The 57,074-nt window shown below is 69.9% G+C and carries 45 protein-coding genes (2 of these 45 only partly in view); 18 read left to right on the top strand and 27 right to left on the bottom strand.

Annotation, left to right across the window (positions count from 1 at the left end):
• Positions 1–1,439, top strand: partial view of a UDP-N-acetylglucosamine--peptide N-acetylglucosaminyltransferase SPINDLY family protein gene (locus tag GTZ93_RS26060; protein ID WP_139917192.1) — the 3' portion only. Its footprint begins 271 nt before the window's first position; only the last 1,439 of its 1,710 coding nucleotides appear in the window; its start codon lies off the left edge, out of view; the stop codon is at positions 1,437–1,439.
• 2 nt (positions 1,440–1,441) lie between these two features.
• Here the strand turns inward: GTZ93_RS26060 and GTZ93_RS26055 are convergent, their stop codons facing one another.
• The 5 genes from GTZ93_RS26055 to GTZ93_RS26035 form a co-directional block, all read right to left on the bottom strand.
• Positions 1,442–1,936, bottom strand: a complete 495-nt coding sequence (locus GTZ93_RS26055) for a hypothetical protein (protein WP_257979093.1) — start codon at positions 1,934–1,936, stop codon at positions 1,442–1,444.
• 69 nt (positions 1,937–2,005) lie between these two features.
• On the bottom strand, positions 2,006–3,403 hold the full coding sequence (locus tag GTZ93_RS26050; protein ID WP_139917190.1) for a hypothetical protein: 1,398 nt from the start codon (positions 3,401–3,403) through the stop codon (positions 2,006–2,008).
• A 53-nt stretch (positions 3,404–3,456) separates the two neighbouring features.
• Positions 3,457–4,737 carry an MFS transporter gene (locus tag GTZ93_RS26045; RefSeq protein WP_139917188.1) on the bottom strand — a complete coding sequence of 427 codons (1,281 nt, stop codon included), beginning with the start codon at positions 4,735–4,737 and terminating at the stop codon, positions 3,457–3,459.
• Between the two features lie 12 nt (positions 4,738–4,749).
• Positions 4,750–5,487: a dienelactone hydrolase family protein gene (locus tag GTZ93_RS26040; protein WP_139917186.1), complete on the bottom strand. Its 738-nt coding sequence runs from the start codon at positions 5,485–5,487 to the stop codon at positions 4,750–4,752.
• A 129-nt stretch (positions 5,488–5,616) separates the two neighbouring features.
• Positions 5,617–6,483 carry a hypothetical protein gene (locus GTZ93_RS26035; protein ID WP_139917184.1) on the bottom strand — a complete coding sequence of 289 codons (867 nt, stop codon included), beginning with the start codon at positions 6,481–6,483 and terminating at the stop codon, positions 5,617–5,619.
• A gap of 309 nt (positions 6,484–6,792) precedes the next feature.
• Here GTZ93_RS26035 and GTZ93_RS26030 point away from each other — a divergent pair, with 309 nt between their 5' ends.
• Together GTZ93_RS26030 and GTZ93_RS26025 are read left to right on the top strand one after the other, a co-directional pair.
• On the top strand, positions 6,793–7,908 hold the full coding sequence (locus GTZ93_RS26030) for an alpha/beta fold hydrolase (RefSeq protein ID WP_139917183.1): 1,116 nt from the start codon (positions 6,793–6,795) through the stop codon (positions 7,906–7,908).
• A gap of 18 nt (positions 7,909–7,926) precedes the next feature.
• Positions 7,927–8,442, top strand: a complete 516-nt coding sequence (locus GTZ93_RS26025) for a GNAT family N-acetyltransferase (RefSeq protein ID WP_120581633.1) — start codon at positions 7,927–7,929, stop codon at positions 8,440–8,442.
• 99 nt (positions 8,443–8,541) lie between these two features.
• Here the strand turns inward: GTZ93_RS26025 and GTZ93_RS42935 are convergent, their stop codons facing one another.
• From GTZ93_RS42935 to GTZ93_RS25985, 8 genes are all read right to left on the bottom strand, one after another.
• Complete coding sequence (locus GTZ93_RS42935; RefSeq protein WP_233597546.1) at positions 8,542–9,021, bottom strand: hypothetical protein; 480 nt, start codon at positions 9,019–9,021, stop codon at positions 8,542–8,544.
• 22 nt (positions 9,022–9,043) lie between these two features.
• Positions 9,044–9,829: a hypothetical protein gene (locus GTZ93_RS26015; protein ID WP_139917181.1), complete on the bottom strand. Its 786-nt coding sequence runs from the start codon at positions 9,827–9,829 to the stop codon at positions 9,044–9,046.
• A 121-nt stretch (positions 9,830–9,950) separates the two neighbouring features.
• Complete coding sequence (locus tag GTZ93_RS26010; RefSeq protein WP_161663058.1) at positions 9,951–12,383, bottom strand: ABC transporter permease; 2,433 nt, start codon at positions 12,381–12,383, stop codon at positions 9,951–9,953.
• Between the two features lie 211 nt (positions 12,384–12,594).
• Complete coding sequence (locus tag GTZ93_RS26005; protein WP_161663057.1) at positions 12,595–15,213, bottom strand: PQQ-dependent sugar dehydrogenase; 2,619 nt, start codon at positions 15,211–15,213, stop codon at positions 12,595–12,597.
• Between the two features lie 55 nt (positions 15,214–15,268).
• Positions 15,269–15,808: a hypothetical protein gene (locus GTZ93_RS26000; RefSeq protein WP_139922373.1), complete on the bottom strand. Its 540-nt coding sequence runs from the start codon at positions 15,806–15,808 to the stop codon at positions 15,269–15,271.
• Positions 15,809–15,906: 98 nt separating this feature from the next.
• Positions 15,907–16,443, bottom strand: coding sequence for a hypothetical protein (locus GTZ93_RS25995; protein WP_139922375.1), 537 nt, complete (start codon positions 16,441–16,443; stop codon positions 15,907–15,909).
• 176 nt (positions 16,444–16,619) lie between these two features.
• On the bottom strand, positions 16,620–17,177 hold the full coding sequence (locus GTZ93_RS25990; protein ID WP_233597333.1) for a hypothetical protein: 558 nt from the start codon (positions 17,175–17,177) through the stop codon (positions 16,620–16,622).
• Positions 17,178–17,255: 78 nt separating this feature from the next.
• Positions 17,256–18,494: a citrate/2-methylcitrate synthase gene (locus GTZ93_RS25985; protein WP_257979467.1), complete on the bottom strand. Its 1,239-nt coding sequence runs from the start codon at positions 18,492–18,494 to the stop codon at positions 17,256–17,258.
• 173 nt (positions 18,495–18,667) lie between these two features.
• Here GTZ93_RS25985 and GTZ93_RS25980 point away from each other — a divergent pair, with 173 nt between their 5' ends.
• Together GTZ93_RS25980 and GTZ93_RS25975 are read left to right on the top strand one after the other, a co-directional pair.
• Positions 18,668–19,444: a class I SAM-dependent methyltransferase gene (locus GTZ93_RS25980; protein ID WP_139922379.1), complete on the top strand. Its 777-nt coding sequence runs from the start codon at positions 18,668–18,670 to the stop codon at positions 19,442–19,444.
• Between the two features lie 61 nt (positions 19,445–19,505).
• A complete protein-coding gene (locus tag GTZ93_RS25975; RefSeq protein WP_161663056.1) occupies positions 19,506–20,852 on the top strand; it encodes an alpha/beta hydrolase family protein in 1,347 nt (448 codons plus the stop codon).
• A gap of 3 nt (positions 20,853–20,855) precedes the next feature.
• Here the strand turns inward: GTZ93_RS25975 and GTZ93_RS25970 are convergent, their stop codons facing one another.
• The 3 genes from GTZ93_RS25970 to GTZ93_RS25960 all read right to left on the bottom strand — a co-directional run bounded on the left by GTZ93_RS25970 (position 20,856) and on the right by GTZ93_RS25960 (position 23,781).
• Positions 20,856–21,152, bottom strand: a complete 297-nt coding sequence (locus tag GTZ93_RS25970) for a hypothetical protein (RefSeq protein ID WP_139921246.1) — start codon at positions 21,150–21,152, stop codon at positions 20,856–20,858.
• Positions 21,149–22,177: a prephenate dehydrogenase/arogenate dehydrogenase family protein gene (locus GTZ93_RS25965; RefSeq protein WP_139921244.1), complete on the bottom strand. Its 1,029-nt coding sequence runs from the start codon at positions 22,175–22,177 to the stop codon at positions 21,149–21,151. Before GTZ93_RS25965 ends, GTZ93_RS25970 begins: the two co-directional genes overlap by 4 nt.
• A gap of 101 nt (positions 22,178–22,278) precedes the next feature.
• Positions 22,279–23,781 carry a hypothetical protein gene (locus tag GTZ93_RS25960; RefSeq protein ID WP_139921242.1) on the bottom strand — a complete coding sequence of 501 codons (1,503 nt, stop codon included), beginning with the start codon at positions 23,779–23,781 and terminating at the stop codon, positions 22,279–22,281.
• A gap of 518 nt (positions 23,782–24,299) precedes the next feature.
• Between GTZ93_RS25960 and fusA the strand changes: the two genes are divergently transcribed.
• Both fusA and GTZ93_RS25950 read left to right on the top strand, forming a co-directional pair.
• The gene (fusA, locus tag GTZ93_RS25955) at positions 24,300–26,405 is read left to right on the top strand and encodes an elongation factor G (RefSeq protein WP_139921239.1); all 2,106 of its coding nucleotides are present in this window, start codon (positions 24,300–24,302) and stop codon (positions 26,403–26,405) included.
• Between the two features lie 128 nt (positions 26,406–26,533).
• Positions 26,534–27,790: an RNA polymerase sigma factor gene (locus GTZ93_RS25950; RefSeq protein ID WP_120579722.1), complete on the top strand. Its 1,257-nt coding sequence runs from the start codon at positions 26,534–26,536 to the stop codon at positions 27,788–27,790.
• Positions 27,791–27,799: 9 nt separating this feature from the next.
• On the opposite strand, the gene GTZ93_RS25945 is transcribed toward GTZ93_RS25950, so the two are convergent.
• The 4 genes from GTZ93_RS25945 to GTZ93_RS25930 all read right to left on the bottom strand — a co-directional run bounded on the left by GTZ93_RS25945 (position 27,800) and on the right by GTZ93_RS25930 (position 32,873).
• Positions 27,800–29,248: a PDZ domain-containing protein gene (locus tag GTZ93_RS25945; protein ID WP_139921237.1), complete on the bottom strand. Its 1,449-nt coding sequence runs from the start codon at positions 29,246–29,248 to the stop codon at positions 27,800–27,802.
• 36 nt (positions 29,249–29,284) lie between these two features.
• Positions 29,285–31,447, bottom strand: a complete 2,163-nt coding sequence (locus tag GTZ93_RS25940) for a DUF4082 domain-containing protein (RefSeq protein ID WP_257979401.1) — start codon at positions 31,445–31,447, stop codon at positions 29,285–29,287.
• Between the two features lie 81 nt (positions 31,448–31,528).
• The gene (locus tag GTZ93_RS25935; RefSeq protein WP_139921233.1) at positions 31,529–32,329 is read right to left on the bottom strand and encodes a hypothetical protein; all 801 of its coding nucleotides are present in this window, start codon (positions 32,327–32,329) and stop codon (positions 31,529–31,531) included.
• A 19-nt stretch (positions 32,330–32,348) separates the two neighbouring features.
• Complete coding sequence (locus tag GTZ93_RS25930) at positions 32,349–32,873, bottom strand: putative signal transducing protein (RefSeq protein ID WP_161663055.1); 525 nt, start codon at positions 32,871–32,873, stop codon at positions 32,349–32,351.
• A gap of 217 nt (positions 32,874–33,090) precedes the next feature.
• Here GTZ93_RS25930 and GTZ93_RS25925 point away from each other — a divergent pair, with 217 nt between their 5' ends.
• Complete coding sequence (locus tag GTZ93_RS25925; RefSeq protein WP_139923281.1) at positions 33,091–34,230, top strand: glycosyltransferase family 4 protein; 1,140 nt, start codon at positions 33,091–33,093, stop codon at positions 34,228–34,230.
• Positions 34,231–34,250: 20 nt separating this feature from the next.
• Complete coding sequence (locus GTZ93_RS25920) at positions 34,251–35,387, top strand: glycosyltransferase family 4 protein (protein WP_161663054.1); 1,137 nt, start codon at positions 34,251–34,253, stop codon at positions 35,385–35,387.
• A 332-nt stretch (positions 35,388–35,719) separates the two neighbouring features.
• Here the strand turns inward: GTZ93_RS25920 and GTZ93_RS25915 are convergent, their stop codons facing one another.
• The gene (locus tag GTZ93_RS25915) at positions 35,720–36,964 is read right to left on the bottom strand and encodes a glycosyltransferase family 4 protein (RefSeq protein WP_161663053.1); all 1,245 of its coding nucleotides are present in this window, start codon (positions 36,962–36,964) and stop codon (positions 35,720–35,722) included.
• 296 nt (positions 36,965–37,260) lie between these two features.
• Between GTZ93_RS25915 and GTZ93_RS25910 the strand changes: the two genes are divergently transcribed.
• The 6 genes from GTZ93_RS25910 (at position 37,261) to GTZ93_RS25880 (ending at position 46,761) form a co-directional block, all read left to right on the top strand.
• Positions 37,261–39,081, top strand: coding sequence for an aminopeptidase P family protein (locus tag GTZ93_RS25910; RefSeq protein ID WP_139923286.1), 1,821 nt, complete (start codon positions 37,261–37,263; stop codon positions 39,079–39,081).
• Between the two features lie 117 nt (positions 39,082–39,198).
• The gene (locus tag GTZ93_RS25905; protein WP_139923288.1) at positions 39,199–39,531 is read left to right on the top strand and encodes a hypothetical protein; all 333 of its coding nucleotides are present in this window, start codon (positions 39,199–39,201) and stop codon (positions 39,529–39,531) included.
• Positions 39,532–39,598: 67 nt separating this feature from the next.
• Complete coding sequence (locus GTZ93_RS25900) at positions 39,599–40,756, top strand: sialidase family protein (RefSeq protein WP_261778854.1); 1,158 nt, start codon at positions 39,599–39,601, stop codon at positions 40,754–40,756.
• Positions 40,757–40,827: 71 nt separating this feature from the next.
• Positions 40,828–41,190 (top strand): hypothetical protein, encoded by a 363-nt coding sequence (locus tag GTZ93_RS25895; protein WP_139920777.1) that lies wholly within the window; start codon positions 40,828–40,830, stop codon positions 41,188–41,190.
• A gap of 248 nt (positions 41,191–41,438) precedes the next feature.
• Positions 41,439–44,843 (top strand): Dauer Up-regulated, encoded by a 3,405-nt coding sequence (locus tag GTZ93_RS25885; protein ID WP_167548383.1) that lies wholly within the window; start codon positions 41,439–41,441, stop codon positions 44,841–44,843.
• 307 nt (positions 44,844–45,150) lie between these two features.
• Positions 45,151–46,761 (top strand): peptidoglycan-binding protein, encoded by a 1,611-nt coding sequence (locus GTZ93_RS25880; RefSeq protein ID WP_139920781.1) that lies wholly within the window; start codon positions 45,151–45,153, stop codon positions 46,759–46,761.
• A 48-nt stretch (positions 46,762–46,809) separates the two neighbouring features.
• On the opposite strand, the gene GTZ93_RS25875 is transcribed toward GTZ93_RS25880, so the two are convergent.
• The 3 genes from GTZ93_RS25875 to GTZ93_RS25865 form a co-directional block, all read right to left on the bottom strand.
• Positions 46,810–47,394 (bottom strand): TetR/AcrR family transcriptional regulator, encoded by a 585-nt coding sequence (locus GTZ93_RS25875; RefSeq protein ID WP_120575960.1) that lies wholly within the window; start codon positions 47,392–47,394, stop codon positions 46,810–46,812.
• A 63-nt stretch (positions 47,395–47,457) separates the two neighbouring features.
• Positions 47,458–48,648 carry a toxin-antitoxin system YwqK family antitoxin gene (locus tag GTZ93_RS25870; RefSeq protein WP_139920783.1) on the bottom strand — a complete coding sequence of 397 codons (1,191 nt, stop codon included), beginning with the start codon at positions 48,646–48,648 and terminating at the stop codon, positions 47,458–47,460.
• 133 nt (positions 48,649–48,781) lie between these two features.
• On the bottom strand, positions 48,782–50,011 hold the full coding sequence (locus GTZ93_RS25865) for a S8 family serine peptidase (RefSeq protein WP_120575958.1): 1,230 nt from the start codon (positions 50,009–50,011) through the stop codon (positions 48,782–48,784).
• Between the two features lie 135 nt (positions 50,012–50,146).
• On the opposite strand from GTZ93_RS25865, the gene GTZ93_RS25860 reads away from it, so the two are divergent.
• A complete protein-coding gene (locus GTZ93_RS25860) occupies positions 50,147–50,815 on the top strand; it encodes an O-methyltransferase (protein WP_139920785.1) in 669 nt (222 codons plus the stop codon).
• Here the strand turns inward: GTZ93_RS25860 and GTZ93_RS25855 are convergent.
• The 3 genes from GTZ93_RS25855 to GTZ93_RS25845 all read right to left on the bottom strand — a co-directional run bounded on the left by GTZ93_RS25855 (position 50,805) and on the right by GTZ93_RS25845 (position 54,670).
• Positions 50,805–51,719, bottom strand: a complete 915-nt coding sequence (locus GTZ93_RS25855; RefSeq protein ID WP_120595660.1) for a LysR family transcriptional regulator — start codon at positions 51,717–51,719, stop codon at positions 50,805–50,807. The genes GTZ93_RS25860 and GTZ93_RS25855 overlap by 11 nt on opposite strands.
• A 41-nt stretch (positions 51,720–51,760) precedes the next feature.
• Positions 51,761–52,432 (bottom strand): O-methyltransferase, encoded by a 672-nt coding sequence (locus GTZ93_RS25850; protein WP_139920787.1) that lies wholly within the window; start codon positions 52,430–52,432, stop codon positions 51,761–51,763.
• 84 nt (positions 52,433–52,516) lie between these two features.
• A complete protein-coding gene (locus GTZ93_RS25845; protein ID WP_186820063.1) occupies positions 52,517–54,670 on the bottom strand; it encodes a M13 family metallopeptidase in 2,154 nt (717 codons plus the stop codon).
• A gap of 187 nt (positions 54,671–54,857) precedes the next feature.
• On the opposite strand from GTZ93_RS25845, the gene GTZ93_RS25840 reads away from it, so the two are divergent.
• Together GTZ93_RS25840 and GTZ93_RS25835 are read left to right on the top strand one after the other, a co-directional pair.
• A complete protein-coding gene (locus GTZ93_RS25840) occupies positions 54,858–55,487 on the top strand; it encodes a GNAT family N-acetyltransferase (protein ID WP_139918531.1) in 630 nt (209 codons plus the stop codon).
• Between the two features lie 165 nt (positions 55,488–55,652).
• Positions 55,653–57,074, top strand: the 5' portion of a protein-coding gene (locus GTZ93_RS25835) for a CocE/NonD family hydrolase (RefSeq protein WP_257979173.1). Its footprint extends 99 nt past the window's final position; only the first 1,422 of its 1,521 coding nucleotides appear in the window; it begins with the start codon at positions 55,653–55,655; the stop codon falls past the right edge of the window.

Raw genomic sequence — 57,074 nt, 5'->3', positions numbered from 1 at the left:
ACGAGGCCGCGCGCTCGTTCGCCCGCGCCGCGCAGTTGGATCCCTCCTGCGCCAGCTGCTTCTGGGGTGTCGCCCTGGTGCTCGGTCCCAACTACAACGTGCCCATGCTGCCGGACCGGGCAGCGACCGCGTGGACGGCCCTGCAAAAGGCCCAGGCGCTCGCCCCCACGGCGACTCCCACGGAGCAGGCGCTCATTGGCGCGCTGTCCCGGCGCTACGGCGGGCCGGAGCCCCGCACGCCCGAACAGATGAAGCCCTTCTCCCAGTCCTACGCCAACGCCATGCGCGACGTGGCGAAGCGCTTCCCGGATGACAACGACGTGCAGGTGCTCTTCGCCGAGTCCCTGATGAACCTCAACCCGTGGAAGCTGTGGACGCTGGAGGGCAAGCCGGAGCCGGGGACCGGAGAGATTGTCTCGCGGCTGGAGACGGTGCTCGCGCGCGCGCCGAACCACCCGGGCGCCAATCACTATTACATCCACACCATCGAGGCCTCGGAGCACCCCGAGCGCGCATTGCCCTCCGCGGAGCGGCTGCCAGGGCTGATGCCCGGCGCGGGCCACCTGGTGCACATGCCGGCGCACATCTACCAGCGGGTGGGCCGGTACGCGGATGCCTCGGAGAGCAACCGCCGCGCTGTCCAGGCGGACAATGACTATCTGCGCCAGGTGGAGCCCATTGGCTACTACCCGATGTACCTGGCCCACAACTGGGGCTTCCTGTCGTTCTCCTCCTCCATGGAGGGACGCGCGGGGGAGTCCATCCGCGCCGCGCGCGAGTCCGCGAACGTCCTGCCGCCTGAGATGCTGAAGGAGATGCCGGGCATGGACTTCTTCGCCTCGGAACCCCTGCTCGCGATGGTGCGCTTCGGGCGCTACGACGCGCTGCTCACGGAGCCCCGGCCGGACCCGAAGTACCCGGTGCTGACGGGGCTGTGGCTGCACACGCACGGGCTGGCGCTCGCGGCGAATGGGGAGTTCAAGGAGGCCCGCGCGGAGCACGCGGAGCTGGTGAAGCTGGCCGCGAACGTTCCCGACACGATGACCGCTGGAAACAATTCGGCGAAGGACGTGCTGGACGTGGCGGCCCGCGTGCTCGATGCCTCCATCGCCGAGCGCCAGGGCTGCGCGGACGCGCTGACGCGCTGGGAGGACGCGGTGCGCGCCGCGGATCAGCTGGCTTATTCAGAGCCCAGTGACTGGTACTACCCCGTGCGTCACTTCCAGGGCGCGGCGCTGCTGGACGCGGAGCAGTACAAGGCCGCGGAGGCCGTCTACCGGGAGGACCTGCGCCGCAACCCCGGCAACGGTTGGGCGCTCTTCGGACTCGCCCAGTCGTTGAAGGGACAGGGCCGCACGGCCGAGGCCAACGCCGTGCAGCAGCGCTTCAAGACGGCCTGGGCGGGCTCCGACTTCGCGCTCACCCGCACGGCCTTCTGACGTCAGCGGGCCCCAGCGCGGCGGAAGCCGTACACCCACGCGCCCGCGGCGATGAGCGCGGGGAGCACCACGGACACCGTGAGCGCGCCGAACACGGCGTCGTTCACGGGCTGCCCGATGAAGTCCACGCCGGACACGCGCAGCCACGCCTTCACGCAGGTGATGCCCCAGTTGGCCCAGTTGGCGACGATGACCGCCCAGGCCAGGCGGCGCTGTCCCACGGGGCCGTAGCGCAGCATGGGCAGCGTCCACGCGACGCCCAGGAGGAAGAACGTGCCCATCAGCGCGTTCAGGTGCGCGGCGAGCGCCATCTGCGGATCCGCCGGCACCTTGCCCGTCATCGCCGCGGAGACGTAGCCGCCGGTGAGCAGGCCCACCAGCATCAACCACGCCGCGGCGTGGGCCATCAGCCGGGCCGCGGGCTGGACGAGCGGGACGACGGGGGACTCGGGGACCGAGGAGGCCTCGGAGAGGGGACGGGCGGGAGCGTTGCGCATGGTGGGCGGAGCGGCATCCTCGCACCCGGCCTCGCGCGGACGCCAATCACCCCCGCCTGACTCCCAGCGTCAGAAGCGCGCCTGGAGCAGCACGTTGACGCCCACCGCGTTCGCGGGCTGGAGGACGGGCCGGGAGACCCCCGTCTCGTCATCCTCGAAGAGGGTCCGGTTCGGGTCGTGCGTGTAGGAGACCTCCGCCAGCACTCCGGCAATCGCTCCCAGGTCCCAGCGCGCCGTGGCCTTCACCGTCACCACCAGTCCCGGGTCCTCGCCCGCGGGCAGGATGCTGATGAGGTTGGGCCCCTGGAACACGGCGGTGGTGTCGCTGAGCAGGGGGCTCTCCGGTCCGTTCCGCAGCGAGGCGGGGCGGGTGACGCGCACGAGCAGCCCGGGCGTCAGCCCCCAGTCCTGGAGGTGGTAGTCACTGCTCAGCGTGCCGGAGACCTCCGCGCGGGTCTCCGCGTCGCTCATGAAGGCTTGGTACGGAGGGAACCCGGGGACGTCGGCCTGGATGAAGGAAAGCGTGCGGACATAGGCCAGCGCGTGCGCGCGCCAGAAGCCCTGCTTCACCCGCGCCTCCAGCGCCCCCGCGCCCCCCGTCTGCGTGCTCCGTTGAGGATAGCCGGCCTCCGGATCCACGAGCCCCTGGGACACGAGGCTGCCCTCCAGCGACACCGACGCGGCGAAGCCTCCCGGGTACGTCTCCGGCAGGAAGAAGCGTTCGAAGAAGGTCGGGTCGCCCTGGTACAGCGCCAGGTCGACGTTGTTCCCAACGGGGGCGCCGTGGTGCCAGACCGCGCCCAGGGAGGCCCCCTTCACGGGGACGTGCAGCTCGACGCCCTGGTTCGCGACGTTGGGGACCTGCCCTCGATTGAGCACGGTGCCCTTGAGGGCCAGTCGCAGCTCGGGCGTGACGTCCAGGAAGCCGCCCGCGAGCAGGGCGTATCGGCGAGAGGACTCCAGCAGCAGGTCATCGGCGACGGTGGCGGACTTGAGCGCCACGAAGGCATCCCAATGCATCCGGGACAAGCGCAGCTCCAGCGCGGACTCGTTTCCCGAACGGCGGGGGAAGGCCTGCCGTTCCCAGGTGACCGGCCAGGTGAAGCCCATGTACAGCCGCGACGTGCTCAGAGGGTGGACCGCCACGGCGAGTCCCTCTCCGGACTCCCAGCCCGAAGGCCGGTAGCGCAGCCGCACGTTGCTGCCAAAGTCCTGCAAGGCAATGCCCTGGGTGGCCGGCGTGGAGAGGAAGAACGACAGCGTGGCTTCCGCGCGCAGGCCCGACGCGAGCTCTGGCGTATGGCCTTCCAGCGCCGCATGGAAATACGTGGCCGAGCCATCGGCATCGATGTCCGCGTCGAGGCCCTGGAAGGACAGCCGCGCCTCGAAGGGCGGTTCGGTGGGTGTGGCTTCAGGGGCCTGGCCCAGGCACAGCAGCAGGGGAAGCGTCAGGAGTGGAGACGTCATGGGCGCGCGCGTCTAGCACGTCCCGCCCGGGACAGGCATTCCCACCAAGTGCTTCAGGACGACGCGTCAATGCGGCTGTGGCGCCGCGTGTCCGGCATCACCGTGTAGACCATCAGCGAGCAGAAGATGCAGGCCGTGACGTACCAGAAGAACCACTCCTCGCGCCCGGCCAGCTTCAGGCGCGTGCCCACGTACTCCGCGGTGCCTCCGAAGAGGGACACCGTCAGCGCGTAGGGCAGCCCCACGCCCAGGGCGCGGATGCGCGCGGGGAACAACTCCGCCTTCACCACGGCGTTGATGGACGTGTAGCCGGAGAGGATGACCAGCGCGGCGAGCACCAGCAGGAACGCGGTGAAGGCGTCCCGCGTCCGCGTCAGCGCCGTGAGCAGCGGCACCGTGCACAGCGTCCCCAGCACGCCGAACCCCATCAGCACCGGCCTGCGTCCCACGTGGTCGGAGACGAACCCCAACACCGGCTGGAGGAACATGTAGAGGAACAGCGAGCCCGCGGAGATGAGCGTGGCCTCGTCTCGCGTCAGCCCCACGGAGTTCACCAGGAACTTCTGCATGTAGACGGTGTATGTGTAGAAGGCCAGCGTCCCGCCCATCGTGAGACCCACCACGACGGCGATCTCCTTCGGGTGGCGCAAGAGCTCCCGCATGGGGTGGTGCTCGGACTTCTTCGCGGCCTCTCGGGTGAAGGCCTCCGTCTCCACCATGTTGCGGCGCATGTAGAAGCCGAAGACGGCCAGCGCCGCGCCAATGCCAAACGGGATGCGCCAGCCCCACGCCTCCAGCTGCGGGCCCGTCAACACCAACCGCTGCAACACCAGCAGCGTCAGCGTGGCCAAGAGCTGTCCCATGATGAGCGTGACGTACTGGAAGGAGCTGTAGAAGCCCCGGTGGCGGGAGGTGGCCACCTCGCTCAGGTAGGTGGCGCTGGTGCCGTACTCGCCGCCCAGGGAGAGGCCCTGGAGCAGCCGCGCGAGCATCAGCACCACGGGCGCCGCCACGCCGATGCGCGCGTACGTGGGGCACACGGCGATGACCAGCGAGCCCAGGCACATCAGCGAGACGGACAACGTCAGCGCGGACCTGCGGCCCCGGAGGTCCGCGTAGAGCCCCATCAACCAGCCGCCCACCGGCCGGATGAGGAAGCCCAGCGCGAACACCCCGGCGGTGTTGAGCTGCTGCACCACCGGATCCGCGTCTGGGAAGAACGCCTGCGCGAAGTACAGCGAGAACGCCGAGTAGACGTAGAAGTCGTACCACTCGATGAGGTTGCCCACCGAGCCGCCGAAGATGGAGAGCAGCCGCTGCCGCACAGGGGACATCGGGCTCAGGGCTCAGGCCTTCAGCGTGCGGCCGAACAGGTCCTCGAGCCTCTTCCAGTGCGTCTCCGCGACCTCCGCGTTGAACGCGGCCGAGCCCGCCACCGAATAGCCGTGCTGCGCGCCGGGGTAGAGCTCCGAGCGGTACTTCACGCCCGCGTCCTTCAGCGCCGCCTCCAGCGTGTGGATGGCGTCCGCGGGCATGGAGTTGTCCTGGTCCGCGTGGCCGAAGTACAGCTCGCCCTTCACCTTGTTCACCAGGCGGTGGGGGCTGTCGGGCGAGTCCGTGGCCAGGCGGCCGCCATGGGAGGACGCCACCGCGCCGATGCGGTCCGGGAAGTCCGCGCCCATGCGCACGGCGATGCCGCCGCTGAAGCAGTAGCCGGCCACGCCCGCCTTCGGGCCCTTCACGGAGGGCTGCCGGGAGAGGAAGTCCAATTCGGCGCCCGCGTCCAGCTTCAGGCGCTCCGGCGTCAGCGCGCCGATGAGGCCGTAGAGGCGCTTGCGGAACGCCTCGTCCGCGAAGGAGCCCTGGAGGTCCAGCTTCGAGGTGTGTCCGTCCCGGTAGAACACGTTGGGCATCAGCACGACGTAGCCGGACTTCGACAGACGCCGGGCCATGTCCTCGAAGACGGGCCGGATGCCAAAGGCATCCGGAATCATGATGACCGCCGGCCACGGTCCCGAGCCCTCCGGCTGGAACAGCTTCGCGTCCATCACTCCATCCGCGGTCTTGATGTCGACGTCCTGCATGGCGTGGGTGACCTCCCGCGCGGGCGGTGCATGCGCCCGGCAGGAGGGTGACACCACACGCGCGAGCGATGCGCCATCCGTTTCGCGACGGGCCCCCACCGCCCCGCGCGAAACGGACACTTGCTGGGACTACTTGACGCAGTTGCTCCAGCCGCGCTTGCTGTTGCTGACCGTCATCTCCCAGTAGCGGGTGCCGCTGTTGTAGTCGATGGAGACGCCGTCATTGAAGTCGCTGGTGTTGAAGTTGCCGCCGATGCCGGACAGCAGGCAGGCCACGCCGCCCGGGTTGTAGTCCAGGTTGTGCGTGAAGGTGCCCGGGTTGCCCGCGATCCACAGCCAGCCGCCCTGGGCCGTGGGGACGTCCACGCAGATGGCGCGCGCGCCGCCGGAGCCGCCCAGGCTGCCGCCCAGGTACCAGTTGTAGCCGTCGTTCCAGACGCGGGCGTAGTCGGAGTCGGCCGTGAAGCCGCCCGCGGCCTCCACCTGCGTGAGGAAGCAGCGGCGCGACGCGGTGACCGCGCCCAGGAGCTTCGCCGCCTGGCCGTCGTACCAGGCCATCTCAGGGGTGCGGTTGGTGGCGGTGTCGAGGCACTGGACGCCCGTGCCCAGCGCCTTGCTGTTGGTGTGGTTGACGAAGATCTGCCAGTTGCCGGCGTACTGGTACACGCCCGCGCCGGCCCAGCTGGTGCCCTTCAGGTTGCCCTGGACGCCGGTCAGGAAGCAGGTCCGGCCCGTGGAGGTTCCGATGGAGGTGGAGGTCAGGCCGTTGTTGGAGGTGCCCCACCAGTAGGTCCCGCCCAGGTTGACACCCTGCTCGGCCGTCGCGAGGGCCGCGTCGTCGGGCGCGGCCGGGGCGGCGGTCTCGGTGACGGCCTCGCCCGCGGGGGCCTCGCCCGCCAGGGGCTCGTCCATCATGGGGTCGCCGCCACAGCCCACCGCGAAGAGGCAAAGGGGGGCCGCCAGGAACAGCTTCCGCGCGAAGTGATTCGTGTGCATGTCGCTTCTCCGTTCGTCGTTTGGAAATGCCAGCGATGCGTCCGCTGACCGGGGTTCGTCCCGGCCGGGTCGCCAGCGGGGAACGTGGCGGGACATGAGCAACGGGGATGCCAGCGCCGCGTCCTGAGGGAGCGTGTCGAGGGAGGGCGGAGGGAACGGCAATCCTTGCGTGTCCACCCCGCGTGCGGGCCGGCAAGGCTTGCACGGACGGCAAGAGTTGCACGACCGGGGCGGCCGGGAGGTGTGTCCGCGCGGGGCTCCTGGCAGGATCGCGCCATCAGTCTACGGAGCGGGGAGGGCACGTTGGTCATGCATCGCGAAGGCGCGGCCGTGGTCCGGACGCTGGTGGTGCTGGGCGCGCTGTTCGGGGCCGGCGCGCGGGCGGAGGTGACGCGCGCGGAGTTCCTGGTGCCGTCGGAGGAGGGCATCGAGGTGTCCGTCCGCGAGGTGAAGGACACGGGCATGCAGGTGGCCAACCTGCCGCCGCTCATCCTCCTGCACGGCGCGCGGGTGCCGGGGCGGGCCTCGTTCGACCTGCCCGTCGAGGGCGGCTCCATCGCGGCGGAGCTCGCCCGCGCGGGGCACGCGGTGTACCTCATGGATGCGCGCGGCTATGGCGGCTCCACGCGGCCCCTGGCCATGAGCACGCCCGCGAAGGGCCGGCCCCTGGTGGGCTCGCACGAGGTCGTCCAGGACGTGCACGCGGTGGTGGGCTGGGTGAAGGCGCGCACGGGGCAGCGCCGCGTGGGGTTGGTGGGCTGGGCCACGGGAGGTCACTGGGCGGGCATGTACGCCAGCCTCCACCCGGACAACGTCAGCCACCTGGTGATGCTCAACGCGCTGTACGCGGGCAGCGCGGAGCACAAGATGCTGGGGAAGGGCACGGACTTCGAGGACCCGAAGCGGCCGGGGCACTTCAACGCGGAGGGCATTGGCTCCTACCGGTGGAACACGGGTGCGTCGCTGATGGCCGTGTGGGACCGGCAGTTGCCCGAGGCGGAAGAGGAGCGGGTGAAGTGGCGGGACCCGGAAGTGGCGGCGTCGTTCCAGCGCGAGGCGGTCACGAGTGATCCGCTGGGGCCGTCACGCACGCCGTTCGCGTTCCGGGCGCCGTCCGGGGCGCTGGAGGACAGCTTCTACCTGGCCACGGGCCGGCAGCTGTGGGACGGAGCGTCCATCACCGCGAAGGTGCTCATCCTGCGCGCGGAGAACGACTTCTGGAGCCGGCCGGAGGACGTCACTCTCCTCCAGGAGCACCTGAACCACGCGGCCAGCGTGAAGGCCGTGGTGCTCCCGGGTGCGACGCACTTCGTGCACCTGGAGCGGCCGGAGCGGGGCCGTCGCCTCCTCATGGACGAGCTGCTGCGCTGCACCGGTGCCCGCGTCACCCCCGCGCCAAAGCCCCCGAAGCCCGCCACGCCGTGAGCCGCTAGACTGGTGGGGATGATTTCCATCCGGAGACTCGAACAGGCGACCCCCGAGGAGCGGGAGGCGCTGGCCGAAGTGCTCATCGACTCCGTCGACGGAGGCGCGTCGGTGGGCTTCCTGCCGCCGCTCTCTCGGGACGCGGCGGTGGAGTACTGGCGGGGCGTGCTCGCGGCGCTGGGGCCGGGGCTGGTGCTCTGGGTCGCGGAGGTGGACGGTCGCATCGACGGCACCGTGCAACTCGCGCCCTCGCTGCGTCCCAACGGGCTGCATCGCGCGGAGGTGCAGAAGCTGCTCGTGCATTCGCGGGCCCGGGGGCAGGGGCTCGCGTCGCTGCTGCTCCAGGAGATTGAGCAGTACGCGCGGGGCGCGGGGCGCACGCTGCTGGTGCTCGACACGCTTGCGGGCTCGAAGGCGGAGTCCGTCTACCAGCACTTCCAGTGGCAGCGCGCCGGCGAGATTCCCGACTGGGCGCGGCACACCGATGGTGAGCTGCACCCCACGGTCCTCTACTTCAAGCGCATCGTTCCCTGACGTTCACTGCGCGCGGGGGCAGGGCGGGATGCCGGAGCGAAGCGCGCATGGAATGACGCGGAGATGTATTGTTTCACAGGTCACGCCGGAGGGGCGCCTTCAGGGATGATAGGGATAGCGCGCCAGGACCTTCCCGTCCGCCGACACGGCATACAATTCGTACCAGTGCGCGGAGGGATTGAATCCAGGTGCTGCCCAGCCACACTTCGCGACGTTTCGCTTGATCTCCACGAAGTACATCCCGCCGTGTTGGGCCACGGAGACCTCCATGGCCTTGGCGGTATATGAGCAGTCCTTCGCATACTCCTTGGGAAAACCTGCCAGCAGCCGCTGCAAGGCCGCATGGGCGGCGAGAACCGCCGGTCCGTCCAGCGTTGCCAGGGGCCGCAGGTCGTCAGGCCATTCAATCCCCTCCGCGACGAGGGGGGCGCGGGGCGTGGTACCGCCGTCGGCATTCGTCACCACGGGCGGAGACACGACGCTGCCCCCATCCCTCGCGGCTGTGCCAGAAGAGGCGGGAGGCGTGCCTCCGTCCAGCAGGAGCGTGAGGAGAAGGACGTGATGAGGGAGGTTCATCATGGGGACAGGCTCCAGGGCACTTCTACCACTTCAACTCGGGTGAGCAGCGAGGCAGCAGCATGCGGGGGCTGCGCATGCCAGAAGCCTCTTGTGGATGACAGTTCGCCTGGAACTCCCAAAGCGCCTTGTCCTCATTCCATTGGAAGACCTCTCCCGCGGGGTTCCACTTGTAGAAGCGAGATTCGTCCTTGTGTCCCGTGGCGAGCCAGGCCCATGCGGGAATCAACCGGTTCCTCGAGTCACGCGCCAGCTGTCCATCCGGGCTCGCGGCATAGGACACCATCGTCCACAGCCCGTCCTCCATCTTCATCGCGGGGAATCGGGTCAGGTCGTCACTGCTCATGCTCGTCGCGCACGGGTGATTGTGCGCGAAGCCGATGATGGGCAGGTTCCGACCAAAGGACTCATCGTCGACGCCACCGAAAGGAGGCTGGCACGAGCTGCGTTCCTTCATGAGGTTGCGGATGGGCCATGAAACACGCCAGTCCTGCGGCGTTTTGTAGAGGGCGACGCAGTATTCAGATGCATCCGGTCGTGGACCACCGGTGTTCGGGTCGCAGGCATCCGACGCACCCGGCAGGCTCATCAATGCCCGGAGCGTCGGCAGCACCAGGTCATCCGGAATCGTGTCGGTGTCCGATACGACGGCCGGGACATCCTTGTGTGGCCAGGGACCTGGGGCCACCGCGAGGTCGAACCGCCCTTCCAGAATGGGAAGTTCTGAGCGCAGGTAGTAGAGGCGGGGGCCCGCACAGGCCATGAGCAACACGAACATGAAGGCGCAGGTCTGGCGCGTCGCGGTGCGCATTCCCGAAACACCCCCTGGATGACCTGTCGGGACCCGGGACTCCGGCGGAGCGGCCATCGTTCCGCAGGATAGCGGGTTGTCCGAAGCCTGTGCAGTCTCGCCCCAAGCGATAGGCCTGGGCTCAATCCGCCCGGAGCACGACCGCCGGGGGCACGTGCGCGGCCCTTCGTGCTGGCAATAGCGCCGCGAGGAACGCCACCGCGCCGAGCACCGCCACCACCAATCCATACGTGAGCGGATCCGTGGGCCGCACTCCGTTGAGCAGGTGCGACAGCGCGCGGCTGGCTCCCCATGCGAGCCCCAGCCCCAACACCAGCCCCACCGCCGTGAGCCGCAGGTAGTGGCTCAACACCATGCCCATCAGCTGGCCCGCCCTCGCCCCCAATGCCATGCGGATGCCCAGCTCTCGCGTGCGCTGCACCACCGCGTAGGCCACCACCCCGTAGAGCCCCACCGCCGCCAGCGCAAGCGCCACCCCCGCGAAGACGCTCGCCAGCAGGAGATAGAAGCGCAGCGGCGCCACCGTTCCATCCACCACCGACGCCAGCGTCCGCACGCCGCCCACCGCGAGGTTCGCGTCCAGCCCCCGGACTTCCGCCCGCACCGCCCCGGCCAGCGCGAACGGCTCCCCGTTCGTACGGAGCACCAGCGTCATGTCCGTGGTCCGTGCCTGCTCATAGGGCACATACACCTCCGGCGCGGCGGGCGCGGCCAGTCCTTCCGTGGCCATGTTCGCCACCACCCCCACCACCCGGCCTCCGAACGCGCCGTTGCCCAGGTCCATGTCCATGTCCAGCGTGCGTCCCAGCGGGTCCTCTCCCGGCCAGAAGCGGCGCGCCGCCTCCGCGTTGATCAACACCGCGCGCCCACCCGCGCCCCGGTCCTCCGGCAGCAACCCCCGGCCGCGCAGCACGGGCACCCGCAGCGCCTCCAACGCGTCCGGTGTGACGATGCGCATGCTGGCCTGCCAGGGCTCCGTGCCCGGCGCCACCGGCCGGAGCGGGTCGCGCACCGCGAGCGTCCACCGCTTCCCCTCCATGGGAACTGCATTCACCACGCCCGCCACGGTCACCCCGGGCAGGCTCCGCAGCCGCTCGAGCAGCCCGTCGTAGAAGGCCGCGGGCGCCGCGCTGCCCATGGCGTAGCGGTTGGGCGGCAGGCTCAGCTTCACCGTCAATACGCCCTCCGGCTGGAAGCCCGGGTCGACCTGCCGCAGGTGCACGAAGCTGCGCAGCAGCAGCCCCGCGCTCACCAGCAGCAGCACCGCCAGCGCCGTCTCCGCCACGATGAGCGCCGCGCGGGTTCGGTGGTGGTGCGCCGCGCCGCCCGCGCCCTCGCCCGCCGTCCGCAACACGCGCGCCAGCTCCACCCGCGACGTCTGCCACGCAGGCACCAGCCCGAAGAGCAGCGTGGTGAACACCGACAGGCCCGCGGTGAACGCCAGCACCGTTCCATCGAGCGACACCTCGTCGATGCGCGGAATGTCCTGGGGCCCGAACGCCGCCAGCGCATCCAGCGCCCACAGCGCCGCGAGCAACCCGGCCCCGCCACCCAGCGCAGACAGGAGCGCGCTCTCCACCAACAGCTCCCGCGCGATGCGCCCCCGGCTGGCGCCCAGCGCGAGCCGCACGGACGTCTCCGCCTCGCGCGACGCGGCCCGCGCCAACAGCAGGTGCATGAGGTTGGCGCACGCGATGAGCAGCACCAGCCCCACCGCGCCCAGTAGCAAAAACAGCGAGGGGCGCACCTGGCCCAGCAGCACGTCGCGCAAGGGCTCCACGCTCGCGCCCATGTCCGCGTTCGTCGCCGGATGCCGCGCCGCCAGGCCCCGCGCGACCGCCGCCGCGTCTGCCTTCGCCCGCTCAAGGCTCACGCCGGGCCCCATCCGCCCATACACCTCCAGCCAGTGCGCGCCGCGCGCCTCCGGCTTCGTCATGGACTCGTCCTGGACGATGGGCGTCCACAGCTCCGCGCGCGACGGGAAGTCGAAGCCCGGCGCCATCACGCCCACCACCGTCCACGGCACGGGGCCGCCCAGGTTCACCGCGCGCCCCAGCACGTCGGGGCTGCCACCAAAGCGGCGCTGCCAGAGCGCATGCGACAGCACCGTGACCTGGGGCGCCCCAGGCGCGTCATCCCCGGCCCGGAGCGCGCGGCCCAACTGCACGCGGGGCCCCAGCACCTGGAAGAAGTCGGCCGTCACCAGTCCGGCCTGCACCTTCATGGGCGAGGCCTCCAGCCGGTCCGCCCCGAGCGTCACCATCGCGGGCGCCACGCCAGCGAGCCCCTCGAAGGCCCGCGTCTGTTCGCGCAGGTCCATCAGGTCCGGCGGCGACGTCGGCCCCGGTCCCTGCTGGCCCACGCTGAACAGCCGCACGAGCCGCGCGTCGTCGCGCAGGGGCAACGGCCGCAGCAGCACCGCGTGCACCACGCTGAAGATGGCGACGTTGGCGCCAATGCCCAGCGCCAGCGTGGCCACCGCCACGACGGTGAAGGTGGGGCTGCGACGCAGTCGCCGCAGCGCGAGCAGGAGGTCATGGAGGAGGGGAGCCATTGGGGACGCCATTGAGCATGGCCCATGCCACGGAGCGCGCACAGTCGCCCCCAGGCGACAGCGGGGATGAACCCGTCACTTCCCTGACCGGCGATGGGAATCCGCGTCCCGCTTCCGGACACGCGCAAGTGCCTTCATGCCGCGCTGAAGCGGAAGTGGAACGGGAGGGCGTCCAGCACGGGCGCCCTCCCGTTTCTGTTTCAGCGAGGCCTCAGCTCGCGCGCGACCGCTTGCGACGGGTGGCCAGCGCGACGAGCGCCAGCCACGCGAGCGGCGCCACCGGGGCCGCGCCGCAGCCGCAGCCGGAGTCGTCCTCGGGCAGGGGATTGTTCGTGCCCGCGTCCGGGGTCCCCGTGCCGGCATCCAGGGTCCCCGTGCCGGCATCCGGGGTCTCCGTGCCGGCATCCGGGGTCTCCGTGCCGGCATCCGGGGTCTCCGTGCCGGCATCCGGGGTCTCCGTGCCGGCATCCGGGGTCTCCGTGCCGGCATCCGGGGTCTCCGTGCCGGCATCCGGGGTCTCCGTGCCGGCATCCGGGGTCTCCGTGCCCGCGTCGGTGCCGGCATCCGGTTCGCCCATTTCCGCCTCCGCGGTGATGGTGAAGGACTGCTCCGCGTCCGGCGACACGCCATTGGTCGCCCGCACGTGCACGTCCACGGTGCCCGCCGCCGACGGCGTCCAGGTGATGAGGCCGGTGGTCGCGTCGATGCTCATGCCCTGCGGCACCGCGCCCTCCAGCGAATACGTGGGCTGCGGCCGGCCCACCGCCTCCACGTCGTAGCGATACTCGATGCCCACTCCGGCGGTGGTGACAGGCGTGGAGGAGATGGTGGGCTGGAGCGGTTCGTCATCCGCCTCCACGGCCTCCAGCGTGCGCGCGTCCAGGCCCGGAATGGCGAGCGTGATGGTGGCCGTGCCATCCACGTTGTCCGCGTCCTGCGACGCCTGGAGTGTGACGGTCTGCGGCGTGTTCCAGTTGGACGTCGTGAAGCTGAGCGTGGACGCGGAGGCCACGGTGAGGTCCGGATCCCCCTGGGTGGACGCCACGGTGACGGTCACGTTCGACGAGGGCCGCAGGGACAGGGACACGTCGAAGGTGGCGGTGCCGCCCTCGGGCACGACGAGTCGGCGAGTGGACAGCACCAGCCGGGTCGAGTTGTTGTCGATGGTGGTGGCCACCACCGACTCGGTCGTCAGCCCCTCGGAGGCCACGGTGAAGGTGGCGACGTCCGGCTCCACGTCCGCGTCCTCCACTGCCTCGAGCACCACGACCTGCGGCACGCTCCAGTTCGCGGGGGAGAAGGTGAGGGTGCCACCGCCCAGCACGCGCAGGTCCTCGGAGCCGCCCATGGCGCGCGCCACGCTGACCGTCACGGGCGCGGAGGGCGCCTGGGCCAGCCGCACGGTGAAGGCCGCGCGTCCGCCCTCCATCAGGCGCAGGTTGAGTCCGGACACCACCAGCTTCTGGCCGGTGGCCGTGGGCGTCACCCGGCGCACCACGCCGTTGGTGTACCCCAGCGCGTAGAGCGCGCCGTCCGGCCCCACGCTCATGTCCACGTTGGCGGAGAAGCCCGTGCCCCACTCGTCCACCGTCGCCACCGAGTTGTCCGCCGCCAGCGTGGCGCGCGTCACCTGGGCGCTGTTGTAGTCGCCGAAGAAGTAGTTGCCGCGGTACTCCGGCGGGAAGAGGGTCGCGTCGTAGAAGACGCCGCCGGTGATGGAGCCGCCCAGCGCCTGCGTCGTTACTGTGCCCCCGCCGCTGGTCGTGTCCGGCAGGCCCGGCTGGGCCACGGTGAAGGTGGTGGTCGTGGGCGCGTTGTTGGCGCTGGCGACGTAGAACTCGCCGTTGAAGCTCGCGTCCCCCACGCCTTCGAGCGTGAGCTTCTCCCCCTTGCGGAAGCCGTGCGGCGAGGCAGTGGTGAAGGTGGTGATGCCCCCGCTGCGCACCGCGCCCGTGGCGGTGACGGTGCTCGAATCAATCGTGTTGGTGCGGTACTTGATGACGGGGGTGAGGTAGTCGTTCCCGACGGGCTGGTTGTTCTCGTAGTCGTTGTATCCGGCGTGGCTGCGCCGGCTCACGACGAAGACCTGCTCATAGCGGTCGCCCACGCCGTTGACCCACAGGAGTCCGGTGGTGGGCTGGAACGTGAAGGTGAACGGGTTTCGCAGGCCGCGCGCCCAGATGTATTCGTTGTTGGGGCCCACGCCGTCGTTGAACGGGTTGTCATTGGCGGGCGTGCCGTCCAGGTTGGCGCGGCTCATCTTGGCCGCCAGCGACGTCAGGTCCGCGTCCACGCCGGAGCCGTTGCCCAGATCGCCAATGGCCCAGTAGAGCTTCCCGTCCGGGCCGAAGCCGAGCCCTCCGCCGTCGTGGTTGTTGCCCGTCGTGGGCAGCCGCGTGACGACCTCCGTGCGCGCGATGCCCGTGCCATTGGCGTCCGTGTAGCGGACGATGCGCTGCTCGGAGGCGGAGACGGTGACGAAGAAGTAGACGTACCGGTTGACCACGTAGTTCGGGTCGAACGCGATGCCGATGAGTCCGCACTCGCTGTTGGTGTGGACCGAGGGCTCCGTGGCGAACGTGCGCGTCACCAGCGTGGAGGTGCCCGGCTGCGTCTCCAGCACGCCGTCCTTCATGGCCACCGTCCGCACGACGCCGTTCTTCAGCGTGACGAACAGGCGCCCTGAACCATCCGGCGCCCACGCCATGCCGGTGGCGGGTGTCAGGCTGGTGGATGAATAGTTCGTTTCCACGAAGCCAGCCGGTACAGCGGCCCGGGCGGGCGCGGACATCATCAGGAACAGCAGTGAGGCCATGAGGGGGGTACGCATGGCCCCGACCCTACCGCACCCCACGTGGGGCCCTGCGCCCCACCTGGAGGAAGCCCTATCGCGTCGCGGTGAACTTCCGTTGGATGATGCACTTCACGCTGGTCTCCTCGGAGGAGCCACTCGTCAGTTCGTACTCGCCCTCGATGACCGAGCTGTCGGTCTCCGTCTCGGGCGCGGGCGCGGCCACCGCCGACTTCACGCGGACGAAGTACCAGGTCGTGCTCGTCACGCTTTGGGTTCCGGAGAGTGTGAGCGTGCGGCTGGGCTCGGAGAACTCGTAGTAGCCCGACAGCGGCATGCCGCCGAGGCTCGCCGAGATGCTCCTCCCGGAGCGCATCAACATCAGCGACCCCGTGGGCAGGCCGAGCCCCAACGCGTCGCAGGCATCTCCGGGGGGCGATGTGTCCGCGAACTGAAGCGTGTAGGTGCCCCCGATGGCGCAACCGCTCTCACAGACGTTGTACGAGTCTCCGCCACAGCCCGGGTTCCCCATGCCGCTGCCCATCGTCATCATGCCCATGGCGATCAGCACCGGGATGCGGAGGAACGTCACGGCCTTCGGGGAACGGGCGCTGCGCGGGGATTCGATGTGCATGAAAGACTCCAGGTGGAACGGGAGGGCGTCAGACTAGCCAACGCCTGCCCTTGTCCGCACCTGGGGTCCGTGGTGCCTTCACATCACGACATCATGCGTCACAGCGTCACGTTGCCGGACACCACCGCCGTGAACTTGCAGGGGACGTCGCTGGAGAGCGTGGCGCAGGTGGACGGCTGCGCCGGGGTCCACGTGGTGGCGTTGAGCTTGATGGCCGCCTGCGAACGCTGACGGTAGACGCCCGCCGCGTAGGGCGTGGGGTTGGCCGTCTGGCCACCGAAGTCCGTGTTCGTCTCCGGCCAGCAGCTGCGGCTGCCCGGGATGGCCGTCCAGGTGACCGTGCCCGTGCTGCTCACCGACTTCTGCTCCACCGTGGAGCAGATGTAGATGATGGGGTAGTCCTGGTCGCAATCCCAGGCGGATGCCTGGGCGCTGATGGGACCCCCGATGTCATACGTGTAGGGCTTCGTCGCTTCGACCACGCACGTCGTGCCCGGGATGGCCTTCGTCACCTGGGACTGGACCTGCGCGATGTCGCTGCCGGAGGGGGCCGGCTCCGTCGCTTCCGGCGCGGGGCCACAGGCGCTGAACGCAAGGGCCACCACGGCGAGGCTGCACGTCTTGAACTTGAACATGTGGGGTGTCTCGGGGGAAATGAACCTGACGCGCTGCCACCGCCCACCGTTTGAATCCCATGCATCAACATGGTTTCCAGGTGAGCAGTGACTAACGCGCCAGCAAGGTAAGGCTGTTCATCCCTTGCCGTCCACCCACGCGCGGTGCAGGAGCGTGGGGGACACACCCCGTGAACTCAGGGCGTGCGGGACGCCACGGCGGGCGCGGCGGTCATCGCCTGGCTGAGCTTCCGGGCACCTTCCGAGAAGGCGCCGCGTGCGATTTCCTGCCCGGAGGTGCCGAGCACCTGGGCGAACACGTGGTCGAACCCCTTCTCCAGGCCCATGGACTTGTGGGGTTCACCCTTGGAGTCCGCGACCATGTAGAGCGACGAGTCCAGCTCGGCGGGCGGTGCCTCGCCCTTCTGGCGGTACAGGTCCTTCATGGCGGCGAGCGACTCGTTGTGGCTCTTGCGGATCTCCCCGCGCGCAATGCCCTTGAAGAGGCCCGAAACGTCGCGCAGGTCCACGTGGATGACGACGATGGGCTTCTTCTCACGCACGTCGTAGATGAACTGGGAAGCTCGCTGGCGCAGCTCATCCTTGGTGCCCTTGTTGGCATACAGCACCAGGGTGGGCCGGCCCTGCCCGATGGGGACCTCCTTGCCGAACACGTCCTTGAGTTCAGCGGCGCTGGCCGGGAGAGCTCCCAGCAATCCGAGCAGGCAGGTCAGCAGGGCGGTCTTCTTCATCATGCAGTGGCTCCAAAGGGTGAAGAGTCGCAATGGGTCCACAAACATCGCCACCCCCATCCTGAATCCCGGCCGATGAATTCAATCTGTCCCTGGTGAAGAGGGGCCGACGTAGCGAGCCCTGGGGCGCAGCAGGTGGCCCTGCTCCCGCTGTTCCAGCACGTGCGCCACCCAGCCCGCCGAGCGCCCCACCGCGAACACCGTCGCCGCCGCGCCCTTCGGCAGCCCCAGCGCCTCTGCCAGCATCACCAGCCCCACCTCCATCGAAGGCGCGGGATGCCCCGCGTCGCGCATCACGTCCACCAGCGCGGAGCCCACGCGTACCGCCCTCGCATCCGGGCGCAGCTCCCGCGCGGCCAGGATGAGCGGGGGCGTGCGCGGGTCTCCCTGGGGATACAGCCGGTGGCCGAAGCCCGGCACCGATTCGCCCCGGAGGACGTACGTGTCCACCACCTCCTTCGCCCGCTCCGGACGGCCCACCTCCGTGAGGAGCGCCTCCACGCGGTCGCACGCGCCCCCGTGCTTCGCTCCGGAGAGCGCCGCCATCGCCGCGCCCACGCAGGAGTACAGGTCCGCGCCAGAGGATGCCGTCACCCGGGCGGCGAACGTCGACACGTTCAGCTCATGGTCCGCGCAGAGCACCAGCGCCTGGTTCAACGACGCCGCAGCGTGCGCTGAGCGGGCGTCCCACGCGTGCGCCAGCGAGCCCGCCACCGTTTGTTCCCTCAAGGCGGGAGCCACGCGCTCCGGCGCCCGGGCCGCGCACACCCACGCCGCCAGGTGACGCAGCAGGCTCCGGGCCCGCACGAGCTCCTGGTCCGGTGGCGCCGCGAAGCGCACCGCGTCCCGTGCGCCCAGCAGGGACACCAGCGTCGCCAGCACCTTCGCGGGAGGAGTGCCCTGGGGCAGGAGCGCCGCCAGCGCGGAAGGCGGGAAGGGCGCTCGCGGCGCGCGCCACGTCGTGTCCCGGTGTTTCGGTAGCGCGCCGGACCAGAGCAGCTCCGCTACGTCCTCGAAGGAGCGCCCTTTCGTGGCCAGCTCCACCGCGGAGTGGCTTCCCCGGTACGCCAGGCCTTTGGCCTCCACGCGCGAGACCGCGGAGTCGATGACGGGCTCGCCCCAGCGCAGCGCTCCCGCCGCCACCGCCGCGTGTCCCGCCCTCGCGTCGTGGCGGACCTTCAGCCGCTCCAGGTCCGCGCGTGCGTAGCGGTTCTCCTTCGTTCCCTGCACCGGCACGCACCGCACCAGTCCCCGGCTCACGTAGGTGTAGAGCGTCGCGAGCTTCACGCCGAGCAGCGCCGCGGCCTCGCTCGCCGACACCAGGGCTTCCTCGCGCTCAGGTCGATGTTCGAATCGAGATTGAGAGCGTCCACCCCGGCGTCTATCCATGCTCCATCCACCTCCTGGCAGGGGAGTGTCGGCGCGCCGCGCATGCGCTGTCGACGTGTCTTTCCTGATGGACGCGTGGAGCCCTGAACCCTGGAGGACATGCCATGCAGGTGGACTTTGGCCGCACGTCGGAGGACTACGCCCGGCACCGCGCCGGCTTTCCGGAGGCCTTCTTCGAGAAACTCATCCGTGAGGGCGTCTTTCATCCGGGACAGCGCGTGCTCGACCTGGGCGCGGGCACGGGCACGCTCGCACGGGGGCTGGCGAAGCGCGGGGGCGACGTCACGGCGCTGGACCTCTCAGAGCCCATGCTGGATTCGGCGCGTCGGCTCGCGAGCGAAGAGGGGCTGTCCATCGACTTCCGCGTGGCTCCGGCGGAGCGGACTGGCTTGACGCCGGAGTCCTTCGGGCTCGTCACCGCCGGCACGTGCTGGCATTGGTTCGACCGCGCCGCCGCGGCCCGCGAGGCCTTCCGGGTGCTGGCGCCGGGAGGCCGGATGGTCATCGCGCACTTCGACTGGCTGCCTCTGCCGGGAAATATCGTGCAGGTCGTCCACACCCTCATCGACACCTTCAATCCCTCGCAGGTCGCGCCCTACGTCGAGTTCGGACACGACGCCGGCATCTACCCGCGCTGGTTCCAGGACGTCGCCACCGCGGGCTTCACCGGTCTGGAGTCCTTCTCCTTCGACACCGTCGTCCACTACTCCCTTGAAGCGTGGATGGGACGGGTGCGCGCCAGCGCCAAGGTGGGCCCGGTGCTCTCCGAGGACGAGGCCGCCCGGTTCGATGTCGCGCACGCGAAGCTCCTCGCGGAGCGGTTCCCCCAGACGCCGTTCGCCGTGCCCCACCGCGTGTTCGCGCTGGTTGCGACGCGGTGAGTGACAGAAGTGGAGGCCTGCGGTGTTCGAAGCGCCAGCACTTCGCTGGAGGCCAGAGACCATGGGCATCACACTGGACCGTCGCTCCCTCATCCAAGCCAGCCTGGGGCTGACCGGGGGGCTCGCGCTCCTCCGGGGCGCTCCCGCGGCGGCGGCCGGACAGCCGTCCACGACCTCGTCGTCCCCCTCGTCTTCCGACGAGCCCCGGCCCTGGTGGGAGCTGGGCCTGATGGCGGACCCCATCATGGAGAGCCAACTCCTGCACTTCCTGGCCGGGACCTACAGCGCGCAGTCGGACATCAGCGAGGTGCTGGACACCGCGTCCCGCATCGTCGCGGGGGATGACTGGAGCTGGCCCAACGAGTGGGTCAGCACCGCCGACCGCATCCGTGCCATGGGCGACGTGAGCCTGTCCCGCCGCCACTCCATCAGCGCGGGCAATGCCTACCTGCGCGCCGCCAACTACTACCGCGCCGCGCTCATCCACCACCCCGAGCCCACCCACCCAAGCGTGGTCGCCACCGGGCGCAAGGCGGTGGACGCCTACAACAAGGCGCTCCACCTGTTGAAGATACCGGGCACGCCCGTGCGCATCCCGTACGAGGGCACCACTCTGCCCGGCTACTTCTTCCGCGCCCCGAGCGCCCGGAGCATCGCGCCGCTGCTCATCTTCCAGCAGGGCCGCGACGCGTGGCCGGAGGAGTCCAAGTACGTCATCGACGCGGCGCTCGCGCGGGGCTACCACTGCCTCATCGTGCACGCGCCCGGCCAGGGCATGGCCATCCGCGAGCAGGGGCTGCCCTTCCGTCACGATTGGGAGCAGGTCATCCGCCCGGTGGTGGACTTCGCCCTGTGCATCGCGGGCGTGGACTCGCGGCGCATCGCGCTGCTGGGGTGGAGCATGGGCGGTGCGCTGGTGCCGCGCGCCGCCGCGTTCGAGCGGCGCATCAAGATCCTCATCCCCAATCCCGGCGTCCTCAACTGGGGTCAGTCCTCCTTCGAGCAGTTCAACATGTACTTCCCGGAGCTGATGCAGCTGCTGGACAGCAACCCCCAGGCCTTCGACGCGGCCATGGCCCAGCTGATGGAGCAGGTGTTCCTGTATCGCTGGTACATGAAGGACTCGATGACCAAGCACGGCGTCAGCACGCCGTCGGCCCTGCTCTTCGAGCTGCGCCGGTTCAACAACGAGCCCATCGTCCACCGCATCCGCTGCCGCACGCTGGTGATGGATGGCACCGCGGAGGCGTTCTCCCAGGGCCAGGCCCGGCTGCTCTTCGACGCGCTGGAGTGCCCGAAGGACTACATGCTCTTCACCACCCAGGACACGGGGCTCCTGCACTGCCAGGAGGGCGCGCAGGCCGTGGCCAACCACCGGATGTTCGACTGGCTGGACGAGTACCTCTGAGGCTCAGTCCAGCACCCCGCTGGACTCCTCGCCGAACAACACGAACTCCGCCTCTTCCCGCGTGGAGAACGCCCGGCCATGGCGCTTCAGGTAATGGGAGAGGCGGGTGGAGAGGCCATCACCCAGCAGCATGAAGTCCCGCACGAGCGCGCCGTCGCGAGGCATGCGCGTCCAGTGCTGAAGCTCACCGGCCACCAGCGCATAGGTGCCTCCGAGCCGCGCTTCATGTTCGAGGATGCGCTTCACCGCCGCGGCCTCGCGCTGCCAGGCCTGGGTCTTCCGGGCCTGGCGCCGCGTCATCGCAGGCCGCTACCCAGTACGGCGCGGAAGACGGCCTCCACCTCCTGCGCGTCCACGCCCAGCTCCCGGGCCCACGCCCGGCGCACGGCGAGCAGCGTCTCCGTGCGAGCGGGCTCGTTCCCGGCCTCCTGGGCACGGCGCTGACGGCGGGCCAGTTCCTCGCGGCGGGCGAGCAGTTCCACCAGTTCGCGGTCGAGCGCATCGATGTGCTCACGCGGCTCGCGGGGCGCAGGCGCCTCGGGTTCCAGGCCGGGCACGGCGACGCCCGCCGCCTCGGATGCCTGCGTCACCGTGGGGGCCGCCTCCAGGTCGCGGTGGATGTCCTGGAGCGCCGCGAGCAGTTGGCCTCGCGCCTGCGTGGCGAAGGGGTTCTCCTGCTGGATGGCGTTGAAGAGATGGCCCGCGTCCGCGCGTACGGTCTCGATGGTGCGCGACAGCGCCTTGAAGCTGGCCGGCGCGAAGGGCACGTCCGCCGCCGCGCCGGAGTCCACCATCCCCTTGGCCACGAAGAAGGTGAGCGCATGCGTGCGCGCCATCACCTGGTCATGGCCCTCTGGCGACTGCTCAATCACCTCGCAGCCCAGCCCCTCGTAGAAGCGCCGGGCGCGCGGGGCTGCTTCCGGATGCAGTGGGTTGGGGCAGAGCACGACGCGCATGGGTCGCTCGGCCATGGCCAGGCTCAAGGGGCCAAAGAGGGGATGCGTGCCTACCCAGGGCACCTGTTCGCCCAGCACCTCTGTCAGCGCCTCCACGGGCTTCACCTTCACGCTGCCCACGTCCAGCACCAGGTGCTCCGGCTTCAGGTGGGGCCGCAGGGAGCGCAGCACGTCCCGCATCTGGGGCACCGGCACCGCCACCACCACCAGCTCCGCCCCTTCCAGCAGCTCGTGTACCGAGTGCGCGCGGAGCGGCTCCGGGATGTCCGCCACCGGGTCCAGGGCGCGGTGCTCCACGCCCACCGCCTCCAGCAGCGTTCCCAGCGCGCGTCCAAAACGTCCGTATCCCACGAGTGCGACATGCGACATGCGCCGGAGTCTACGCGGGCACGCGACCGATAAACGACCGCCGGGTCCCTCGTGAAGAGGAACCCGGCGGGGGACGACTTGCCAGGATGGACGGCCTGGGACTACCGGGCGCGGGACATCTCCACCGTGAGGCAGGACTCGGTCTTCTCCGGGAGGACGAAGAAGGGCTGCTGGCGGCTCAGGCCCTGGGCCGTGCCAAGCCAGCCGTCGCCAATCTGCCCGGCGCCGTCGTACACCAGCGCCAGCCAGTCATGCTGCGCCGCCGGGATGAGGTCCGTGGTGTCGGCGTCGCGGTTGAGGCTGTACGCGTAGGACGCGGTCTGGATGACGCCGTCGCCGTTGAAGTCCAGGTTCGCGCTCGCGGTGCCGGCGCGCTGCACGCCGTTGATGCGCACGCCGATGTGGGCCAGGTCCGCCTCCGTGGTGGGCGCGACGGGAGCGAACGCGGAGACCTCGTTGACGGACGCCTCGCTGATGGCGGCGACGCGCACGCGCGAGTAGTCCAGCACGTTGTCCACGCCGTCCATGCGCAGGCCGAACATCTGGTACTCGTAGTTCATCTGGCTCAGGTAGTTGGCCTTGTAGTTGCTGTCGTCGTTGCCGCCGTGACGCAGGCCGATGTTGTGCCCCAGTTCGTGCATGAGGGTGCCGGCCTGCTGCAGCTCCGTGCCGCCCGCCACGGGCCAGCCGCCCAGCGTCACCACGAAGTCATGCGCGGGGATGCCGCGGGAGATGCCGCTGGAGGTGCCGCCGTTGTACGTGTTCGCGAACAGGGCGTAGTGGAAGAAGGGCGCGCGGCGCGACTTGAAGTACTTGGCCTTGATGACGTCGAAGTCCGTCCACACGGGGGTCAGGTCCGTGTCCGCGTCCGCGGCGGCGATCTGCGAGTCCAGCACCAGGTGCAGCGCGATGCCCGTGGTGCCGTTGGGGTTGGACACCGGCGCGTTGGCGAAGGACGTCGTCACGCGGTCCAGCGCCGCCTGCGTGGGCTTGCGGTCCGCGTAGTAGTCCACCTCCACGAACACGTCCTTCTTGCGCGGATCCGCGCCCCAGTAGCGCAGGTCCACGCCGCCGTAGCCGTACAGCTCCGCGAAGTCGCTGATGCGGTCCCCGTCCGTGTCGGAGCTGTTGGGGTTGGTGCCGTAGCGGGCCTCGGCCGCGTCGCAGACGCCGTCGCCGTCGGAGTCCACGGCGTTGAGCGCGCACAGGTACACGGGCTGCACGGCGGAGACCTCATACTCGGCCCCGTCATACGTCATCGTCGAGTACTTGGGCCGGTGGTAGACGGTGACGGAGCGGAAGCCCGCGCGGCTGTAGACGAGCCGCACCGCCTCCTCACCGGACGCCGCGGTGATCAGCTGGACGTTGTTCTCGCCGTTGCGGTTGCCATACGCGTCGAAGACGTAGAGGCCGGACGAGTCCGTGGACTGGGTCGCGAGCCCGGTACCGCAGCCGGTGCCGCTGCAGGTGCCGGAGGCGACGATGACCGTCACGCCTTCCACGGCACTGCCCGACGCGGAGTCGTAGATGTAACCGTAGACACACCCATTCAAGCCGACGAGACCCATGGAGGCCGTCAGCAGGCTTTTGTAGAACGTGGACATACTTCCCCCTCGGAGGAACCAGGGGTTGGCTTCTGTCGCCAACCGCCACATGTACGGCGCCCGCGGCGGATATTCTTTCGGGGATTTATTTCCGGCCCTGGAACACGGGGAAGGCCGTCGGGTTGACAGCGGGGGCTGTCTGTCTTACTCCTATCTCGTCATGAGGCCCGTCACTCTCCATGCCCTGCCTGTCCTGAGCGCCTTCGCGCCGGCGGCGGACGTGCGCCTCGCCCCCCGTCACGAGGTCCTGCTCGATATTTGAGCAGGCGGACCGGAGTCCTCCGGTGCGCGCGTGGCTGGTTGCCCGCGCACCGTGAGCTCCGTCTCCGCCCGTCCCCTCCCTGGGGGTGCCTTCGTGTGTCCTCGCGCGTTCCCGTGGCGGCCTGACGTGCCGTTCCGGCCACTCGTGCGCGTGCGCGCCTGAAGACAGCCACCGGTCCCTTCCACGCATCCAACCGGCAGCTCAATCCAATACACACCCGCGGGCCTCGCTGCCCGGACGGGAACGGGAGTCTTCCATGTCTCGCACCACGCGCATCGATCGGTATCGCAACATCGGCATCATGGCCCACATCGACGCGGGCAAGACGACGCTCACCGAGCGCGTCCTCTTCTTCACCGGCCGCATCCACTCCACGGGAGAGGTGCACACGGGCTCCACGGAGATGGACTGGATGGAGCAGGAGAAGAAGCGCGGCATCACCATCACCTCCGCGGCGACGACGGCCTTCTGGCAGCCCCGGCACGGGCGGGAGGCGGGCGTGCCCCACCGCATCAACATCCTGGACACGCCGGGCCACGTGGACTTCACCATCGAGGTGGAGCGCTCGCTGCGCGTGCTGGACGGCGCGGTGGCGGTGTTCGACGCCAGCCAGGGCGTGGAGCCGCAGTCGGAGACGGTGTGGCGTCAGGCGGACCGCTACGGCGTGCCGCGCATCGCGTTCATCAACAAGATGGACAAGGTGGGCGCGGACTTCGCCCTGAGCGTGCAGTCCATGGTGGACCGGCTGGGCGTGCGCCCGGTGGCCGTGCAGTGGCCCGTGGGCGACGGCGCGGACTTCCAGGGACTCGTGGACCTGGTGCGCATGCGGTTGGTGCGCTTCCAGGGCGACGACGGCGGCTTTGACGACGACGCGCCTGTGCCTCCAGAGCTGGTGGAGGCGGTGCTGCCGTACCGCATGCGCCTCATTGAAGTGTGCGCGGACCTGGACGCGGGCGTGATGGAGAAGTTCGTGGACGGGCGGGTGGAGGACATCACCGCGGAGGAACTGGAGCGCGCGCTGCGCTCGGGCACCCTCGCGCGGACGCTGGTGCCGGTGCTGTGCGGGTCGGCCTTCAAGAAGAAGGGAGTGCAGATGCTCTTGGATGCGGTCGTCAGCTATCTGCCGTCACCCGCGGACGTGGCCGCCGTGGACGGCTTTGCGCCCGTCACCGGCGAGCGCGTCAGCCGTCCCGTGTCGGACTCGGGTCCGCCCACCGCGCTGGCGTTCAAGTTGATGAGCGACAAGGCCGTGGGAGGCATCGTGTTCCTGCGGGTGTACTCGGGCACGCTGCGCGCGGGCACCGTGCTGCTCAACCCCGTCACCGGACGGAAGGAGCGGGTGGGGCGCCTGATGTTCATGCACGCCAACCGCCGCGAGGAGGTGGCGGAGGTGCACGCGGGCGACCTGTGCGCGGCGCTGGGGCTCAAGGGCGTACGCACGGGCGACACGCTGTGCGACCCGGAGGCACCGGTGGTGCTGGAGGCGTTGAACGTGATGGAGCCCGTGGTGCAGCTCGCCGTGGAGGCGCGCTCTCCCGCGGAGCTGCCGAAGTTGGAAGAGGGCCTGCAACGGCTGGCGGCGGAGGACCCGTCGCTGCGCCTGGGCGTGGATCCGGAGAGCGGCCAGGTGCTGCTGTCCGGCATGGGTGAGCTGCACCTGGAGGTGGTCGTGGACCGGTTGAGGACGGAGTTCGGCGTGGAGGCGCGCGTGGGACAGCCGAAGGTGGCGTACCGCGACACGCTCCGGAGCGCGGTGCGCCAGGAGTACCGCCACGTCCGCCAGTCCGGCGGGCCCGGACAGTACGCACGCGTGGTGCTGGACGTGGGGCCGGCGCCGCGAGGGGCGGGGCTCGTCTTCGTGGACGCCACGAAGGGTGGCTCCATCCCCCGCGAGCTGGTGCCCGCCATTGAAAAGGGCGTGGCTGGCGCCATGGCGAAGGGCATGCGGGAGGGCGTGCCGCTGGTGGACGTGGAGGTACGGCTGGTGGATGGGGACACGCACGTGAAGGACTCCACGCCGCAGGCCTTCATGGTGGCGGGCTCGCTGGCGCTCCAGGAGGCCGCACGGCGCGTGGGCGTGCAGGGGCTGGAGCCGGTGATGGAGGTGGAGGTGGTGACGCCGGAGGAGTTCCTGGGCGACGTGCTGGGCGACCTGGCGTCGCGGCGGGGACGGGTGTTGGGGATGGAGGCGAAGGGGACGGCGCGGTGCGTGTCCGCGCGCGTGCCCATGGCGCGCCTGTTCGGCTACGTGACGGCGCTGCGTGGCCGCACGCAGGGGCGGGCCCAGGCGAGCATGCGCCTGGGGACGTACGAGCCGGTGCCGGAGTCGGCCGCTGGCCTGGCAGCCGAGGCGCGGGCGTGAGGTGACGGCCCCGGGCTTCCCTGATGAGGGGAGGCCCGGGGCCGTGCTGTCTTCGCGGGAAATCGAACCCCCTGTCGATTTCCGGGGCGCCCATTCGACGTGCATTTGATTGAGTTCGCGCCGTGACGATGTCCAAGGCGCAGGCCGCGGTGCACGCGGTGTGGAGAATCGAGTCCGCCCGGCTCATTGCCGGGCTTGCGCGCATGGTGCGCGACGTGGGGCAGGCCGAGGAGCTGGCGCAGGACGCGCTGGTCGTGGCGCTGGAGAAATGGCCGGTGTCGGGCGTGCCGGAGAACCCGGGCGCGTGGCTCATGGCCACCGCGAAGCGCCGCGCCATCGACGAGATGCGCCGTCACAAGCTGCTCGCGCGTAAGCACGAGGAGCTGGGGCATGGGCTGGAGGAGGCGGAGGTGCCAGACCTGGACGCGGCCCTGGACGACGACGTCGGCGACGACCTGTTGCGCCTCATCTTCACGTCCTGCCATCCGGTGCTGTCCCCGGAGGCGCGGGTGGCGCTCACGCTGCGGCTGTTGGGCGGCCTGACGACGGATGAAATCGCCCGCGCGTTCCTGGTGCCGGAGCCCACGGTGGCCCAGCGCATCGTCCGGGCCAAGCGCACGCTGGCGGAGAAGGGCGTCCCCTTCGAGGTCCCTCATGGCGACGAGCTGGCTGCGCGGCTCGCGTCGGTGCTGGAGGTCGTCTACCTCATCTTCAACGAGGGCTATGCCGCGACCGCGGGCGATGGCTGGATGCGGCCGGAACTCTGCCAGGACGCGCTTCGCCTGGGCCGCATCCTCGCGGAGCTGGCGCCGGGCGAGCCGGAGGTGCACGGGCTGGTGGCGCTGATGGAGATTCAAGCGTCGCGGTCCCGGGCGCGGGTGGGGCCCTCGGGGGAACCCGTGCTGCTGCTGGAGCAGAACCGCGGGCAGTGGGATCAGCTCCTCATCCGCCGCGGGCTCGCGGCGCTGGAGCGCTCGGAGAAGGCCGGGCCGGCGGGGCCCTACACGGTGCAGGCCTCCATCGCCGCGTGCCACGCACGAGCGCGCACGCCGGAGGCGACGGACTGGCCGCGCATCGCGGCGCTCTACGCGGTGCTCGCGAGGCTCACGCCGTCACCGGTGGTGGAGTTGAACCGCTCTGTCGCCCTGTCGATGGCGTTCGGTCCCGCGGTGGGGTTGGAGCTGGTGGACCAGCTCGTGGCCGAGCCGTCGCTCAAGCACTACCACCTGCTGCCGAGCGTGCGCGGCGACCTGCTCCAGAAGCTGGGGCGTCTCAAGGAGGCCCGGGCGGAGTTTGAACGGGCCGCGTCGCTCACGCGCAACGCGAAGGAACAGGCGCTGCTGCGCGCGCGTGCCGCCGCCTGCTCGGGCGAGAAGCCGTCGTAGTCCCGCGCGCTAGGGGTTGTGGCAGTTGACGAGGTTGGTGATGCCGGAGCCCTTCACCCGGTAGTCGTAGTTGTGGTGGCCGGTGCCGTGGGCGGACTCGACTTCGGGCTGGGCCCTGAGCCAGGCCACGGTGGCGGCGATGTCGGCGCAGGGGGTGGGAATCTCCTGCGTGAAGCGCTGATCCAACGCCTGCCACCGGCGGCTGCCCTCTTCGTAGCCCTTGCTCCGAGCCTCCACGAACGCCGGCGTGACGATGGTCACCTCGCGCGTGTCCGAGCCCCGGGTGCTGCCGTCCGCGAAGCGAGCCTCCACGGACAGCCGCACGGTGCGCGCGGTGGACGTGTCCAGCGTCAGCTCCGTCGTCACCTCCGCCGCGCCCGAGGGTACGGGCACCGTGGCGAAGCGCTTCTTCACCTTGCCCCGTGCATCCACCTCCACGAACGTCACCGAGGCCATCGGGGGGACGACGCTGTCGAGCCCCGACGCCTCCACAGTCAGCGCGGCCTTCGTTCCCGTGGCGTATTCCTCCGGTGCGCCGCGAAGGCCGATCAACCGGAGGCCGCCCGAGTCTTCGTCCGGGAGCGTCTGCTCGCACTTCAGCGACAGCTTCACCGGGAGGGACTGCTGGAGTGCGGGCTCGTCCTTGCACGACAGCTCCGCGCGCAGCGTCACCGCCAGCGACGACTTCCCCGAGGCGCAGGCCCGGGTGACGTCGCGGATGGACCACAGCGGCAGGTCGAAGGTGAAGTCCTGCCCGGTGTACGCGGAGTCCGCGGCGGGCTGGAACGTCCGGGGCAATCCCTTGCTCGGGCCGCTCAGCACCACCTTCTCCAGCCGGTCGGGACACCGCGCGTCCAGGGTGAGCTCCGGGTGGATCCACAGCCCGGTGAAGCCGCCTCCGTCAACGGACCGCAGCTGGCCGCCTTTCACCCAGGCCTCGCTCTGGTGGCGGAGCTCGAGGCCCGGCTTCTCACGAGGCATCCGGTGCAGCTCCCTCAGGCGCCGGGCCTCATGCAGTTGATGCTGGAGGAGCGACAGACGCGCCCGCTTCTCCGGGGGCAGGGGGAAGCCGGGGAACTCCTCGTCGGGGCGCGGATCATCGCGCTTGAGGCCGATGTAGCGTCCGTCCTCGCGCGTGTTCCCCACGAAGAGCAGCAGCGGTTCATCCCAGGTGGCGATGAGCGCGTCGTGCAGGTCCGTCTGGCCCAGCTTCTCGATGGGACCCCGCGCGAACGTCCGCTCCGGTGACTCGATGCGCAGGATGCGCGTGCCGGGCGTCAGCTTCGCCTGGTCGGCCGGCCTCCCTGGCTCCACCTGCGTGATGGTCACGGCCTTGCCGTCGGACTGGACGGTGAAACCGGAGGGATCCACCGTGACGGAGAACGGCGCCGCCGCGAGGAGCCACGTGGTGGCGAACAGGGACGTCGCTGCACTCAGGAGCAGGGGAGCGGCGGGCATCCGTGAAGCATACCCGCCCTCCCATGCGTCACGTGCTCAGGGCCGGGGCGACAGCTCCAGGTTGTCGAAGTTCGTGTCCCAGCCGTTGGACGTCGTCAGCGTGAAGACCGTGCAGGGCTGCGTCCAGGTGGGCACCACGTGCGTCACCTGGCCCGCCGTCAGCGGGAAGGTGAGGCTGGGCAGGTCGATGCAGCTCAGGGTGAGCGTGGCGCCCGTGTCCCACGTGAAGGCATCCAGGCCCAGGACGCGGCGCTGGCCGAAGATGGACAGGTTGGCCTGGGTGAGACCACCTCCGTTGAAGGAGATGCTCTTCGTGTCGAACCCGCCCCACGGCGACGCGATGTACCAGCGGTTGAGACCGAAGTGGATGGGGCCGTGCGGGCCGTTGAAGGTCTCATCCGCGCCGGGGAAGGAGTCGAAGGTGACGAGGTTCGTGGACGGGCCCACGGGGATGGCCAGCGCGTGCGTGTTGTTGCCCGGCACGAAGTCCGTCTCCGAAGAGGAGATGGTGGCCTGGCTGGTGAACGTCCCGGCGCTGAATGGGATGGCCTCCACGTGGACGGTGAAGCTCGCGCCCGGCGCCAGGATGGGGGCGCCACACTGCAGGTCACTGAAGAACCCGCAGTGCCCGCCGTTCACCGGCGGAGCGTTCGCCGAGTAGAAGAAGTAGTTCAAGCCCGCGGGGATCGGGACGTCGAGCACGACGTTGGTGGCGGTCGCCGGGCCATTGTTCGTCACGGTGATGTCGTAGAAGAGCACGTCACCGTTGGCGCCCGTGCCGTCAGAGAACGACTGCGTCACGGCCAGGTCCACCGTCGCGGGACCGCTGGGCTCCGAGGGGACGAACGTCACGTCCACCCAGAAGTTGGTGTTGAGCCACGCCTCCGTGGGGAACGCGCTGCCGTTGAGGTTGCGAACGCCGTTGCCGCTGGCTTCCACGGTAGAGGGCGCGTGCAGCGGGGGCATGTCCACGCCCGCGGTGCTGAAGTAGTACGGGGTGATGGCGTAGCGCCCGCCAGTGGCGAAGTACGACACGACGTAGGTCGTGTTCGCGGCCAGGCTCACGGGCGTGGAGAAGGCCAGCTCGCGCCAGCCGAAGCCCGTCTCCGCGGGCGTCGTCTCCGTGGTGGCCAGCAGGGTGCCGCTGGCGCTCCACAGGTGGCCCACGTGCGGGCCGGTGTCGGTGCTGCCCTTGTAGTAGCGGACCTTCGTCACCGTGCCCGCCACGTCGGTGCGGAACTTCACGCCGACCTCCGTGGGGGTGGCGTCGGCGTTCTCGAACTGCGGGTCGCCCGTCACGCTGTTCCACAGGCTGCAGGGGTTGCAGGCCATGTTCGGGAGCGTGGTGGCGTTGATGACCGTGGAGGACGCGCTGAGGTTGCCGGCGGCGTCACGGCCGCGCACGGCGTAGTTGTACCCGGTGGAGGGCGTCAGACCGGTGTCGCGGTAGCGCACGGTGGTGCCGGGCAGCTCCGCGATGAGCTCGTTGTTCCGGTACACCAGGTGCCAGCGGGCGTTGCCCTGCACCTCACCACTGCCGTCCACGGACGCGTACCAGGTCAGGTCGATGGCGGTGGACGAGCTGGGCAGCGCGGTGACGTTGGTGGGCGCGCGCGGCGCCGTGGTGTCATTGGCCTGGAAGGCCACGTCCACCCAGTAGTTGCTCGCGTTGAACGAGCTGGTGGGGAAGCCGCTGGTGCCGTAGCGATAGAGGCCGTTGTTGGACGCCTCGGCGTGCAGGGGTGGCGCATCCAGCGCGGACGCGAAGCCGTTGCTCGTCACGGCGTAGTGCCCCGCGGGCGCGTGATACGAGACAACGTAGTTCGTGTCGGCGGCGATGGTGACCGGCGAGGCGAAGCGCACCTCCTGCCAGCCGGAGGCCGTCTCGTTCTGGAAGGTGGCGGTGGCCATCAGTGAGCCGGACGCCGTCCACAGGCTGCCGGTGTGCGTGCCCGTGTTGCCCGCGCCCTTGTAGAAGCGCACGCCCATGATCCGTCCCGGAGCGTCGCTGCGGAAGCGAACACCCAGCTCCACCGCGCCGCTGTCGTCCGCGGCCGTCACGGCCGGAAGCGCGGTGGTACCCAGGAGCGACCGCTCACCGGCCAGCAGCGGCTGCGCGGCGGACGCGGCCTCCGGTGTCTCCTGGGTGGGCGGTTCCGCGGGAGCACAGCCCGCCTGAATCCATGTGAAACCCAGCACGAATGTCGTGACCCAGCGTGATGCATGTCGAAGCACGTCGGACTCCTGGTATGAGAAAACCGACGGTGGCTTCGCATGGTGTCAACATGAAATCCATGTATTCCATGGATGGTTGACATTTCTCGCGTGGCTGACGGCAAAAGGTCGGGGTCCCCGAGACAATTCCGCCAGGAATTGAAACAGCTCCATTTGTTCATGGGGTCGTACCAGCAACCACGTGTGGCCCTGTCCGGGGACCTCGCGCGAATCCAACCTCAGCCCGGCGGCACGCCAGGATTCGAGCGCCGTCCGCCAGAGGGGCGCGCTGCCATCCCGCTCTCCGATGAATGACAGGAGGGGCACCCTCGCGTGCGCGGAGCTCCGGGGCGGATTGTATTCATCGCCGCGAGACAAGCGGGGGGCGCCCGCAATCAGCACCAACGCGCGAAAGGCGTCAGGGCGCGCGGCCCACAGCTCGAGCGCCATCTGCGCGCCCGCGCTGAATCCCAGCAGCACGGGCCGTTCCGCATCCACGCCGGGGACGCGAGCCACCTCCGGCAGCGTGCCGAGCATCACCCGGTTCGCGTCCGCGCCGCTCCAGCCCTGCACGTGCTCACGGGGGAACGTCAGCAGCGCGTATCCCTGAGTGGCGAAGGCGTTGGCCAGGGGCTCCACCAGCGCCAGGCCATCCGTACCCGTCGGGTGCAGCCACACCACCAGCCGGTGCGGGTGTTCCGGGGTGGCCTTTTCGGAGACGAAGAGGCGATAGGGCAGGCCGTTCGCGGGAGCGCTCGTCCGCATCGGTGTAACGCCTGCCTCGGGCCCGCGAGGCAGGGGCGGCGCGGAGGCGCACGCGGTGGCCAGGGCCATGGTCAGCGCGGAGAGGCGAGCACGAGAGCCCAATGCCAGACACCTTCTGGGTTCAGTTCAGCAGGGCGTTGAGGGTGCTCGCCAGCACGAGGAGGAAGGGCGGGCCGAAGAGGAAGAGGAGGATCAGCCATGCGACGACCTTGCGCTTCCGGCCGCGCTGGACCTGGGCGCCCGTACCCTTGCGGTCCGCGCAGTCCTCACACACGCCGGTGGTGGCGCCATCGCAGCTCGCGCACAGGAAGGTGCCGCACCGCTCACAGGTCCGCGTGGCGCGCTGGCCGTGCACCGCGCAGTGCGCCTCCTCGGAATCGGGGTCCGGCGTCGCGGTGGGACCGGTCCCGCCGGGCTCCTCCTGCGGCACGCTCCGGAGCAATTCACGGGCGCGCTCCAGCTCCCCGGAGGGGATCAGCACCCGCAGCTCGATGAAGGCCCCGGCCACGCCCAGCATGGAGCGGTGCTGCTCGCCCTGGACGAGGCACGGGATGCCGTTCGCTTCGAGCAGCGCCCGCACGAGCGCGGCCTCGGACTCGTCGCCGCAGGTCGTGAGCAGTTGGAAGTCGCGATCGGGGATTCCCAAGAAGGGCTCCGGCGGGGCCCCTCGGGGGCCTGTAGGCATTGGATGCACACGAGTCTCGCGTAGGACGGAAGCCCCGGGCAAACGGACCGTTCCTCCTCTGGGCGGCACCGCGCCTTCACGCTCCGCGAAGGATCTTCCACTGCTGGACATCCGCCGGGGCGCGGGCTGGGCTCGGGGGGTTGTGGGGCTGGGGCGCGTGCCTAGCTTGGCCGCGTCCATGAAGAACGAAATGCACCCGACGGCGCGCCCGACGCGCGTGGCTCACGTGATGTATGGCCTGGAGATGGGCGGACTCGAACAGCTGGTGGTCCGGCTGTCCCAGCATGGCCGCGAGCGGGGCATCGACTCCGTGGTGCTGGCCCTGGGGCCGGACGGTCCGGTACGCGAGCTGCTCCAGCGCGCCAACGTCCCCACGGTCTGGTTGGGAGGCCTCGCCGGAATGACGCCCGCGGCCATCCGCCGGCTGGCCCAGGAGGTGGATGCCTTTGGCGCTGACGTGGTCCATGGCCACGACGTGGGGCCCTGGCTCAACGCCGTCGCCACCCGGACGCTGCGTCCGCGCACGCCCGTGATGGGCACCTTCCATCAGACGGTGGAGCCGCAGGGCAAGCTGCGCCCCGCGGCCATGGCCGCCGCCATGTTCACCCAGTCCCTGGTCGCATGCGGCAGCGAGGTGCGCGCCAGCCTGGAGCGCTGGAGCCCGAAGCTGCTCTCCAACGTGGTCACCATCGAGAACGGCGTGCCGCTGGAGGTGGCCACGGGCGAGGAGGCCCGCCGTGCCGCGCGTGAGCGCCTGGGCCTTCCCCAGGACGCCACGGTGGTGGGCTACCTGGGCCGCCTCTCCGAGGAGAAGGGCCCGGACTTGCTGGTGGACGCCTTCCTGCGCCACTTCGCGGACGCGAAGGACACGCACCTGGTGATGATTGGCCCCGGCCCGATGGAGGCCTCGCTGCGCGCTCGTGCCGCCGCGTCTCCGCTGTCAGGACGGGTGCACTTCACGGGCGCGCTGCTGGAGGCGAGCAAGCTCCTGCCCGCGTTCGACGTCTACGTGCAGCCGTCCCGCCGTGAGGGCCGCTCGCTGTCGCTGCTGGAGGCGATGGCGGTGGGGCTGCCCACGGTGTCGCACGCCATTCCGGCCATCCGCGAGGTGCACAGCGATGGTCAGACGGCGCTCCTGGTGAAATCCGAAGACGTGGATGCGCTCGGCGGCGCGGTGAAGCGTCTGGCCCACGATGCGGAGCTGCGCTCCCGACTGGGAGAGGCCGCGAAGCGCGAGGCGCAGCGCTACTCGCTGTCCACGATGGTGGATACGTACGCGAAGCTCTATCGGGGTGCCGCGGCTCGCGCCCAGGCGTGAGCGGGCACGGAGGACCACGCGTGCCGCACTCCACCATCCTCCATGTGCGCAGCACCTGCGGCCTGTATGGCGCGGAGCGGGCGCTGCTGTCGCTGGCCTCGTCCACGCCGTCGCCGTGGCGCGCGCAGGTGTGCAGCCTCGTTTCGCCCGGGCGGGTGGACGTGCTGTCGGGCGCGGCTCGGGAGCAGGGGCTGGACGCGCTGACGCTGGAGGTGCCCGGCCGCTTCAGTGCGATGGCCGTGGCGACGCTCGCATCGGAGGTGCGCAGGCGCGGCGTGGGGCTGCTGCACGCGCATGACTACAAGTCGCTCACGCTGGGAGCCGCCGCGAGCGCGCTCGCCGGAGTGCCGCTGGTGGCCACGTATCATGGGGACACCGGCGCCACGCCCGCGCTGATCGCCTATGAGGGCTTCGCGCGCGTGCTGGGCAACTGCACACGCGCGGTGGCGGCGGTGTCGCGCGAGCTGACCGCGCGCCTGCGCCGGTACGTGCACCGCTCGCCGGTGGTCTACATCCCCAACGCGCTGCCGCTCGCGGATGAATGCACGGAGGAGGAGCGGCTCCTGGCCCGTGAGGCACTGGGGCTCGCGCCGGAGGGTTCCGTCATCGCGCTGGTCGGACGCCTGTCGGTGGAGAAGGGGCCCCAGGTGCTGCTGGACGCGATGCACCGGCTGGCCCGGACGCCTGGCGCCACGGTGCCCACGCTGCTGCTGGTGGGTGATGGCCCGCTGCGCGAGTCGTTGGAAGCGCAGGCTGAAGGGCTGCCGGTGCGCTTCCTGGGATTCCGCTCGGAGGTTCGCAGCGTGTACGCGGCGGCGGACGCGGTCGTGATGCCGTCCCTGCGCGAAGGCATGCCGCTGGTCGCGCTGGAGGCGATGGCGCTGGGAAGGCCGCTGGTGGCTTCCGGAGTCGGGGAGTTGCCCCACGTGCTGGGCACGGGGCGCGGGCTCGTGGTGCCTCCGGGCGACGCGGGCACGCTGGCCTCGGCGCTCGCGGGATTGCTCACGGCGCCGGGCTGGCGCACGCGGATGGCGCAGGCGGCGCGTGAGTACGTCGTGGCCCACCACGCACCGGAGCGGATGGCGAATCGCTACATCGAATCCCTCTACCTGCCCGCCCTGATGGACCCACGCGAAGAGCAGGTCGCGGCCGGGTAGGGCAACCGAGGCATCACCGCCTCATTTCCCGGAAATCGCCGCGGCACCTCTCCTGTCCGAGACGGGCCAAGCCTGTCCGACAGTCGGACCGGCTTTTCACGGCTCGGGTGGGCGGAGGCCCCCGTCGGCTTCGGCCGCCCAAAAGCTGTAGGACAGTCGGACAGGTTTCCACGGTTCGGGTGGGCGGAGGCCCCCGCCAGCCGAGGCCTCCGAGAACGTGTCCGACTGTCGGACAGGTTTGTGCCGTGCTCTCCCGGCGGGAGAGCCCCTCGCGGAACCCATGTCCGCGGGCCTGGACGTGCGGTGGCGGCCCACCGCACCAGGCCGGAGACTCAGTTGGCTTCCGCTCCGGAGCGCTTCTCCCCTTCGCCGCTCACGGACACCGCGTTCAAGTAGAGCTCGCCCAGCCCGGCCCCGATGCCGTCCCATGCGAAGGACTCCGCCATGCGGCGGGCGTTCTGCGCGAGCCGGCTGCAGAGGTCCGGATCCTTGCGCAGCCGGCGCAGCGCGATGGCGAACTCCTCGGGGGACTCCGCCAGGAGGACATGCTGCCCCTCCACCACCGGCAACCCCTCTACCGCCAGGCGCGTGGCCACCACGGGCACGCCCGCCGCCGCGGCCTCCAGTACCTTCAGGCGCGTTCCACTGCCCGCTCGCAGCGGAATGGCCGTCGCCAACGCGCGCGCCAGGTACGGCGCCACCGACGGCACCGAGCCCGTCACCACCAGCCGCTCGTTCTCCAGGGCTCGCACGGACGCGGGCGGACTGCGGCCCACCACCATCAGCTTGCTGGTCGACAGGTCCGACGACACCAGCGGCCACACCTCGCGCGCCAGCAGCAGCACCGCGTCTTCATTGGGCCACCAGTCCATGGAGCCCACGAAGACCAGGTCGTCGCCCTTGCTCTCGCGGGGCTCGAAGTCCGGCAGCTTCACGCCGTTGGGCACCACCTGCACCCGCTTCGCTCCCATGGCGCGCAGCTGCTCCGCGTCCACGGACGAACACGCCAGCACGGTGTCCGCCTGCCTCACGCACTCGCGCTCCAGCCGCTCCACCCGCTTGAACTGCCATTTCAGGAATGGACGCATCGGCGGCGGGCTCAGCGGCGCCATCCGCGCGAGCAACTGGCTCTCCACGTTGTGCTCGTCGATGACCAGGTGCGCGGACGGATTGAGCTGCCGCGCCACCGGCAACAGCTGCGCCATGTGCAGGTGGTCGAAGTGGATGATGTCGAAGGGGCCTCGCTCCGCCAGCACCCGGCGCAAGGCGTCCTGCACGCCCTGGCGCGCGAAGCGGACGTAGGTGAGCGGCGTGCCCCGCAGGAAGGCCCTCGTGCTGTTCAACGTCTCCTCGGGGGCCACGCGCGGCAGATCCACCAGATGCAGCCTCGATGCCGGAATGCCCAGCTCTCCCAGCCAGCGCTTGAAGCCCTCTGCGTCGTTGCCCGCCCGGTGCACCGCGAACACGTCCAACGAGAAGCGCGAGGCAAGGGCGCGCACCAGTTCGAGCGTGCGCAGGGTGCCGCCCGTATCCGAAGGCAGCGGAACATAGGGAAGGATGGCGAGTACGCGTCGCACGGTGGGAATCCAGGCCTGCTTCAGGAGACGGGTGAAGCCCGGCCGCGTGCTCCTCACCGCGGCCACCGGCTTGGTAAGCACCCTCGTTCCATGGGCCCAGGCCCACGCGGCGCTTTCCCGTCAATGGACAACACATCGTCCATCCGCGGCGTAACGGGATGCTGCATCGCGTCTTCCGAGCAACAGCCGTATTCCCGGCGGTCTTGACCCGGCGGGTGGGCCCCTGCCCGTGAGGGGCCTCGAAAAGGCGCGCTGTTTCCGGCATGAGGACGCACGGCGAAACGACGGAGGATGCCATGGGCCTTGAGCAGACGCAGGGGGCCGCGGCGCGCGAGCGAATCGCGCGGGTGCGGCAGGTGATGCGGGAGCGTGGTGTGGCGGCGGTCTGGGTCCCGACGAGCGACCCGCACCTGTCCACCTACGTGCCGGCCCGCTGGAAGGGGCGGGAGTGGGCGTCTGGCTTCACCGGCTCGCTGGCCACGCTGGTGGTGACGGCGGACTACGCCGGCCTCTGGGTGGACAGCCGCTATTGGGATCAGTCGGACGCCCAGCTGAAGGGCAGCGGTATCGCGACGGTGCGGACGACGAACGCGCCCGGGCAGTCACACCTGGACTGGCTGGCCGCGAACGTGCCGCCGGGGCAGACGGTGGCGGTGGATGGGGCGGTGCTGGGCCTGGGTGTGGCGCGCTCGGCGGCCTCGCAGTTGTCCGCGGCGGGGTTGGTGCTGCGCACGGACCTGGACGTGGTGGCGGAGGCGTGGACGGACCGGCCGCCCCTTCCCGCCGCGCCCGTGTTCGCGCACGCGCTGTCACCCGTGCCGCGGACCGACAAGCTGCGGGCCGTGCGCGCGGAGATGGGCGTGCTGGGCGCGACGCATCACTTCATCTCCACGCTGGATGACGTCGCGTGGCTGCTGAACCTGCGCGGCGCGGACGTGGATCACCTCCCGCTGTTCCTCGCGCACCTGCTGGTGGAGCTCGGTGGGGCCCGGCTCTTCATCGGGGAGGGGAAGGTGCCGGACGCGCTGCGCTCGGCGCTGGAGGCGGATGGCATCACCCTCCACCCGTATGGCGAAGCGGCCCGCGCGCTGGGGGCGTTGGCGGACGGGACGCGGCTCCTGGTGGATCCCCGGCGCATCACCCACGGCCTGCGGCAGGCGGTGCCCAAGGGCGTGACCGTGGTGGAGGGGCTCAACCCGTCCACCGTGGCCAAGTCGCGCAAGACGGACGCGGAGCTCTCGCACTTCCGCGACGCGATGGAGCAGGACGGCGCGGCGCTGTGCGCGTTCTTCGCCTGGTTCGAGTCCGCCCTGGGCCGCGAGCCCATCACCGAGCTGACCGTGGATGAGCGTCTCTCCGCGGAACGGGCGCGGCGCCCGGGCTTCGTCTCGCTCAGCTTCTCCACCATCGCCGCGTACAACGCGAACGCCGCCATGCCGCACTACCGGGCCACGGAGGCCTCGCACGCGACGGTGTGCCTGCCGGGGCAGAAGCCGCAGGGCCTGCTGCTCATCGACTCCGGCGGCCAGTACCTGTCCGGCACCACGGACATCACCCGCGTGGTCCCCGTGGGCGAGCCCACGCCCGAGCAGCGGCGCGACTTCACGCTGGTGCTGCGCGGAAACATCAACCTGTCCCGCGCCCGCTTCCCTCGGGGGACCCGCTCCCCGAACCTGGACGCGCTGGCGCGCGCGCCGCTGTGGGCGGAGGGGCTGGACTACGGCCACGGCACGGGCCATGGCGTAGGCTTCTTCCTCAATGTCCACGAGGGGCCGCACGGCTTCTCTCCGACGCTGCCCAATGACCTCACCACGGCGATGGAGCCGGGGATGATCACCTCCAACGAGCCCGGCCTCTACCGTCCGGGTCGCTGGGGCATCCGCATCGAGAACCTCATCGCCGCCGTGCCGGACCGCAAGACGGAGTTCGGTGACTTCCTGCGCTTCGAGACGCTGAGCCTCTGCCCCATCGACACGCGGCTGGTGGACCCGGCCCTGCTGTCCCGCGAGGAGGTGGATTGGCTCAATGCCTATCACTCCACCGTGCGCGAACGGCTTGAGCCCCACGTCGAAGGTGCGGCGCGCGACTGGCTGCTCAAGCGCACCCAGCCGCTCTGAACCGCACTGCTCGCGACCTGACGGAAAGGCAGACGCGTCACTGGACGCGTCGCACTGAAGGCGCGCAAGCTGGGCCGCGCGGGGGGCCGGCCCCGCATGTGATTGGAAGGACTTCGCATGCGACTGACCCGAGTGCTGTTCCCCCTGCTGGCGGTGCTCCCCCTCCTGGCCTGTGGAGACAGCAAAGGCAGCGTGGGGGAGCGCTGCGGTGAGGACGGCTGTGATTCCGGCCTCTCCTGCCGGAGGGACTTCCCCGGCACCTTCTGCGCGCAGGACTGCACCGCGGAAGGGGAGGGCGGAGGCTGTCCGTCCGGCACGCTGTGCACGCGCCAGTTCTTCGACACACTGATGTGCTCGCCCGTCTGTGACGCCGAGTCCGACTGCCGGGACAGCTACGCCTGCAACGGCGTCAGCAACACGAACCTCAAGGCCTGCCAGGTCAAGCTGTAGACGCGATAGTGGGCTTTACTGCTCTGGCTCTTGATGCCTGGAATCCAGAGAGTGCAGGCTCGCGGGCATGAACGCTTCTCCCCGCGGTCTGATGATGTGGATGTTGCTGACGGCTTCGCTCGGTGCCTGCGCGCCGGAGGAGGCCGTCGAGGACTTCCTGCCCGTGGCCCGGGTGGAGGCAGAGCTCCCGGCCGGCGGTTGGCGGGTGCTGATGCCGGGTGGGGGTGGGCCCATCCGGGGCATCACCCGCCGCGCGGATGGCGTGCTCATCGGCGGCGCCAGCTGGGGCCACGGCATCGACGTGTGGACGAGCACCAACGGGGGCGCGAGCTGGGCGCTGCATGGCTCCGTCGCCAACAACCCGAACGTGGAGTTCGGCGACGTCACGATGCGCGCCATCCCCGGCACGCGCACCCTCTTCTGTGCCTTCCGCGAGTACTCCGGCGGCCAGTGGCGCGTCACCATCACCCGCAGCGACAACGACGGTGACAGCTGGGTCTACGACAGCACCGTCGTGGGGCCGACGACGCGCTTCGTGGGCGCGCCCTTCCTCTTCCAGCGCGGCAACGGCGACCTGCAGGTCTATTACGATTCCGAGCTGCTCGCCGCGCAGGGCGGCTTCCCCGGCCACCAGTGGATCGCCATGCAGGGACGGCAGGGCACCACCGGCGCCTGGAACGCGTATGGCACCGTGACCGTGTCGCGCGACAAGCGGGCCGGCGCGCTCAGCCGCGAGGGCATGCCCACGGTGGTGCAGCTCGCCGGAGACCGCATCATGGCCGTCGTGGAGGGCGTGGAGGGCTTCCCCACGGGCGGCGCCCGCGCCAACGTCATCAATGCCGTGCAGTCCTGGGACGGCGGCCGCACCTGGGACGACTCGCTGCGCCGCACCGTGTATGCGTCGCGCATCGACCCGGGCTCCGGCCGCCGCTACAACGCCTACGTCCCCTATTCCATCCGCGTGGGCAACGGCCCCGTGGGCGTCGCGTTCTGCTCGGACGAGGACAAGGCCGGTCCGCCCGACCTCTCCAGCGCCCCGGTGGATCAACGCAGCTGCCACGTAGGCTTCGTGCTGACCACGACCAACTTCGAGACCTGGTCCGCTCCCAGCCCCATCTGGACGGGCACCTCCCGCAACTACACCCCGGGCCTCTTCGAGCGTGCGCCCAACGACGTCATCGCCATCATCGACGGACTGGGCACCCAGCGCGTCATGGTGCGCTAGCCGGCCCGGGCGGACAGTGTCCGCTGGCGGGGAATGGCCAGGAACCCCGGACATGGGCTGGATTGGGGCCCATGTCCAAGTCCCCGCCGTCGCGCCGCTGGATGCTGACCGCCTTCCTCGTCTGGCTCCCCGGGTTCGTGCATGTCTTCCCGTTCCTGGGCGTCTACATGCTGATGTTCAACAAGGCCTACGCCCTGGCGATGTTCGTCGGCTTCGCCCTCACCGGGCTCGCCCTGGGGCTCATCCAGGCGCTCACGCGCGGCCTCAGGGCGCTGTGGGTCACCCCGGCGTCCTTCGTCGTGGGGTGGACGCCGTTGCCGCTGCTCATGTCCATGGACGCCCCCTTCGGCGTCGTGTGGGTGCTGACCCTGTTCACCTCCGCCGGGTGCGTGGGCCTGGGCCAGTGGATGCTCCGCTCCGACGCTCCGGCCTGAATCGCCCTGGAGGGCATGACGCGGCCGGACAGGAGCGGGGGCTCCTCGGGGAAATTACATAGCGTCCGCTATGCCTCCCTGCGTCATGCGGGGCCCGCGCGATCCATGTAACCCGTCGAGCGACACTGGCGTATCGCCTGCATCGCTCCGGGATTCACGCGATTGCGGAGAGTCAGGCAACATTCGCCGCGAAATGTAGAGAATCCTGGGGACTTTTCTCGATTCTCGAAAACGTAGGAGCTCCGCCCATGACCACCCCCATTGATGGTTCCGCCGCCGCCGCTGCCCGTGCCGCCGCCGAAGCCGCCGCGCGCGCCGCCGCCGAGGCCGCTGCCCGCGCCGCCGCCGCCGCGAAGGCCGCCGCTGACGCCGCCGCGAAGGCCGCCGCCGAGCAGGCCGCGAAGCAGCAGACGCAGCAGCAGATGCAGCCGCAGACGAAGCAGCCCACGGTGAAGCTCTTCAATGACGGGTTCTCCTCGGGCGGCGCGCAGAACAACCGCGGCGGGGTGAACCGGCTGACGGGCGAGACGACCAACCCGTTCGCCACGCCGCTGGGCACCAGTGGCGGCCATGCGCGTCCCCTCACCGGCCCGGTGCCGGGCAATGCCAACGGCGCGGTCCCGGTGCGGGCCGACGTCAACGGCGCCGCTCCGGCGGGGGAGACGCAGCCGCCCCACGCGGAGGCGCTGCCGGACAAGCCGGAGGATTTGCCCAAGCTCTTCCCGGAGCTGAAGGACAAGAGCAAGGAGGACCTGAAGAAGGCCTACGACTCGCTCAACAAGCTGGGCACCGGCTCCTTCTCCGAGAAGGCCACCGCCCTGGGCGAGCTGGCCTCGCAGTTCCCGGAGACGGTCCCCAACGCCCTGGAGCGCATGGGCATCAAGGACGACAAGCTGGCGAAGCTGGCCACCAACTCGGACGCGCTCACCTCGCTGGGCAAGCTGACGGACCCCAAGGCGACCAAGACGGACAAGGCGCAGGCGGCCCTCACCCTGGCGAAGGCCGCTGGCGACATCTTCGCGCCGGAGGACCTGAAGGGCGTGCTGGACACCGCGCTCAAGGGCCTGCCCGCGGCGGAGAAGCTGGTGGGCGCCATTGGCAAGTGGACGGACCCCAACGCCTCCGCCACCGACAAGGCCACCGCCACGCTGGAGCTGGGCAAGGCGCTCAAGGACTTCGCCGGGGACAAGTTCCCCGCGCTCGCCAATGACCTGCGCAAGCTGGACGGGTCGCTGCGCGCCGCGGGCGCCGCCATCACCCTGGCGGACCCCAACGCGTCCACGCAGGACAAGGCGCTGGCCGCCGCGCAGCTCTTGGCGGAGGTGCCCGACCTCAAGAAGGACCTCAAGGCCTTCGCGGACGTCCTCAAGAACGCGGGCGTGAAGAACGCGACGGACGTGGCCCAGCAGGGCTCGCAGCTGGCCAACGTGAAGGTGAAGGGCCTGGATCCGCAGCTCGCGTCCAAGCTCACGCCGGATCAGCTGAAGAAGCTGGAGTCCGCCGCCACCAAGCTGGGCGGTCCGGAGTCGATGGAGGCCGCGCTCAAGGGCATCACCGACCCCAAGGCCCTGGACAACCTGGTGGGCCAGCTGGGCAAGGTGGACGCGGAGGCCGGCAAGAAGCTGGTGAGCGCCCTGGGCGGCATGGAGCACAAGGTCCTCAACGAGGTCCTGTCGGATCCGAAGACCACGGAGCAGTTCGCCAGGCTCGCGGGCAAGCTGGACGGCGACGCGGCGAAGATCGTGTCCAAGCTGGTGACGGACATGGACTCCGGCGCCGTGAAGGCGCTGCTCAAGCTCACGGACGGCCTGGGCGCGGACGCCCTCAACACCACCGTGAAGGGCCTGGGCCCGCTGCTGGACAAGGCGGGCAGCAAGCTCGTGGGCCAGGGCCTCAAGGTGATGGAGAAGGTGCTGGGCAAGATCGGCGTGGAGATCACCGCCGACGTGGCCGGCAAGGTCTTCAAGAACCTGGCGAAGGTCGTCCCGGTGGCGGGCGCGCTGCCCAACGCCATCGACGCGGTGAAGTACGAGAAGGAATCCCTGGAGCTGCACGGCAAGAACAACGACCTGGGCTACTTCGCGCACACCGCCGCGGCGCTGAACGTCGCGGACGGCGCCCTGGGCATCGCGCTGGACCTCACCGGCGTGGGCGTGGCCGTGGACGTGGGCGCCAGCGTGCTGCTGGGCGCCGCCGAGCTGGCGATGGACATTGGCTTCACCCAGGAGAAGGCCAAGTACGAGGCCGACCCCGAGGGCTACAAGGCCCCGGACTGGATGAAGGCCGTGAACCTGGCGGGCGCCGCCGCGCAGGGCCCCGCGGGCCTGGCGCACATGGCCGGGTACTACGGGGCGGAAGGCACCGCGCAGCTCATCCAGTGGGGCGTGGAGAAGGGCGCCAAGGGCGCCGTGAAGGCCGCCGAGTTCGTGGGCGTGTCCCAGGCGGAGCTGGCCGGCGAGGGCCTCAAGGGTGCCGCGAAGGTCATCCACAAGCTGGCGGACGTGGTGCGCAACCCGTCCAAGTACGGCGAGGCCGCGGCGAAGGCGGCCACCGAGGCCTTCAACACCGCCATCGAGAAGGGCGGCGAGCTGGCGAAGGAGGCCAAGGAGGTCCTCGACGGCGTCATCGACGGCGCGAAGAAGCTGGGTGAGAAGGGCCTGGAGACGCTCAAGTACATCGCCCAGAACCCGGGCGAGGCCGCGAAGAAGGCGCTCGACGGCATCAAGAGCGTGGTGGACTCCGGCCTGGACCTGGCCACGGACGCCGGCAAGGCGCTCTACAAGCAGGCCGTCTCCACGCTGAATGACCTGAAGGCCGGCTACGACAAGCTCACCGGCGCCGCGAAGGAGAAGGCCAAGGAGCTCATCGACGGGGCGACGACGCTCGTCTCCAACACGGTGAACAAGGCCAAGGAACTGGGCGAGAAGGGCCTGGAGCTGCTGGCCTGGACGGCGCAGAACCCGGGCGAGGCCGCGGCCAAGGCCAAGGAGGCCATTGGCGACGCCCTGGCCAAGGGCGGCGAGCTGGCCAAGAAGGCCTGGGAGTCCGTGAAGGACCTGGGCGCCGCGGGCGCCGAACTGGCGGAGGGCCTGGTGAAGGGCCTGGCCAACGCGGGCGAGAAGGCCGTGGAGACGCTCAAGTACATCGCGGAGAACCCCGGCGAGGCCCTCTCCAAGGCCGGCGAGTGGGTGGGCAGCACGCTGTCGAGCATGGCGCGCAAGGGCGGCGAGCTGGCCACCAAGGCTGCGGGGGCCATCAAGGACTTCGTCGACAACCGCGTGTCGTGGGCCAAGGACTTCGCCAAGGACCTGCTCAAGGACGGCGTGGAGTCCTTCAAGAACGTCGCCAAGGCCTGGAAGGACAACCTCACGGAGGGCGGCAAGGAGCTGCTCGTCGCCGTGGCGGACCTGGGCGACGCGGGCGTGGATGCGCTCAAGGACCTGGCTGGCGCGGGCGGTCAGCTGGCGGAGGCCGCCATCGGCCACCTGGGCGACCTGGCGAAGGACGGCATCGACGCCGCCAAGGACGCGCTCGGAGTGCTCGCGGACCTGGGCGGAGAGATCGGCGACCTGGCCGGGGACGTGGCCGGCAAGGTGAAGGACTTCTTCGACGACCTCATCCCGGACGACATCCCCGGCATCCCGGGCATCTAACCCACCGCGTCACAGGCCTGTAGCGCCGCACGGGGTCTGTTCCTTCAGGGGAACAGGCCCCGTTCGCATTTGTGGTGTGTGATTGAAGTTTTACACCAATCACCTGGGGTCAACGGCTGTGAAGCAAGACGGACCCGGGGTGTCATCGTTGCCCGTTCGTGACAGGCCTCACAGCCCAGACAAGTTTGAGCGGAAAATTACGCACTGGTTAAACTGTGAGATCTTTATTTCCGGATCTCACGCAACTCACAGGGAGGGGTCTGGATAATCGGGGCAGGAATCACAGCCTCCACCGAGGAATCCCCGAATGAGCCTCTCCGCGACGACGTCCCAGCGCACGAACTCTGTCTTCTCGAATCGTTCCCAGGCTGTGACGACGAGCCCGGTTCGCAACAGCTCGAACCCCAACGCCATCCTGTCCCAGTACCAGCCCACGGGCGCCTCCGCGCGCACGGCGCGGCAGGACGGGCTGCAGCCGGGCGTGGCCGCGTCGACGAAGATGGCGCAGACGGACCTGGCGCGCCTGAAGCAGTACAAGGGCAACATCGAGGCGGCGGCGGCGAAGCACGGCCTGCCCCCCGCGCTGCTGGCGGCCATCGCGAGCCGTGAGTCGCGCGCGGGCGCGGCGTTGGATCGCACGGGCCACGGCGATGGCGGCAACGGCTTTGGCGTGATGCAGGTGGATCACCGCTACCACACGACCAAGGGTGGCCCCACCAGCGCGGAGCACATCGATCAGGCGGCGGGCATCCTCAAGGGCTACGTCAACGACATGAAGAAGGCGCACCCGGACTGGTCCGAGGCGCAGCAGCTTCGTGGCGCGGTGGCCGCGTACAACTCCGGCCCGGGCAACGTCCGCACCCTGGCGGGCATGGACGTGGGCACCACGGGCAATGACTACTCCAACGACGTGTGGGCGCGCGCGCAGGCGCTGGCGCCGCACTTCGGCGGTGCCGCGACGCCCGGCGCCACCAACACGAACGCCAACACCCCCACGCGTCCGTCGCAGACCGCCGACACCTTCGAGCCCGCGAACACCCCACAGCGGCCGGGGGCGAAGACGTGGACCCCCGCGCCCTCGATGGACCAGGTGAAGGTGCGTGGCAACAACCTGCGCGAGGGCATGCAGGGCCCGGCGGTGAAGCAGCTCCAGGAGATGCTGGGCGTCCCGGCGGACGGCAAGTTTGGCCCCGTCACCAAGAAGGCCGTGGAGGACTTCCAGCGGGCGAACGGCGTGAAGGCGGGCAGCAACGCGGGCCAGGTCGGCCCCGACACGCTCAAGGCGCTGCAGGGCAACCGCCCCGGCACCACGAACAACACCCAGGGCACGAACAACACCCAGGGCACGAACAACACCCAGGGCACGAACAACACCCAGGGGACGAACAACAACGGCGCGGTGCTGGGCAACGGCGTCCGCATCGACACCAACAACGCCACGCTGAAGAAGCTGGCCACGTCCCGCCTGAACAACGGCCAGACGGGCTACTGCGTGCGCACCACGCTGGACAACATGACCCGGCTGGGCATCCCGAACACGCCGGCGGCGACGGGCAACGACCCGAACAACCCCCGCGGCGGCATGGCGCAGATGCTGCGCAACGGCTGGGAGTCCATCCCGTTCCCGGGTGCCCAGCAGAAGGCCATCAAGAGCCCGTACGGCAACGCCACCGCGAACGTCGTGACCGCGGACCAGTACCGCAAGCTCGTCGCGGACGGGAAGGTGCCGGACGGCGCCATCATCTTCCAGTCGCGCCACGGCTGGGACTACAGCGGCGGCTCCAAGGGCAACGACATGGGCATCGTGCGCAACGGCGGCAAGACGACCCACAACTACCAGGACATGAACTCCATCATCTATTCGGACTGCAAGGAGGTCGTCATCCTGGTCCCGAAGGGCGCCATCCAGCGCGACTGATGTGAGTCGAGTCGGGTAGGTCGAGGAGGGGGCTGGAGCTGAAAAGCTTCAGGCCCCCTCTTTCGTCAGCAGCTCCGCGCCCAGCTTCCTGGCCGCGTCCAGGAACTCGTCCCCCAGCTTCGTGCCGCGCACGGCGCGCGCCAGTGACAGCGCGCCGTACATGAGCGCGATGGCGGTCAGCGCCTTCTCCCGGCGCCGCGCCCCGGCGGGCAGCAGCTCCGCGTACGACTGGACGAACTCCTGCAGCTCCGCCTCCAGCGCGCCCCGGTAGGGCTCCCCCGCGCGCGACACCTCCGAGGTGATGCTGGGCAGCGGGCAGGTGGGCGTGACGCCGTCGCGGTGCTTGCGCGACAGGTAGCGCACCAACACCTTGAGCGCGGGCGCTTCCGGCGCGTCCTCCTTCGCCTTGCGCAGGAGCGCGTTCCACGTCGTGCGAGCGGTCGCCCGGAGGGTCTCCGTGAAGAGGTGCTCTTTCGAGTCGAAGTGACCGTAGAAGCCGCCCACGGTGAGCCCCGCCCCCTTCATCACGTCCATGATGGAGCTGGCCTGGATGCCTCGCTCCAGCAGCAGCGTGGCGGCGGACGCGAGGATGGCGTCATGCGACTTCTGCTTCTGCTCCGTCTTCTGCGTCATGATGGATGACGGCAGTAATCTTGCCGCCATCCACCGTCAAGATGGCGCTCCCTCGCGCGCCTGCTACTTCTTCTTGCGCGAGCCGTCCTCGTAGAAGGCCTCGTCCTCCACGAGCCCGCCGTCGGGGTTCCAGCGCTTGCGCTCGGTGACGCGGTCCTTCGTCCACTGCGAGTCCTCGATGAGGGTGCCGTTCTCCGCCCACACCTGGCGGCGGCCTTCCGCCTTGCCCTTCACATAGTGCTCGCGGCGCTCCGTGCCGCCGTCCGGGAGGAAGCTCTCCGTCACGCCGTCGGGGTCGAAGCCATTGTGCCATTCACCCTTGACCAGATTCCGCCGCTCGCGCAGCGAGCCGTCGTCCTCGAAGTAGGACTCCACCGCGCGGTCTCCGGTCACGACGAGCTCATGCTTGCGCTCGCCGTTCTGGAAGTACTCCACGCGCTTCACCTGCTGGCGGCTCTTCCAGGTGACAACCTGCTTCTTGCCGCCGTCCTTGAAGAACTCCGTCTCGTCGCCCTCCCGCTCGCCCTTGGCCCAGGTCGTGGAGGTGAGGGCCTTCCCGTCGGCGTACCGCGTACTCACGCCGTCGAGCACGCCCGAGGAGTACGCGTTGGTCGCGGTGCGCTGCCCGTCCTTGTCGAAGATCTCCGTCACGCCTTCGCGTCGTCCATTCTTCATCTGGATGACGGAGCGCTTCTGTCCGTTCGGATGGAAGAACACGAGCGGGGAGGGCCCCTTCCAGACGCAGTCCTTCAGGCCCGCCTCCCATGAGGACTGGAGGCCGCAGCCCGCCTTGGTGAGCCGCCCGGTCTCGTCATAGTCCTCGTAGGTGCTCTTCGCGTCCTCCGGCTGCCGGTCCATGCGCCGGGACACCTTGCCGTTGGGGTGGTAGCGCACCTCCTCGCCTCGCTGGTTGTCGTCCGCGTACTGCGCGGTCTCCACCAGCCGGCCGTCCTCGTAGCGCTTGAAGCCGCCCTGGCGCTTGTCGGCCTTGTACTCCTGCTCCACGGCGCGGCCGTCGGACCAGCGGCGGACCTCCCAGCCGTCCTTCTTGCCGTTCTTGAACGCGACGGTGTGCGTCTCCTTCTTCGTGTCCTCGTCCACGCAGCGCACGGTGCCGGTGAGGTTCTTGGTGGTGTTGCCGTTGTCCAGGTTGATGGGCTTGCCCTGGAACGAGCAGTGCTCGATGGCCCACGCGGGCGCGGAGAACAGGGGCACGGACAGCACGAGAAGACGCATCACGGACGGCGCGCGCATGGGTGACTCACGAAAGAGGAAGGTGGATGCACCGTAGCCGCGAAGCGCCGGGTCCTGGAACGGCTTCCGGGCCCACACCCGCCATGGACATGGCGAGGGGGCCCGGAGGGAGGCTGCGCGGCGAAGAGGTTTTTCAGCGCGAGGCGACGGCCTGCGTCTCCGGCTTCGGCTCCAGGGTGGCCTTGGCGGCGTCGATGGCGGCCTGGATGTCCAGCTTGCCGCCGGTGATGACCTTGCCCTTGAGGTCCGGGTCCTGCTCCACCGTCTTGAGGATGAGGTCGCGCACCTGCACGGCCGTCAGGTCCGGGTTCTCCGCGAACATGCGCGCGGCGGTGGCGGCCACGGTGGGGGTGGCCATGGAGGTGCCGCTCATCTCCTCCCAGTCGTTGCCGGGCACGGTGCTGAGCACGTCCTCGCCCACGGCGGCCAGGTCCACCACCTTGTCGCCGTGCGACGAGAAGCGGGCCAGCTTGTCGTTGTTGCGGTCCATGGACGCCACGGTGAGGACGTTGGGCAGGTCCACGTTGGCCGGCATGTCCGGCACGTTGTTCATGTTGCTGCCGTTGCCGTTGGCCGTGGCCGCGAGCAGCAGGATGTCCGCGTCCGCCAGCTTCTGGATGGCGGCCTCCCAGCGCTTCTGGGACGCGGCGTCGCGGTAGGAGTCACCGAAGCTCGCGTTCGCGGCGCGGATGTTCACGCCGTGCTCGGTCTTCATCTTCACCAGGTAGTCCACCGAGCGCTCGAAGTTGGTGAGCAGGTCCGCGCCGTCGTACAGGCCGCCCACGCTGAGAATCTTCGCCTTGCCCGCGGCGATGCCGGTGTTGCCCTCGCCGTTGTCCTCGGCGGCGATGATGCCCGCCACGTGCGTGCCGTGGTCCGTGCCCTCGCCCTTGAACGGGTCGCCCTTGCCGGTGCCCACATTGAAGCCGTGGATGTCGTCCGCGATGCCGTTGCCGTCGTTGTCGATGCCGTCCCCGTCGATTTCACCGGGGTTCGTCCACATCGCGTCGTCCAGGTCGGTGTGCTTGTAGTCCACGCCACCGTCGATGACCGCGATGACCGGCTCGCCCGTGAGCTTGGGCTTGGGCTGAGACGGATCCACCGGCTTCGTGTCGGCGATCTTGTTCGCGCCCGGCTTCACCGCGACGTTGCCGCCACCGAAGGCGAAGGCCGACGCCGGCACGCTGGCGCCCGGGGTCGAGGGACGGCCCGTCGGGCGGTCCACGAAGTTGGAGGGACGCGCACCCTGGGAGTCGAAGCCGTCACGCACCGTCAGGGGCTTCGCCTTGGGCGCCTGGGCGCGCGAGGTGGCCGTGTTGGTGGTGGGGGCGATGGAGGCGGGCGACTTGCGGTTGATTTCCATGGTGTTCCTCCGAGGGGGGATGAGGAGCGGCCTACTGACTCCTACATTGTCGCATGGCGCCATTTTAAGTTTCGTCCCCAATGGTTTTTCGGCGGGGCGAGGGCGTTAGGACAGGTCCACTTCCAAGGAGGACGCATGAGCCAGGAACAGTGGACCGAGGTCGACCGCTACATCACCGACCACATGGTGGCGCCGGACGCCGCGCTGGACGCGGCACTGGAGGCGAGCGCGAAGGCGGGGCTGCCCGCCATCAACGTGGCGCCGAACCAGGGCAAGTTGCTGATGCTCCTGGCCCGGATGCACGGGGCGAAGCGCATCCTGGAGGTGGGCACGCTGGGCGGCTACAGCACGCTGTGGCTGGCGCGGGCGCTGCCTCCAGAAGGCCGCATCATCACGCTGGAGGCGGTGCCCAAGCACGCGGAGGTGGCCCGGGAGAACATCGCCCGCGCGGGCCTGTCCGACGTGGTGGAGGTGCGGCTGGGCAACGCGGTGGACACGCTCGCCCAGTTGGAGAAGGAGGGCCAGGCGCCGTTCGATCTGACCTTCATCGACGCGGACAAGGTGCGCACGGCGGAGTACTTCGCGTGGGCGCTCAAGCTGTCGCGCAAGGGCAGCGTCATCCTCACGGACAACGTCGTGCGCAAGGGTGGCGTCGTGGACGCGGACAGCACGGACGCGAACATCCAGGGCATGCGCCGCTTCTACGAGGCCGTGGCCGCGGAAGCCCGGGTGAGCGCCACCGCCGTGCAGACGGTGGGCAGCAAGGGCTACGACGGCTTCTCTCTCGCGCTCGTCACGGGGTAGCTCCGAACATGGGCCCTTCACAGAGGGCCTTCACCGTGCGCCGCAGCCAGACATGAGCGGGGTCGCGGTCGAAGCGCGGATGCCACGCCTGCGCCACGGTGACGCGGGGCAGGGGCAGCGGCACGGGGCGCGCCTTGACGGGCATCAGCCGGGCCGCCGCGCGCGCGAAGGCGCCGTTCACCGTCGTGACGGCGTCCGTCCCCGCGACGAGCGCCGCCGCGGCGAGCATGTTGGGCACCACCGCCGTCACCCGGCGCGAATGGCCATGCTGCTCCAGCACGTCGTCCAGCGGCGTGCGCAGCTTCCCCCGCCGCGAGACGCCGACGTGCTCGGCGCGCGCGAAGCGCTCCAGCGTCAGCCGTCCCCGGGCGAGCGGCGACGCACGGCCCACGAGGCACATGAAGGACTCCTCGCCCAGCCGCTGCACGCGGATCTCCGGCCCCAGCGCGCCCTGCACGCCGATGTCCAGGTCCACCTCGCCGTCGCGCAGGGACTCCACGTCCTCCAGCCCCTCCGCCACGAAGCGCAGCGTCAGGCCGGGAGCCTCGGCGCGGGCCCTTTGGTGGAGCGTGGTTCCGAGGAGCGGGATGACGCCGTCGTTCACCCGCAGCGTCAGCGTGCGCGTCAGTTGCTCCGGCGCGGTGGGCGTGCCGGGCGCGAGCAGCGCGGTGGCGTCCCGCACCACGGCGCGCACCTTCTCCTGGAGCGCCAGGGCCCGGGGCGTGGGAACCAGGCCGCGCCCCGCGCGCACCAGCACCGGGTCGCCCAATGCAGTCCGGATGCGGGTGAGCGTGCGGCTCATGGCCGGCGCGCTCAAACCCAGCCGGTCCGCGGCGCGCGCCACGCTGCCCTCGCGAAGGAGGGCGTCGAGCGCCACGAGCAGGTTCAGGTCCAGGTCCGCCATCGGGCCATCCTAGCCTCGGGCCGCCTCCAAGCCTCGGGCCGTCAGGCAGCGCGCACGGCGAAGAGGCAGTCGTCGTCCTCCCAGGGCAGGGGGATGGTGACGTAGCCGTGCTCCGGCCGCGACAGGTGCGCCGCGAACTCCGGGCTCATCTTCACGTTGTCCGCGACCAGGATGGCGCCGGGCCCGAGCTTCGGCTCCAGGAGCCGCAGGAGCGGCAGGTAGAGCGGCTTCGCGCCGTCGAGGAGCACCAGGTCCACGCCGTCCGGCACGTCCGTGCGCAGTGTCTCCAGCGCGTCGCCCACGCGGAACTCCACCAGGTCCACGAGCCCCGCCTTCGTGAGGTTCTCCGTCGCCCGGCGGACCTTGGAGGCTTCGTACTCCGTGGTGATGAGCTTGCCGCCGCCGTTGTCACGCAGCGCCGCCGCCAGGTGCACCGTGGAGATGCCGAAGGACGTGCCGAACTCCACCACCGTGCGAGCGCGGCGCGCGCGGGCGAGCGCGTAGAGCAGGCGGCCCAGTTCCTGGGACACGGGCAGGTAGGCCTCCGCGACGCTCGCGTAGAAGGCGCGCGGGTCGCGGTCCAGCCGGGCCCTGCGTTCGTCCGCGGGAAGGGCGCTGAAGGGCGCGAGCACGGCGGCGTCCGTCTTCCGCGCGTCCGCGAAGAGGTGCGTGAGCAGCGAGGCGACAGGGGGCGAATGAAGGGTCGTGGTCATGCCCTCACCGTGCGCCCGCGCTGCTTCCAGCACCAGTGCACCGGACGCACGGCCTTCGTGCGCCCGGTGCAGGTGGGAAGCGGACTACCAGACCTTCACGCGCTGCTCCGGCGTCAGGTAGAGACCCTGGCCCGGCTTCACGTCGAACGCGGGGTACCACGCGTCCAGGTTGCGCACGGTGGCCGCGCGGAACATGCCGGGCGAGTGGCCATCCGTCACGAGCAGCCGGCGCAGCAGCGGCTCACGGAACTTGTTGCGCCACACCTGCGCGAAGCCCAGGAAGAAGCGCTGCTCGCCCGTGAAGCCGTCCAGCGTGGGCGCGGGCTTGCCCTCCAGGGACATCACGTAGGCGTCATGGGCGATGGAGACGCCCGCCACGTCGGCGATGTTCTCGCCCAGCGTCAGCTCGCCGTTCACGTTCATGTCCGGCAGGGGCTTGTACGCGTTGTACTGCGCGGCCAGCGCCTTGCCCGCGGCCTTGAACTGCTCCAGGTCCTTGGGCGTCCACCAGTTGGCCAGCTTGCCCTTCGCGTCGAACTGCGCGCCCACGTCGTCGAAGCTGTGGACGATTTCGTGGCCGATGACGGAGCCGATGCCGCCGTAGTTCACGGCCGGGTCCGCGTTCGGGTCGAAGAACGGAGGCTGGAGGATGGCGGCCGGGAAGATGATGGAGTTCTGCTGCGGCGAGTTGAGCGCGTTGACCTCCTGGGGCGTCATGAACCACTCCATGCGGTTCACGGGCTTGCCCAGCTTGGCCAGGTTGCGCTGGTGCTCGAAGAGCTCCGCGCGCTCCGCGTTGCCGAAGGCATCTCCCTTCACGATCTCCAGGCCGGAGTAGTCACGCCAGGTGTCCGGGTGGCCAATGCCCACCTGCACCGTGCCCAGCTTCTCCTTGGCGCGGGCCTTGGTCTCCGGCGACATCCACTCGAGCGCGTCGATGTGACGGCCGAGCGCGGCCAGGATGTTGCGCACCATCAGGTCCGCCTCTGCCTTGGCGGCGGGCGGGAAGTGCTTCGCCACGTAGCGCTTTCCCACCGCTTCACCCATGGCGAAGTTGGAGAAGTTCACGCCGCGCTTCCAGCGGTCGCTCAGCTGCTGCGCGCCGGAGAGCGTCTTCCCGCTGAAGTCGAAGCCCGCGTCCACGAAGGCCTTCGACAGGTACGGGGTTCCCTGCTGGATGGCATGGAAGGCCAGGTAGTCCTTCCACGTCTGCAGGGGCTCGCTGCCCACCAGCTTCGCGATGCCGGTGATGGCGGACGGCTGCCAGACGATGAAGTCCTTCTGGGCCGCGAGGCCGGCGCTCGCGAAGTACGCGGCCCAGTCCATGCCGGGCGCCTTCTTCGCGAAGTCCGCCTGCTTCCAGGGGTTGTTCACCTTCTCCACGTCCTGCGTGTCCTGCGCGGACCAGTGGATCTTCGCGATCTTCATCTCCAGGCCGAAGATGGCGCGGGCCTTCGCTTCCGCGTCGGGGATGCCGGCGTTCTTCAGCTGGGTCGCGATGTGCTGCTGATACTTCTCCCGCACCTCTTTGAAGCGCGGCGTGTCCTTCAGATAGAAGTCGCGGTCCGGCAGGCCCAGGCCGCCCTGGAGGATGTAGGCGGCGTAGCGGCTGGGGTCGTTCAGGTCCTCCGCCACCCAGAGGCCCAGGAGGCGATCCGTGGTGGCCTTCCCGGTGTTGAGCGGATCCACGTCGCTGCGCATCGTGGTGCCCAGCAGCGAGGCCAGGCCCTTGCGGTTGGCCACGGCGGCGATGCGATCCATCTCCGGCTTGAGCGGCGTGGCGCCCTTGGCCTCGATGGCGGCCTCGTCCATGAAGCTGGCGTAGAAGTCACCCAGCTTGCGCTCCTCGCTGCCGGCGGGGGCGTCCGACTTCCCGGCGGCCTCCAGCAGGTCGCGCGTCTGCTTCGTGGCGTCCTCGGCCAGGCGCGTGAACATGCCGAAGGAGGAGCGGTCCGGGGGAATCTCCGAGGTGTCCGCCCACTTGCCGTTGACGTAGCGGTAGAAGTCGTCGCCCGGAGCGACGGTCGTGTCCATGCCCGGAGTGTCGATACCGAAGCTCCCGAAGTGCGGCTTGGGAGCGGCGGGGGCGGCCGGAGCCGGAGCCGGGGTGGCGGCGGCCTGGGCCGGCGGGGACTTCTCCGCGGGCGAGGTGGAGGCGCACGCGGTGATGAGCGCGGAAGCGCAGACGCCGAGCGTCATGCGCGCGGCGCCAAACGGCGGTCTGGAACGGAACGACATGGAGGCTCCTGGATGTTGCCCGTACGGGGTGGCGCACTCTGGCGCACACGGGCGCGTCCCCAACAGCGCAAATGGCGGTTTCATCCCAGCCATTGCGTTCTGGACGTCCGGGGACGATGGCGCGGTGCGGTGTCCCACGGGCATCGAGTTCTGATTACGGTCAGGGATTGAGCCATCCGGAGGGCCCATGACTTCCACCGCGTTTCGTCCCGCATACACGGTCCAGACCGCGCGCACCGTGCTCCGTTGCTGGTCACCGGCGGATGCGCCGCTGGCGCTGCGAGCCATCGAAGCCAACCTGGAACACCTGCGTCCCTGGATGGAGTGGGCGAAGCGCTATCCCATGAGCGTCGCGCAGCAGGCCGGTCAGCTGCGCCGCATGCGCGGGCTCTTCGACCTGGGGCAGGACTGTGCCTACGGCGTGCTCAGCCGCGACGGCTCCGAGGTTCTCGGCGGCACGGGCCTGCACCCACGGGTGGGCGAGGGCGCCCTGGAGATCGGCTACTGGATTTCAGCCAGTCACACGGGCCGGGGGCTCGCGACGGAAATCGCCGGGGCGCTCACCCGCGTCGCCTTCGAAGTGGAGGGTGTGCGCCGGGTGGAGATCCACTGCGACCCTCGCAACGTCCGCAGCGCGGCGGTCGCCCGGAGGCTGGGTTTCGTTCACGAAGGCACGTTGAGACAGCGGCTCGTCGCACCCGACGGCGCGCTCCGTGACACGATGATCTGGACCCTGCTCGTCGAGGAGTACGCCGCCAGCCCCGCCGCCGCGACCGTCGTCGAGGCCTTCGACGTGCTGGGGCAGAAGCTGCTCTGAGATAACAAACAACGCGCTTGGTTTGGAATTCTGCTTATTCTTGTCTGCGTATTGACTCGGGAATCAACGGGTCTCAATATGGCCGCGCTTCACTCCCCAGCCGCCCCCTGAGGTGTCTCAATGACTTTGAAACTCCCTGCGTGGTGCAAGCATTTGCCAGTGGTCATGTTGTTCCTGTTGCTGCCGCTCACGGGCCTGGCCCTGCCGACCACCGGCTTCCGGTTCGTCGACATCCCCGGCAGCGACGGCACCATTCTCAAGGCGAACTACATCGCGCCCACGACGCCGGGTCCGCATCCGGCCGTGGTCTTCATCTCGAGCTGGGGACTCAACGACCTGGAGTACCTGGCCCAGGCCAACGCGATGGCGCAGAAGGGCTACGTGGCGTTGTCCTATACGCCGCGCGGCTTCTGGGCCTCCGGCGGTGGCATTGATACCGCTGGACCGGCGGACATCGCGGACACGTCGCGAGTCATTGATTGGATGCTCGCCAACACGACCGCGAATCCCTCTCGCATCGGGCTCGCGGGTGTTTCGTATGGCGCGGGCATCTCGCTCATCGCCTCCGGCTTCGACTCGCGCGTGAAGGCGGTGGCGGCGCTCTCCGGCTGGTCGGACCTGGTGGCGTCGCTGTTCGGCGGAGAGACGCGGCGCCCGCAGGCGGTGGCGCTGCTGAACCTCGCCGCGACGCTGCTGGGCCGTCCCAGCCCCGAGTTGAGCACCACCATCAACGACTACTTCGCCAACCGGAACATCGAGTCCATCAAGGCCTGGGGCCGCGTGCGCTCGGCGGCCACGTACATCAGTCAGATCAACGCCAACAAGCCCGCCATCCTGATGGCCAATGCGTACGGCGACAGCCTCTTCCCGCCCAACCAGCTCGTGTCGTTCTACGGCCAGCTGGCGGGCCCCAAGCGGCTGGAGTTCGCGCCGGGCGACCACGCCGTCGTGGAGGCCACAGGCCTGTTGGGCCTGCCCAACGGTGTCTGGACCAGCGTGACGCGCTGGATGGACCAGTACGTCGCGGGCGTGGACACCGGCATCTCCCGTGAGGCGCCCGTCGTGCTGCGCACCTACGACGGCGACACGGAGGGCTATGCGTCCTGGGCCCAGGTCTCCAAGGGCACGCAGCGCTTCGGCCTGGGCGCCATCCGCGTCCTGGATGGCACCGGCACCCTGGGCGGCACGCCGTCGTCGAGCGGCTCGCGGACCGTCTGGTCCGGCTTCGACACGAACGCCGACGCGGGTGTGGCGCTGCTGACCAACGGGCTCCAGGCGCTGACCGGCATTCCGCCCGTGGTCTGGCTGCCGGGCGTCAACCGCCTCAACGCCGGAGTCTGGACGTCGTCCCTCACCACGAGCGGCGTCGCCATCCGGGGCACGGCCAGCCTGCGCCTGCGCGTCACGCCCTCCACCGCGTCGGGCACGGTCGTCGCCTACCTGTACGACCTCCTGGGCGACTTCGGCGGGCTCATCACCCACGTGCCCCTCTCGTGGAAGAACGCGACGCCGGGCGTGCCGCTCGACCTGGACCTGACGTTCCCGGCCACCGCGTACGACGTCCCCGTGCTGCACCGGCTGGCGCTC

It is taken from the genome of Corallococcus exiguus (assembly GCF_009909105.1).
Taxonomy (GTDB): Bacteria; Myxococcota; Myxococcia; order Myxococcales; family Myxococcaceae; genus Corallococcus; species Corallococcus exiguus.
The sequence above is the reverse complement of the archived record's forward strand: the minus strand, read 5'-3'. Positions and strand labels throughout refer to the sequence as shown.

What these genes read in the sequence shown, in the direction of transcription:
- GTZ93_RS26055 (WP_257979093.1), bottom strand. Translation starts at nt 1,936, where the DNA reads ATGCGCAACGCTCCCGCCCGTCCCCTCTCCGAGGCCTCCTCGGTCCCC.
- GTZ93_RS26050 (WP_139917190.1), bottom strand. Translation starts at nt 3,403, where the DNA reads ATGACGTCTCCACTCCTGACGCTTCCCCTGCTGCTGTGCCTGGGCCAG.
- GTZ93_RS26045 (WP_139917188.1), bottom strand. Translation starts at nt 4,737, where the DNA reads ATGTCCCCTGTGCGGCAGCGGCTGCTCTCCATCTTCGGCGGCTCGGTG.
- GTZ93_RS26040 (WP_139917186.1), bottom strand. Translation starts at nt 5,487, where the DNA reads ATGCAGGACGTCGACATCAAGACCGCGGATGGAGTGATGGACGCGAAG.
- GTZ93_RS26035 (WP_139917184.1), bottom strand. Translation starts at nt 6,483, where the DNA reads ATGCACACGAATCACTTCGCGCGGAAGCTGTTCCTGGCGGCCCCCCTT.
- GTZ93_RS26030 (WP_139917183.1), top strand. Translation starts at nt 6,793, where the DNA reads ATGCATCGCGAAGGCGCGGCCGTGGTCCGGACGCTGGTGGTGCTGGGC.
- GTZ93_RS26025 (WP_120581633.1), top strand. Translation starts at nt 7,927, where the DNA reads ATGATTTCCATCCGGAGACTCGAACAGGCGACCCCCGAGGAGCGGGAG.
- GTZ93_RS42935 (WP_233597546.1), bottom strand. Translation starts at nt 9,021, where the DNA reads ATGATGAACCTCCCTCATCACGTCCTTCTCCTCACGCTCCTGCTGGAC.
- GTZ93_RS26015 (WP_139917181.1), bottom strand. Translation starts at nt 9,829, where the DNA reads ATGCGCACCGCGACGCGCCAGACCTGCGCCTTCATGTTCGTGTTGCTC.
- GTZ93_RS26010 (WP_161663058.1), bottom strand. Translation starts at nt 12,383, where the DNA reads ATGGCTCCCCTCCTCCATGACCTCCTGCTCGCGCTGCGGCGACTGCGT.
- GTZ93_RS26005 (WP_161663057.1), bottom strand. Translation starts at nt 15,213, where the DNA reads ATGCGTACCCCCCTCATGGCCTCACTGCTGTTCCTGATGATGTCCGCG.
- GTZ93_RS26000 (WP_139922373.1), bottom strand. Translation starts at nt 15,808, where the DNA reads ATGCACATCGAATCCCCGCGCAGCGCCCGTTCCCCGAAGGCCGTGACG.
- GTZ93_RS25995 (WP_139922375.1), bottom strand. Translation starts at nt 16,443, where the DNA reads ATGTTCAAGTTCAAGACGTGCAGCCTCGCCGTGGTGGCCCTTGCGTTC.
- GTZ93_RS25990 (WP_233597333.1), bottom strand. Translation starts at nt 17,177, where the DNA reads ATGATGAAGAAGACCGCCCTGCTGACCTGCCTGCTCGGATTGCTGGGA.
- GTZ93_RS25980 (WP_139922379.1), top strand. Translation starts at nt 18,668, where the DNA reads ATGCAGGTGGACTTTGGCCGCACGTCGGAGGACTACGCCCGGCACCGC.
- GTZ93_RS25975 (WP_161663056.1), top strand. Translation starts at nt 19,506, where the DNA reads ATGGGCATCACACTGGACCGTCGCTCCCTCATCCAAGCCAGCCTGGGG.
- GTZ93_RS25970 (WP_139921246.1), bottom strand. Translation starts at nt 21,152, where the DNA reads ATGACGCGGCGCCAGGCCCGGAAGACCCAGGCCTGGCAGCGCGAGGCC.
- GTZ93_RS25965 (WP_139921244.1), bottom strand. Translation starts at nt 22,177, where the DNA reads ATGTCGCATGTCGCACTCGTGGGATACGGACGTTTTGGACGCGCGCTG.
- GTZ93_RS25960 (WP_139921242.1), bottom strand. Translation starts at nt 23,781, where the DNA reads ATGTCCACGTTCTACAAAAGCCTGCTGACGGCCTCCATGGGTCTCGTC.
- fusA (WP_139921239.1), top strand. Translation starts at nt 24,300, where the DNA reads ATGTCTCGCACCACGCGCATCGATCGGTATCGCAACATCGGCATCATG.
- GTZ93_RS25950 (WP_120579722.1), top strand. Translation starts at nt 26,534, where the DNA reads ATGTCCAAGGCGCAGGCCGCGGTGCACGCGGTGTGGAGAATCGAGTCC.
- GTZ93_RS25945 (WP_139921237.1), bottom strand. Translation starts at nt 29,248, where the DNA reads ATGCCCGCCGCTCCCCTGCTCCTGAGTGCAGCGACGTCCCTGTTCGCC.
- GTZ93_RS25925 (WP_139923281.1), top strand. Translation starts at nt 33,091, where the DNA reads ATGAAGAACGAAATGCACCCGACGGCGCGCCCGACGCGCGTGGCTCAC.
- GTZ93_RS25910 (WP_139923286.1), top strand. Translation starts at nt 37,261, where the DNA reads ATGGGCCTTGAGCAGACGCAGGGGGCCGCGGCGCGCGAGCGAATCGCG.
- GTZ93_RS25905 (WP_139923288.1), top strand. Translation starts at nt 39,199, where the DNA reads ATGCGACTGACCCGAGTGCTGTTCCCCCTGCTGGCGGTGCTCCCCCTC.
- GTZ93_RS25900 (WP_261778854.1), top strand. Translation starts at nt 39,599, where the DNA reads ATGAACGCTTCTCCCCGCGGTCTGATGATGTGGATGTTGCTGACGGCT.
- GTZ93_RS25895 (WP_139920777.1), top strand. Translation starts at nt 40,828, where the DNA reads ATGTCCAAGTCCCCGCCGTCGCGCCGCTGGATGCTGACCGCCTTCCTC.
- GTZ93_RS25885 (WP_167548383.1), top strand. Translation starts at nt 41,439, where the DNA reads ATGACCACCCCCATTGATGGTTCCGCCGCCGCCGCTGCCCGTGCCGCC.
- GTZ93_RS25880 (WP_139920781.1), top strand. Translation starts at nt 45,151, where the DNA reads ATGAGCCTCTCCGCGACGACGTCCCAGCGCACGAACTCTGTCTTCTCG.
- GTZ93_RS25875 (WP_120575960.1), bottom strand. Translation starts at nt 47,394, where the DNA reads ATGACGCAGAAGACGGAGCAGAAGCAGAAGTCGCATGACGCCATCCTC.
- GTZ93_RS25870 (WP_139920783.1), bottom strand. Translation starts at nt 48,648, where the DNA reads ATGCGCGCGCCGTCCGTGATGCGTCTTCTCGTGCTGTCCGTGCCCCTG.
- GTZ93_RS25865 (WP_120575958.1), bottom strand. Translation starts at nt 50,011, where the DNA reads ATGGAAATCAACCGCAAGTCGCCCGCCTCCATCGCCCCCACCACCAAC.
- GTZ93_RS25860 (WP_139920785.1), top strand. Translation starts at nt 50,147, where the DNA reads ATGAGCCAGGAACAGTGGACCGAGGTCGACCGCTACATCACCGACCAC.
- GTZ93_RS25855 (WP_120595660.1), bottom strand. Translation starts at nt 51,719, where the DNA reads ATGGCGGACCTGGACCTGAACCTGCTCGTGGCGCTCGACGCCCTCCTT.
- GTZ93_RS25850 (WP_139920787.1), bottom strand. Translation starts at nt 52,432, where the DNA reads ATGACCACGACCCTTCATTCGCCCCCTGTCGCCTCGCTGCTCACGCAC.
- GTZ93_RS25845 (WP_186820063.1), bottom strand. Translation starts at nt 54,670, where the DNA reads ATGTCGTTCCGTTCCAGACCGCCGTTTGGCGCCGCGCGCATGACGCTC.
- GTZ93_RS25840 (WP_139918531.1), top strand. Translation starts at nt 54,858, where the DNA reads ATGACTTCCACCGCGTTTCGTCCCGCATACACGGTCCAGACCGCGCGC.